General features: G+C 50.9%; 49 protein-coding genes and 1 pseudogene (1 of these 50 running past the window's edge). 28 read left to right on the top strand and 22 right to left on the bottom strand.

Going from position 1 to position 57,671, the window contains the following annotated elements; genetic code table 11:
- From gabT to QNN86_RS11385, 5 genes are all read right to left on the bottom strand, one after another.
- A protein-coding gene (gene gabT, locus QNN86_RS11405; RefSeq protein WP_414211124.1) for a 4-aminobutyrate--2-oxoglutarate transaminase crosses the window boundary here: on the bottom strand, nt 1–932 show its 5' portion. The gene continues 352 nt to the left of window position 1, outside the view; the window shows 932 of its 1,284 coding nt (coding positions 1–932); the start codon lies at nt 930–932; the stop codon falls past the left edge of the window.
- Nucleotides 933–956: 24 nt separating this feature from the next.
- Entirely contained in the window at nt 957–2,405 is a 1,449-nt protein-coding gene (gabD, locus tag QNN86_RS11400; protein ID WP_096756019.1) for an NADP-dependent succinate-semialdehyde dehydrogenase, read from the bottom strand.
- Between the two features lie 23 nt (nt 2,406–2,428).
- Entirely contained in the window at nt 2,429–3,697 is a 1,269-nt protein-coding gene (gene lhgO, locus QNN86_RS11395; protein WP_414211123.1) for an L-2-hydroxyglutarate oxidase, read from the bottom strand.
- Nucleotides 3,698–3,716: 19 nt separating this feature from the next.
- Nucleotides 3,717–4,694, bottom strand: coding sequence for a glutarate dioxygenase GlaH (gene glaH, locus QNN86_RS11390; protein WP_096756021.1), 978 nt, complete (start codon nt 4,692–4,694; stop codon nt 3,717–3,719).
- A gap of 260 nt (nt 4,695–4,954) precedes the next feature.
- Nucleotides 4,955–5,557 (bottom strand): short chain dehydrogenase, encoded by a 603-nt coding sequence (locus tag QNN86_RS11385; protein WP_414211122.1) that lies wholly within the window; start codon nt 5,555–5,557, stop codon nt 4,955–4,957.
- Between the two features lie 98 nt (nt 5,558–5,655).
- Here QNN86_RS11385 and QNN86_RS11380 point away from each other — a divergent pair, with 98 nt between their 5' ends.
- Nucleotides 5,656–6,546: a LysR substrate-binding domain-containing protein gene (locus QNN86_RS11380; RefSeq protein ID WP_414211120.1), complete on the top strand. Its 891-nt coding sequence runs from the start codon at nt 5,656–5,658 to the stop codon at nt 6,544–6,546.
- A gap of 96 nt (nt 6,547–6,642) precedes the next feature.
- Here the strand turns inward: QNN86_RS11380 and QNN86_RS11375 are convergent, their stop codons facing one another.
- The 3 genes from QNN86_RS11375 to QNN86_RS11365 are packed head-to-tail and all read right to left on the bottom strand — an operon-like array spanning nt 6,643 to nt 9,594.
- Entirely contained in the window at nt 6,643–8,157 is a 1,515-nt protein-coding gene (locus tag QNN86_RS11375) for a tripartite tricarboxylate transporter permease (RefSeq protein WP_096756024.1), read from the bottom strand.
- Nucleotides 8,158–8,167: 10 nt separating this feature from the next.
- Nucleotides 8,168–8,602: a tripartite tricarboxylate transporter TctB family protein gene (locus QNN86_RS11370; protein ID WP_414211119.1), complete on the bottom strand. Its 435-nt coding sequence runs from the start codon at nt 8,600–8,602 to the stop codon at nt 8,168–8,170.
- Between the two features lie 14 nt (nt 8,603–8,616).
- Complete coding sequence (locus QNN86_RS11365) at nt 8,617–9,594, bottom strand: Bug family tripartite tricarboxylate transporter substrate binding protein (RefSeq protein WP_414211118.1); 978 nt, start codon at nt 9,592–9,594, stop codon at nt 8,617–8,619.
- A gap of 152 nt (nt 9,595–9,746) precedes the next feature.
- Here QNN86_RS11365 and tctD point away from each other — a divergent pair, with 152 nt between their 5' ends.
- From tctD to QNN86_RS11300, 13 genes are all read left to right on the top strand, one after another.
- Nucleotides 9,747–10,421, top strand: coding sequence for a transcriptional regulator TctD (gene tctD / locus QNN86_RS11360; protein WP_115257666.1), 675 nt, complete (start codon nt 9,747–9,749; stop codon nt 10,419–10,421).
- A complete protein-coding gene (locus QNN86_RS11355; RefSeq protein WP_414211117.1) occupies nt 10,408–11,820 on the top strand; it encodes a sensor histidine kinase in 1,413 nt (470 codons plus the stop codon). The genes tctD and QNN86_RS11355 overlap by 14 nt, the downstream gene beginning before the upstream one ends.
- Nucleotides 11,821–12,116: 296 nt before the next feature.
- Complete coding sequence (locus tag QNN86_RS11350; RefSeq protein ID WP_181617663.1) at nt 12,117–13,532, top strand: undecaprenyl-phosphate glucose phosphotransferase; 1,416 nt, start codon at nt 12,117–12,119, stop codon at nt 13,530–13,532.
- Nucleotides 13,522–14,808: an outer membrane beta-barrel protein gene (locus QNN86_RS11345; protein ID WP_181617662.1), complete on the top strand. Its 1,287-nt coding sequence runs from the start codon at nt 13,522–13,524 to the stop codon at nt 14,806–14,808. The genes QNN86_RS11350 and QNN86_RS11345 overlap by 11 nt, the downstream gene beginning before the upstream one ends.
- A gap of 1 nt (nt 14,809) precedes the next feature.
- A complete protein-coding gene (locus QNN86_RS11340; protein ID WP_096756031.1) occupies nt 14,810–15,367 on the top strand; it encodes a polysaccharide biosynthesis/export family protein in 558 nt (185 codons plus the stop codon).
- A gap of 2 nt (nt 15,368–15,369) precedes the next feature.
- Nucleotides 15,370–17,499: a GumC family protein gene (locus tag QNN86_RS11335; protein WP_414211200.1), complete on the top strand. Its 2,130-nt coding sequence runs from the start codon at nt 15,370–15,372 to the stop codon at nt 17,497–17,499.
- Nucleotides 17,496–18,707 carry a lipopolysaccharide biosynthesis protein gene (locus QNN86_RS11330; protein WP_414211116.1) on the top strand — a complete coding sequence of 404 codons (1,212 nt, stop codon included), beginning with the start codon at nt 17,496–17,498 and terminating at the stop codon, nt 18,705–18,707. The genes QNN86_RS11335 and QNN86_RS11330 overlap by 4 nt, the downstream gene beginning before the upstream one ends.
- Nucleotides 18,704–20,086, top strand: a complete 1,383-nt coding sequence (locus QNN86_RS11325; RefSeq protein ID WP_414211115.1) for a capsular biosynthesis protein — start codon at nt 18,704–18,706, stop codon at nt 20,084–20,086. The genes QNN86_RS11330 and QNN86_RS11325 overlap by 4 nt, the downstream gene beginning before the upstream one ends.
- On the top strand, nt 20,079–21,068 hold the full coding sequence (locus tag QNN86_RS11320) for a glycosyltransferase family 2 protein (protein WP_414211114.1): 990 nt from the start codon (nt 20,079–20,081) through the stop codon (nt 21,066–21,068). Before QNN86_RS11325 ends, QNN86_RS11320 begins: the two co-directional genes overlap by 8 nt.
- A gap of 14 nt (nt 21,069–21,082) precedes the next feature.
- The gene (locus QNN86_RS11315) at nt 21,083–22,294 is read left to right on the top strand and encodes a glycosyltransferase family 4 protein (RefSeq protein WP_414211113.1); all 1,212 of its coding nucleotides are present in this window, start codon (nt 21,083–21,085) and stop codon (nt 22,292–22,294) included.
- A 1-nt stretch (nt 22,295) separates the two neighbouring features.
- Nucleotides 22,296–23,408 (top strand): glycosyltransferase family 4 protein, encoded by a 1,113-nt coding sequence (locus QNN86_RS11310; protein ID WP_414211111.1) that lies wholly within the window; start codon nt 22,296–22,298, stop codon nt 23,406–23,408.
- Nucleotides 23,409–23,410: 2 nt separating this feature from the next.
- On the top strand, nt 23,411–23,818 hold the full coding sequence (locus QNN86_RS11305; protein WP_414211110.1) for a hypothetical protein: 408 nt from the start codon (nt 23,411–23,413) through the stop codon (nt 23,816–23,818).
- A gap of 30 nt (nt 23,819–23,848) precedes the next feature.
- Entirely contained in the window at nt 23,849–25,246 is a 1,398-nt protein-coding gene (locus QNN86_RS11300; protein WP_414211109.1) for a DUF4832 domain-containing protein, read from the top strand.
- Nucleotides 25,247–25,292: 46 nt separating this feature from the next.
- Here QNN86_RS11300 and galE read toward each other — a convergent pair whose 3' ends face one another.
- The 3 genes from galE to QNN86_RS11285 form a co-directional block, all read right to left on the bottom strand.
- Nucleotides 25,293–26,309 (bottom strand): UDP-glucose 4-epimerase GalE, encoded by a 1,017-nt coding sequence (galE, locus tag QNN86_RS11295; RefSeq protein ID WP_279277802.1) that lies wholly within the window; start codon nt 26,307–26,309, stop codon nt 25,293–25,295.
- Between the two features lie 68 nt (nt 26,310–26,377).
- Entirely contained in the window at nt 26,378–27,316 is a 939-nt protein-coding gene (locus tag QNN86_RS11290) for a hypothetical protein (protein WP_182269312.1), read from the bottom strand.
- A gap of 167 nt (nt 27,317–27,483) precedes the next feature.
- Nucleotides 27,484–28,119: a carbonic anhydrase gene (locus QNN86_RS11285; protein ID WP_115257678.1), complete on the bottom strand. Its 636-nt coding sequence runs from the start codon at nt 28,117–28,119 to the stop codon at nt 27,484–27,486.
- Nucleotides 28,120–28,391: 272 nt separating this feature from the next.
- Here QNN86_RS11285 and QNN86_RS11280 point away from each other — a divergent pair, with 272 nt between their 5' ends.
- The gene (locus QNN86_RS11280; RefSeq protein WP_414211108.1) at nt 28,392–28,883 is read left to right on the top strand and encodes an anti-virulence regulator CigR family protein; all 492 of its coding nucleotides are present in this window, start codon (nt 28,392–28,394) and stop codon (nt 28,881–28,883) included.
- Nucleotides 28,884–28,993: 110 nt separating this feature from the next.
- Here the strand turns inward: QNN86_RS11280 and QNN86_RS11275 are convergent, their stop codons facing one another.
- The 4 genes from QNN86_RS11275 to QNN86_RS11260 all read right to left on the bottom strand — a co-directional run bounded on the left by QNN86_RS11275 (nt 28,994) and on the right by QNN86_RS11260 (nt 33,132).
- Nucleotides 28,994–29,833: a bestrophin family protein gene (locus QNN86_RS11275; RefSeq protein ID WP_249417836.1), complete on the bottom strand. Its 840-nt coding sequence runs from the start codon at nt 29,831–29,833 to the stop codon at nt 28,994–28,996.
- A gap of 56 nt (nt 29,834–29,889) precedes the next feature.
- The gene (locus QNN86_RS11270; RefSeq protein WP_279277804.1) at nt 29,890–30,309 is read right to left on the bottom strand and encodes a hypothetical protein; all 420 of its coding nucleotides are present in this window, start codon (nt 30,307–30,309) and stop codon (nt 29,890–29,892) included.
- Between the two features lie 773 nt (nt 30,310–31,082).
- Nucleotides 31,083–32,222: a hypothetical protein gene (locus QNN86_RS11265; protein WP_182269313.1), complete on the bottom strand. Its 1,140-nt coding sequence runs from the start codon at nt 32,220–32,222 to the stop codon at nt 31,083–31,085.
- Between the two features lie 451 nt (nt 32,223–32,673).
- Nucleotides 32,674–33,132 carry a GNAT family N-acetyltransferase gene (locus QNN86_RS11260; RefSeq protein WP_181617652.1) on the bottom strand — a complete coding sequence of 153 codons (459 nt, stop codon included), beginning with the start codon at nt 33,130–33,132 and terminating at the stop codon, nt 32,674–32,676.
- 124 nt (nt 33,133–33,256) lie between these two features.
- Here QNN86_RS11260 and QNN86_RS11255 point away from each other — a divergent pair, with 124 nt between their 5' ends.
- Nucleotides 33,257–34,726 carry a PLP-dependent aminotransferase family protein gene (locus tag QNN86_RS11255; protein WP_414211107.1) on the top strand — a complete coding sequence of 490 codons (1,470 nt, stop codon included), beginning with the start codon at nt 33,257–33,259 and terminating at the stop codon, nt 34,724–34,726.
- A 163-nt stretch (nt 34,727–34,889) separates the two neighbouring features.
- Here the strand turns inward: QNN86_RS11255 and QNN86_RS11250 are convergent, their stop codons facing one another.
- Nucleotides 34,890–35,744, bottom strand: a complete 855-nt coding sequence (locus tag QNN86_RS11250) for a MurR/RpiR family transcriptional regulator (protein ID WP_414211106.1) — start codon at nt 35,742–35,744, stop codon at nt 34,890–34,892.
- A 292-nt stretch (nt 35,745–36,036) separates the two neighbouring features.
- On the opposite strand from QNN86_RS11250, the gene QNN86_RS11245 reads away from it, so the two are divergent.
- The 10 genes from QNN86_RS11245 to iolB all read left to right on the top strand — a co-directional run bounded on the left by QNN86_RS11245 (nt 36,037) and on the right by iolB (nt 49,334).
- A complete protein-coding gene (locus QNN86_RS11245) occupies nt 36,037–37,542 on the top strand; it encodes a CoA-acylating methylmalonate-semialdehyde dehydrogenase (RefSeq protein WP_414211105.1) in 1,506 nt (501 codons plus the stop codon).
- An 11-nt stretch (nt 37,543–37,553) separates the two neighbouring features.
- Nucleotides 37,554–39,479 carry a 3D-(3,5/4)-trihydroxycyclohexane-1,2-dione acylhydrolase (decyclizing) gene (iolD, locus tag QNN86_RS11240; RefSeq protein ID WP_182269317.1) on the top strand — a complete coding sequence of 642 codons (1,926 nt, stop codon included), beginning with the start codon at nt 37,554–37,556 and terminating at the stop codon, nt 39,477–39,479.
- A 339-nt stretch (nt 39,480–39,818) separates the two neighbouring features.
- Nucleotides 39,819–40,805, top strand: coding sequence for an inositol 2-dehydrogenase (gene iolG / locus QNN86_RS11235; protein ID WP_182269318.1), 987 nt, complete (start codon nt 39,819–39,821; stop codon nt 40,803–40,805).
- 39 nt (nt 40,806–40,844) lie between these two features.
- On the top strand, nt 40,845–41,774 hold the full coding sequence (locus QNN86_RS11230; protein ID WP_414211104.1) for a substrate-binding domain-containing protein: 930 nt from the start codon (nt 40,845–40,847) through the stop codon (nt 41,772–41,774).
- Between the two features lie 178 nt (nt 41,775–41,952).
- Nucleotides 41,953–43,500, top strand: coding sequence for a sugar ABC transporter ATP-binding protein (locus QNN86_RS11225; RefSeq protein ID WP_181617647.1), 1,548 nt, complete (start codon nt 41,953–41,955; stop codon nt 43,498–43,500).
- An 11-nt stretch (nt 43,501–43,511) separates the two neighbouring features.
- The gene (locus tag QNN86_RS11220; protein ID WP_096756053.1) at nt 43,512–44,540 is read left to right on the top strand and encodes an ABC transporter permease; all 1,029 of its coding nucleotides are present in this window, start codon (nt 43,512–43,514) and stop codon (nt 44,538–44,540) included.
- 10 nt (nt 44,541–44,550) lie between these two features.
- Entirely contained in the window at nt 44,551–45,684 is a 1,134-nt protein-coding gene (locus QNN86_RS11215; protein ID WP_181617646.1) for a Gfo/Idh/MocA family protein, read from the top strand.
- A gap of 12 nt (nt 45,685–45,696) precedes the next feature.
- Nucleotides 45,697–47,601 carry a bifunctional 5-dehydro-2-deoxygluconokinase/5-dehydro-2-deoxyphosphogluconate aldolase gene (locus tag QNN86_RS11210; RefSeq protein WP_181617645.1) on the top strand — a complete coding sequence of 635 codons (1,905 nt, stop codon included), beginning with the start codon at nt 45,697–45,699 and terminating at the stop codon, nt 47,599–47,601.
- Nucleotides 47,602–47,615: 14 nt separating this feature from the next.
- Complete coding sequence (iolE, locus tag QNN86_RS11205; RefSeq protein ID WP_181617644.1) at nt 47,616–48,506, top strand: myo-inosose-2 dehydratase; 891 nt, start codon at nt 47,616–47,618, stop codon at nt 48,504–48,506.
- A 9-nt stretch (nt 48,507–48,515) separates the two neighbouring features.
- Nucleotides 48,516–49,334: a 5-deoxy-glucuronate isomerase gene (iolB, locus tag QNN86_RS11200; RefSeq protein WP_414211103.1), complete on the top strand. Its 819-nt coding sequence runs from the start codon at nt 48,516–48,518 to the stop codon at nt 49,332–49,334.
- A 503-nt stretch (nt 49,335–49,837) separates the two neighbouring features.
- Here iolB and QNN86_RS11195 read toward each other — a convergent pair.
- Nucleotides 49,838–50,323: a hypothetical protein gene (locus QNN86_RS11195; RefSeq protein WP_414211102.1), complete on the bottom strand. Its 486-nt coding sequence runs from the start codon at nt 50,321–50,323 to the stop codon at nt 49,838–49,840.
- Between the two features lie 251 nt (nt 50,324–50,574).
- A pseudogene (locus QNN86_RS11190) lies at nt 50,575–50,781 on the bottom strand (integrase core domain-containing protein); the annotation flags it as partial.
- A gap of 548 nt (nt 50,782–51,329) precedes the next feature.
- Between QNN86_RS11190 and QNN86_RS11185 the strand changes: the two are divergent.
- Nucleotides 51,330–51,770, top strand: a complete 441-nt coding sequence (locus QNN86_RS11185) for a TIR domain-containing protein (protein WP_414211101.1) — start codon at nt 51,330–51,332, stop codon at nt 51,768–51,770.
- Between the two features lie 48 nt (nt 51,771–51,818).
- Entirely contained in the window at nt 51,819–52,373 is a 555-nt protein-coding gene (locus tag QNN86_RS11180; RefSeq protein WP_414211100.1) for a toll/interleukin-1 receptor domain-containing protein, read from the top strand.
- A 158-nt stretch (nt 52,374–52,531) separates the two neighbouring features.
- Here the strand turns inward: QNN86_RS11180 and QNN86_RS11175 are convergent, their stop codons facing one another.
- The 4 genes from QNN86_RS11175 to QNN86_RS11160 form a co-directional block, all read right to left on the bottom strand.
- Nucleotides 52,532–53,107 carry a hypothetical protein gene (locus tag QNN86_RS11175; RefSeq protein ID WP_414211099.1) on the bottom strand — a complete coding sequence of 192 codons (576 nt, stop codon included), beginning with the start codon at nt 53,105–53,107 and terminating at the stop codon, nt 52,532–52,534.
- A gap of 4 nt (nt 53,108–53,111) precedes the next feature.
- Nucleotides 53,112–54,251, bottom strand: coding sequence for a toll/interleukin-1 receptor domain-containing protein (locus tag QNN86_RS11170; protein WP_414211098.1), 1,140 nt, complete (start codon nt 54,249–54,251; stop codon nt 53,112–53,114).
- 103 nt (nt 54,252–54,354) lie between these two features.
- A complete protein-coding gene (locus tag QNN86_RS11165) occupies nt 54,355–55,983 on the bottom strand; it encodes a CBASS cGAMP-activated phospholipase (protein WP_414211097.1) in 1,629 nt (542 codons plus the stop codon).
- Nucleotides 55,984–56,209: 226 nt separating this feature from the next.
- Entirely contained in the window at nt 56,210–57,022 is an 813-nt protein-coding gene (locus tag QNN86_RS11160) for an integrase domain-containing protein (RefSeq protein ID WP_414211096.1), read from the bottom strand.
- Between the last annotated feature and the right edge of the window lie 649 nt (nt 57,023–57,671).

Genomic DNA, 57,671 nt, shown 5'->3' with positions numbered 1-57,671 from the left:
ACCGCCAGCGCGGCGGCGCAGGCAATCGGGTTCCCGGCATAGGTGCCGCCCAGACCGCCCGGTGGGATCGCGTCCATCACCTCGGCGCGTCCGGTCACGCCCGCCAACGGGAAACCGCCAGCAATGGATTTGGCGAAGGTGGTGAGATCCGGTGCGACGCCCATTTGTTCCATCGCGAACAGTGTGCCGGTACGGCCCGCGCCGCTCTGGACTTCATCGGCAATCAGCATGATCCCATGCTCGTCACAAATGGCGCGCAGGCGCTGCATAAAGGCAGGGGAGGCGGCATAGAAACCGCCTTCGCCCTGGATAGGTTCAATGACGATGGCGGCAATGTCTTCCGGTGCGGCATCGTTTTTGAAGATGCGGTGGATACTGGCGATGGCATCGTCTTCGCTGATGTCATGCAGCGCACAAGGATACAGGGCGCGATAAACATGGCCCGGCATCAGCCCCATACCGGCTGAGTAAGGGTTTACCTTTCCGGTTAGCGACAGGGTGTAGTGGGTTCGGCCATGGTAAGCGCCGCTAAAGGCAATGGTACCGCTGCGTTTGGTGGCGGCGCGGGCAATTTTTACCGCGTTCTCCACCGCTTCGGAGCCGGTGGTCACCAGCAGGGTTTTCTTGGCGAAATCGCCCGGCACCTTTTGGTTCATGATTTCACACAGTTCGAGGTACGGCTCGTAGGCCAGTACCTGGAAGCAGGTATGCGACAGCTTTTTCAACTGCGCTTCTACCGCAGAGACAATCTGTGGGTGCAGGTGGCCGGTGTTCAGCACCGCGATGCCGCCAGCAAAATCAAGGAATTCACGCCCTTCAACGTCCCAGACCCGGCAGTTTTCTGCGCGTTCGGCAAAAATCGGGTGGATCTGTCCTACGCCACGTGGAACTGCGTTGCTACGACGTTGCATGAGTTCTTTATTGGTGCTCATCAGGTGTTCTCCAGTATTGTTTTATTAAAGTCCGATACACATGTATTTGATTTCTAAATAGTCTTCGATGCCGTATTTCGATCCTTCACGGCCAAGACCGGAGGCTTTGATGCCACCAAAGGGAGCGACTTCGTTGGAGATAATGCCGGTGTTAATGCCGACAATGCCGTACTCCAGCGCTTCACCGACGCGGAAGACGCGGCTCAAATCACGGGCGTAGAAATAGGCGGCCAGGCCGAACTCGGTATCGTTGGCCTGCGCGATGACGTCAGCTTCGTCTTTAAAGCGGAACAGCGGTGCCAGCGGGCCGAAGGTCTCTTCTTTGGCCACTTTGGCATGGTTGGGCACGTCGACCAGGATGGTTGGCTGGAAGAAATTGCCGCCCAGCGCGTGGGCTTTACCGCCGCTGATAATCCGGGCGCCTTTATCCAGCGCATCGGCAATATGTTCCTCTACTTTAGCGACCGCTTTTTCATCGATCAGCGGTCCGGTAGTGACGTCAGGTTGCAAGCCATCGCCGAGATGCAGCTTGCTTACGGCTTGCTGAAGTTTTTCGGCAAAGCGCTCATACACGCCATCCTGCACATACAGACGGTTGGCGCAGACGCAGGTCTGCCCGGCGTTGCGGAACTTCGAGGCCAGCGCGCCTTCGACCGCTTTGTCGAGATCGGCATCGTCAAAAACGATAAACGGCGCGTTGCCGCCCAGCTCCAGCGACACTTTTTTGATGTCTTTGGCACACTGCTGCATGAGCTGGCGACCAATTTCGGTGGAGCCGGTAAACGACAGCTTGCGCACCAGCGGGTTGCTGGTGAGCTCATTGCCGACCGCGCCCGCCGAACCGGTGACCACGCTGAAGACGCCTGCTGGGATCCCGGCGCGGTTAGCCAATTCTGCCAGCGCCAGCGCGGAGAACGGCGTCTGGCTGGCGGGTTTAAGCACCATGGTGCAGCCTGCGGCCAGCGCCGGACCAGCTTTGCGGGTGATCATTGCCGACGGGAAGTTCCACGGCGTAATTGCGGCGGTGACACCAATGGGCTGCTTAATGACGATCAGGCGTTTATCGGCCTGATGGCCGGGAATGGTGTCGCCATAAATGCGTTTACCTTCCTCGGCAAACCATTCAATAAAGGAGGCGGCATAGGTGATTTCGCCTTTGGCTTCCGCCAGCGGCTTACCTTGTTCGAGTGTCATCAGGCGGGCGAGATCGTCCTGGTGCTCAATCATCAGGTTGAACCAGCGGCGCAGAATCGTCGCCCGCTCTTTGGCGGTTAGCGCACGCCAGGCAGGCAGTGCACGGTTAGCTGCCTCAATGGCTTCACGGGTTTCATCCGCGCCCATTTTCGGTACGCTACCCAATTGCTGACCGTTGGCGGGATTGGTCACCGCGATAGTTTCGCCGCCGTTGGCGTCGCGCCAGTGGCCGTCAATCAGCGCCTGCTGGCGAAATAAGGTGGGATCGTTAAGTTGCATAATAGCGTCCTGTCGTAAAAGGGTTAACGGGTAAAGGCGGCGTGTAATGTCTCCACGCTACGTGCCGCACGCAGCGTGCGTCCGGGATTACTCTGGTTTGCCAGTAGCGCATGAACTTTGCTGACGATATGCGCCCCGATGGGGAGAGCCGACGTCGCCGCCGGAGACGGCGCGTTGCAGGTGTGAATCGAGCGCGGGGTGGTGACAAACAGGAAGTCGTCAATCAGTTTGCCATCCGGCGATACCGCCTGTGCCCGCACGCCCGCAGGCCAGGGCTGCAGGTCTTTTAGCGTCAGGCTCGGGCAGTATTTTTGTACCCGGCGCAGGTAGCCGCTTTTGCACAGCGAGTTTTTCATCTCGCTTAAGCCGGAACGTAAATTGTTTTGCAGCACCCGACGGATGCCGGAAGAGCCGAGGATTTCCAGCGTGTCAGTCAACGAAATATCACGTTTACGATAGCCTTCACGCTTAAACGCCAGCACCGCGTTGGGGCCGACCGTGACGCTGCCATCGATCATGCGGGTGAGATGTACGCCGAGAAACGGCATTGCCGGATCGGGGATCGGGTAGATCAGGTGGTTGACGATGTGGTTATGTTCCGGCGCCAGACGGAAGTATTCCCCGCGAAACGGACAGATGATAAAGCCCGGCTCAACGCCGAGCATTTTCACCAGTCGGTCAGCCATCAACCCGGAGCAGCTAATCAGCGTAGCACCCTCATACTCCTGGCCCTGGCGGGTGTGTACGATAACGCCCGCAGCGTGTTCTTTCAGGCCGCTGACTTCGGCGTTGTAAACAATCTCGCCGCCTTTGGCCTGGAAAATTCTCGCCATCGCGGCGGTGACGTCGCGGTAGCTGACGATCCCGCTTGATGGCACAAAAATCCCGCCCAGCCCGGTGATGTTAGGCTCGCGCTCGTGCAGTTCTTCGGCATTGAGCCATTCGCGCTCAAGACCGTTGGCGGCGGTGCGATCCCACAGGGCGCGCATACGCTCCATTTCAAGCGTTGAGGTGGCGACCAGCATCTTTCCACAGACGTCATAGCGGATGCCGTTTTGATCGCAAAAGGCTTTGGTGGCGAGATTACCGGCCAGACAAAACTTCGCCTTCAGGCTGCCGGGGGTGTAATAGACCCCGGCATGGATCACTCCGCTGTTGTGGCCCGTCTGATGACAGGCCGGACCGGACTCTTTTTCCAGCAGAGCAATTCTGGCGTCCGGGTAGACATCAATCAGCTGCATGGCGGTCGACATGCCGATAATGCCGCCGCCAATAATCACAAAATCATACATCCGCTTAATTCCTTCGCGCTTACTGATGCGTCTGGTAGTGGTTTGTAGCGTAGGCAAAGTAACCACGCTGGCGCATCAGTTCGCGGCGCAGGTCCGGATGCGACGTGAAGCGATCGCGCCCGTGCAGCCAGAACAGGTTGTTGATCAGCAGGAATTTACCGACCGAAACCGGAACGGACAGGATGCTTTTGCTGGTCTCCAGCGCATCGGAGAGCGCGCTTAGCCAGACACCCTCTTCATAATCTTTTGGCTGGACGAACTGGTCGATGTAGCGCATTACCGGGCGACCCTGCTGGTCGACGTCAAACACCGGATGAAACACGTCCTGGCTGACGTTTTTGCTTGGCGGCGCGGCAAAACGCATTGGGCGGCGGGCCAGCGGATGGGTGAAGTAGTTTTCCAGATGTTCCCAGTCGTCGAGGTGCAGCAGCAGCGAATTGCCGCCGGTCATGTTCTGCTCATCGATTTTCATCATCAGCACGTAGTCGGTGATCTCTTCGAGGTAGGTGCCGTCGTTATGCAGCTCCATCACGCGGTGTGGCTGGCGCAGGTAGCTGTCGGAGTTATCGACGTTTTTCACCACGAAACGCGCGTAGTACTGACCGCTCATCGCATCAAAGTTGGAGCGGCCGATCAGATGCGCCACTGCCGTTGCCAGTTTGACCATCTCCTCTGCCTGCGCCACGTCATCGACACCTTCCGCGTTGATCAGCAATGCACCTTCGGCGCGATCCAGCAACGTTTTTAGCAGCAACGGTTGCAGCTGATTGCCGCACAAGTCGTCGAGGATGTTTGCCACTTTGAAGCGCAGGAAGGATTTGTATTCCAGCGCCTGCACCGGCCATTGCGCCACGGCCTGCAGAAATTGCTCAGCGGTTTGGGCAGAAAACGTCAGCTCCAGCAGGCGTGGTGACTGGGCTGACGGTTTCAGCGTGAAGCCACGGTAGTGCTGGGCTGGATCTTCAGCGTTCGGTTGTACGGCAGTCAGTGCGTTCATCAGAATCGATCCTCTCAGTAGATTGTCAGGGAGACATGGTGCTGCTCGTTTCGTAGCCATAAATTAAAAATATCTACATTTTTGGAAAACGCGCACAGAATGAACTTGTTTGTTTATTATTTGCGATCCAAAACAACAAATATTTAACATTATAAAAGGTGAGGGTAATTACGCGGAGCGGGAGGATATACGGAGAAGGATCTTTTAAAACAGAGGGTTAATCAGGCTGCCGCTGGCGGAGCGCCGCGACAGCCACAATATCAGTAGCCGACTTTGTAAATACGACCGGTTTGAATGCCTTCGACGCTGCGGCGATAGGCGTTAGCGACCGTGGCGGCGGGGACGCTTTCAAAGCCAGGGAAGAAACCGTCATACGCCGCAGCGGATTCACTCAGCACGGTGGGGCTTATCAGGTTAATGCGTATGCCGCGCCCTAATTCGCAGGCTGCGGCGCGTACAAACCCTTCCAGTCCGGCGTTGACCGTGGCAGCACTTGCCCCTTGCGCAATCGGCTCATGGGCGATAATGCCGCTAATCAGCGTAATCGAGCCGCCCTCGTTGAGGTAATGCTGCCCGGTCAATGCCAGCCGCACCTGGCCTAGCAATTTATCCTGCAACCCCTGATTAAACTCGCCGTCGGTCATGGTCGACAGGGGGCCAAAGAACAGGCTACCGGTGGCGGAAACGATCGCATCCACCCGACCGATTTTTTCAAACAGCGCCTGTACGCTCTCTTGCGAGGTGATATCGACCTGGTAATCACCCTGCGTGCGGCCCACGCGAACAATCTCATGTTTACGACCCAGTTCTTCTGCGACTGCGCGACCGACGGTACCGCTGGCACCAATAATGACGATTTTCATAACCACCTCCGCAATTGTGTGAGCCGTTATTCTTTAATGAAAATGAAATCGGATAAACTGGCTAAAAGTTAGATGATTGCTAACCAGAGGTTTGTAATATGGATAAGCTACGCGGCATGGAAACGTTTATCGCCGTGGTGGAAAGCGGCAGCTTTACCGGGGCGGCAACGCGACTGGAGATGTCGGCGGTGATGGTGGGGAAATATATCGCGCTGCTGGAAGCGCAGCTCGGTACGCGACTGCTGGAGCGCAACACCCGTCGCCAGAGTCTGACCGACGCCGGGCGCGTCTATGTTGAGGAAGCACGGCGGGTGCTGGAGCAGGTGTCGATAGCCGAACGCTCGGTGGAACGACTGCGGCTGGCACCGGCGGGGACGCTGCGTATCAGCGCTCCCACGTCTTTTGGCGCCTGTGTCGTTTCGCCGCTGGCCGCGGCTTTTTTACAACGCTGGCCCGAAGTGCGTATTGAACTGGATCTCACCAACCGGATGGTTGATCTGGTGGACGAGGGGGTCGATCTGGCGATCCGCATCGGCGATATTCATCAGACGGATGTGGTAGCAAAATTCCTGTGCCCGTACCGTATGGCGATCTGCGCGTCAGCGGACTATCTGGCGCGTCACGGTACGCCCCGAACGCCTGCAGATCTGGTGGATCATCTGTGCTTGTCCCACACTGTATGGACGGCGCGTAACGAATGGACGTTGCCGGGTATGGAAGGTGAAGTCAGATGGAAACGTGATGCCATCCTGCGTTGTAACGATGGTCACGGTCTGCGCATGGCGGCGGTGGCGGGCGCGGGGTTGCTGTTGCAGCCGGAGGTGTTACTGGCGGACGAGCTTGCCAGCGGCAAACTGGTTCGGGTGCTGGAGGGCTTTACGCCACAGCCGCGACCGATTCATCTGCTGTGGCGTCAGGATTTACGCCCCTTGCCGAAACTGACGCGGTTTGTCGAGCATATGCTGGAAGGCACGCAGGGGTTACGCTGAAAATAAAAATGCCGGATGGCGCTGCGCTAATCCGGCCTACGGGAGGTAGCTATTGTAGGCCGGACTAGACGCGTCAGCGCCCCATCCGGCCTATTATTAGCCGATATCCACCTGCGGTTTGCGGTTGCGCTTGCGGATCAGGCGCAGCACCGGTGGGATCACGATAACCATCACCGCCATCGCCAGCAGGACTTTTGCCACGCCGCTGGCCCACAGAATATCCATACTGCCGTTACTGATCGACAGCGCGCGGCGCAGGTTCTGTTCCAGCATTTCGCCCAGTACAAAGCCTAAAATCAACGGCGACATCGGGAAGTGCATTTTACGCAAAATGTAGCCGAATACGCCGAGGCCAACCATCAGCACCAGATCGAACGTCGTACTGTGTACCGCGTACACACCAACTGCGGAGACCGCCGCGATGGCCGGGACCAAAAACCACAGCGGGATGGTCAACATGCGTGTAAACAGACCGATCAGCGGGATGTTCATCACCAGCAGCATGACGTTGGCAATCAACAGCGCCGCAATCAATCCCCAGACGATGTCCGGTTGCTCGGTAAACATCGCCGGACCCGGGGTGATGTTGTACAGCGTCAGCGCGCCCATCATCACCGCCGTGGTGCCGGAGCCGGGTACGCCGAGCGTCAGCATCGGAATAAACGAGCCGCAGGCCGAGGCGTTGTTTGCCGCCTCCGGTGCGGCAACGCCGCGAATATCCCCTTTACCGAAGCTGTCGCTGTTACCGCTAAGCTTTTTCTCGGTCATGTAGGTGATAGCGCTGGCGATGGTGGCCCCGGCACCGGGCAACACGCCGACAAAAAAGCCGATTACCGACGAGCGCAGCGTCGCGCCCACGCATTGCGCGCCTTCTTTGGCGTTGAACATCATGCGGCCGGTTTTACGTACCAGCGCCTGACCGCTGCTGGTATGTTCCAGCATTAACAGGATTTCTGAGACAGAGAACAGCCCAATCACCACCACGATAAACTGCACGCCGTCGGAGAGATGGACACTGTCAAAGGTGAAGCGATATACCCCGGTGTTGGCGTCTACGCCGACGGTCGCAAGGCCAAGACCGATTAGCGCTGCCAGAAAGGATTTCAGCGGGTTTTGCGCCATCATGCTGCCGAGGCAGGCAATGGCGAAGACCATTAGGGCAAAGTATTCTGCCGGACCGAAGGCCAGCGACCATTGAGCCAGAGCCGGAGCAAACAGAATGATGCCGCCGATGGCGATCAGCGAGCCAAAGAAAGAGCTGACCGCCGAGATAGAGAGAGCCACGCCGCCGCGTCCTTGCTGTGCCATCGGGTAGCCGTCGAGGGCGGTCATAATGGCGGCGGCATCACCGGGTACGTTCAGCAGAATCGACGAGATTCGCCCGCCGTATTCGCAGCCGATGTAAACGGTCGCCAGCAGGATCAGCGCGGACTCTGCGGGCAGGTGCAACGCAAAAGCCAGCGGCAGCAGGATCGCCACGCCGTTAATGGGACCGAGTCCCGGCAACAGCCCGACAATAGTGCCGACAAAACAGCCGATCAAGGCGATAACCAGGTTTTCCGGCGTCATCGCCACCGCAAAACCCTGAGAAAGATATATCCAGGTATCCATCGTTTCTCCGTTAACTCAGCCAGGCGCCGAGCGGTAAGGTGACGTCAAGCAGCCGATCGAAGGCATACCACAGTAAAATGCCGAGAACCGATCCGGAAATACCCGCCGCCGGGATGGTGGCCCCGAACAGCAGGCCAATCACCACGGTGAGAATGGCGGTGGCAATCGGAAAGCCCAGCCACTCGAATCCCCAGGCGTACATAAACAGAATAATCACCATCGTCAGCAACTTTTGCAGCACATGGCGAGGAGGCCAGCTGATGGTGTCCGGGTGGCGCAGGAGTAACGCCACGGCGCACAGCAACATCAGGCCGATAATGCCCAGCGGAAAGGGACGCGGGCCGACCGGCTCATAGCTGTATTCGCTGGTTATTTGCCAGGCCACGAACAGCCCGGCTATACAGAGCAACAGCCAGATACCCGCAAAAATACGATCGCTCATCATTGTTGCCCCTGCGCTTATTTAGCCAGACCGAAGGCTTTTGCCTGCTCACGATAATCGGTGACCTGCTTCTTCACGTAGGCGTCGAGTTGTTGCCCACTCATGTTGAATTCAAACAGACCGCGAAGATCGCGTTGCTTTTTAAATTCATCGGTTTGTTGGAGTTTGGCAAAGGCGTCCACCCACCATTGATACTCGGCGTCGCTGACTTTTGGCCCGACGTAGAAGCCGCGGATGATCGGCCACACGAGGTCATATCCCTGCTCTTTGGCGGTAGGCACATTGGCTAACTGTCCCGGCAGACGTTGATCAGCGAACACCGCCAGGACGCGGATTTTGTCGCCGCTGAGATACGGCACCATCTCGCTGAGATCGCCGGAGACCACCTGCACGTGATTGCCCATCAGCGCAGTCACCGGCTCGCCGCCGCCCTCAAACGCCACGTAGCGCATCTTGTGTGGATCGACGTTGGCTTTTTGCGCCAGCAGCGCCGACTTCATCCAGTCCTGACTGCCAATAGAGGCACCGGCACCAATCACCACGCTGTTGGGGTCTTTCTCCATGGCTGTCAGCAGGTCTTTCAGCGTTTTCCATGGGGCATCGTTGCGCACGGCAATCATGCCGTAGTCGGTGCCGACGCTTGCCAGCCAGCGCACATCGTCGACGCCGTAGCGGCCAAATTTGCCCTGCGACAGGTTCAGCAGCGACCCGCCGGAGAAGGCCACCACGGTGCCCGCTTCGGCAGGGCGTTGGGCGACGATGGCGTTATAGGCGACCGCCCCGACGCCGCCAGGCATATAGGTCACGCGCATCGGTTTTTCGATGGCGCCGGTTTCCATCATGCTCACCTGAATCAGCTTACAGGTGAGGTCAAAACCGCCGCCGGGTTTTGCCGGGGCGATACATTCGGTGCGTGAAGGCGCTTGTTCCGCCAGAACAGAGGTACTCATCAGTAACATGCTTGCAGTAAGGGTACGAAGTAATTGTTTTTTCATTATTTATCCTCACGCCGGATGACCGGATTTCGGGTACGGAAGATTATTTTTGTGATTATGTGAGCCGATGTGTAGCAGTTCGGTTGCGTGATTGTTAAAACATTAACCTTTCAATTCCCTTTCAATGCGGCAGAAACTTTACAGGATGTGATATGCGTCTCTTATTAGCGGAAGATAACCGTGAGTTGGCTCACTGGCTGGAGAAAGCGCTGGTGCAAAACGGTTTTGCCGTTGACTGCGTGTTTGATGGTCTGGCGGCCGATCACCTGTTACACAGTGAAACCTATGCGCTGGCGGTGCTGGACATCAATATGCCTGGGCTGGACGGTCTTGAGGTGGTTCAGCGGCTGCGTAAGCGCGGGCAAACACTTCCCGTTTTGCTGCTGACAGCACGTAGTGCGGTGGCGGATCGGGTAAAAGGGCTTAACGCCGGTGCGGATGATTACCTGGCAAAACCGTTTGAGCTTGAAGAGCTGGATGCCAGGCTGCGGGCGCTGCTGCGGCGTAGCGCGGGGCAAGTGCAGGGTATACAGCAACTCGGTGAGCTGGCGTTTCATGATGAGGGTTATTTTCTGCTGCAGGGACAACCGCTGGCGCTGACGCCGCGCGAACAGGCGCTGCTGACGGTGCTGATGTACCGACGGTTGCGTCCGGTCTCGCGCCAGCAGTTGTTTGAACAGGTCTTCAGCCTGAGCGATGAGGTCAGCCCCGAAAGTATTGAACTTTACATCCACCGTTTGCGTAAAAAACTGAACGGCAGCGACGTGCGTATCGCGACCCTGCGCGGCCTGGGCTATGTGCTGGAGCGCAGTGATGAAGTGGGTTAAGCCGCAGTCGCTGTATCTGCAACTGCTGATGTTCCTTGGCTTACCGCTGCTACTGCTGTGGGGGCTGTCGGCGTTTAACAGCTATGTCAGTGCTCTGCAGGCGGCGACTCAGGCGTATGACCGGACGCTGCTCTCATCGGCGAGAACGGTATCCGAGCGGCTGGTGGTGCGCAATAAACGTCTGGAAGTCAACGTACCGTGGGTGGTACTGGACAGCTTTGAGCTGAACATGAACGATCGGCTGTACTACAAGGTGGTGGATCCGACGGGGAAGGTCATTTCTGGCTATGACGATTTGCCGGCGATGCCGCCTTCCACCTCGCGCACCCGGCTATACCCGGCGCTGGCGTGGTTTTATCATACTGAATATCGCGGGGAGGCTATTCGTGTGGCACGCCTGCTCCAGCCGGTGAATGAAGGCGGGATTGTCGGTATGGCGGAGATTTATGTCGCCGAAACGCTGCAATCACGACGCTATCTGGCGCGACAGCTGCTGTTCTCATCCTGGGTATCCCAGGGGCTGCTGGTACTGCTGACGCTGGTGCTGGTCGGCTGGCTGCTGCGACGGGTATTACGCCCGATGCGCCAGCTGTCATCATTGATGGTACGCCGCGAGCCGGGGCTACTGACGCCACTGCCGGAGCTGCTGCCGTGGTCGGAAACTCGTTTGCTGATCGTGGCCTTCAATCGCTACATTGATCGGCTACGCGCGCTGATATCGCGCCAGGAGCGCTTCAGCGCAGATGCTTCTCATCAGCTAAAAACCCCGCTGGCGGTGCTAAAAACGCAGGCTGCGGTAGCCCTTGCCAGCCCGCAGCCGCAGCAGTGGTATGAGAGTTTACAGGCCATGAGCACTACCCTCGACAGCACCATTCAATTGACGGAGCGATTGTTACAGCTTTCTGCCGTGAAGCGCAAAGAGCAGGGAGAAAGACACTTCTCACCGGTTAATCTGTTTGAGGTGGTGCAAACCAGCTGTTTTACTCGCCTGGCGCAGGCGCGCAGCAAAGCCATCGATCTCGGCTATGAAGGGGAACAACAGGCGGTGTGGATTGAAGGGGATGATGTTCTGCTCGGCGAACTGTGCGGAAATCTGCTGGATAATGCGCTGAAATACACGCCTGCACAGGGGATGGTCACCGCCCGGCTGCTGCGTGAGGGAGAAAGCGTGGTGCTGGTGGTTGAAGACAGTGGCCCCGGTATTGATGACGATCGGGTGCATCAGGCGCTGTTACCGTTTCATCGGCTGGATAACGTGGGCAATGTTCCCGGGGCGGGGATTGGGCTGGCGCTGGTCAATGATATTGCTCGCCTGCACCGCACGCATCCGCAGCTGTCGCGCAGTGAAACTCTGGGAGGGTTAAGCGTGCGGGTGCGGTTTTTATGCGTCGCGGGTTAAAGCCGCTAATAATAATCAGGCATAAACTATTTTGCTAGTCGACGAATGGTTATCTGTCAATAATATATTTTTCGCAGAGAATCATCTTTCCTAATCATTAAAAATAAATGTTATAAATTTTAATAATCAATAAAATCATAATGATGTAAATTTCACTTGCGATCGTTGTCACATTCTGTAATATTTATTTTTACATTTACTGACAGTCCAACATTGCGCTTTTTAAGCTTGTGATATAATTAACAATATGAGATGAGAAAAAAACAATTAAAGATCAACCGATAATAGGCTGAGATATGCTTAAGAATTCGCTAAAGATTAGCAGTCAAGGATATCCAGTCTTTTTAAAACTGGTCGATTTCCTTGTTATCAATATTACGTTAATTTTTAGCGCGCATCTGCTAGGGATCGTGCCGTTTTCGACGATTGTTATCCTCAGTGTGATCTTCTCGCTGATGTTTTTGTTGTTTGCTGAATACACTAAAATGTATCAGCAAAAGATAAAAACCATTGGTTTACGTAATCAGAAACGGCTGATTTCGTGCACGCTGCTGGCTATTTTTTTTAACGAACTGCTGAGCATGACGGTAGCTGAACCTGAGTCACTGGGATACCTCGAGCCTCTGGCACCTCCTTTTTGCTCTGCCATCATCTACTGGTATTTTATTCCACTGCCTTTTCTCTATTCTATTCGTTTTTTTCTTTTTAAATATTCAACAAAAAAATATGTGCGTGTTGCCGTTATTGGCCTGACTGAGAATGGTCTGGCGGCGGAAAATGCGTTGACTACGGAATACGCCAACATCAAGTTAGACCTGGCGTTTTATGATGAGCGCAGTCCAGAACGTTGTGGTGATGTGGTTGATAAAATAAAAAGCCCCTTTCGCGGTTCGGTCATAAATTTAGTTGAAGAAGCGAAAAATGGGAATATAGATGAGATCTATATTGCGCTACCGATGGTGGCGTTACAGCGCATTCGTCATTTTTTGGCGATGATGTCTGATACCACGGTCGATACCTATATTGTGCCTGACTTTTATACCTACAGTAACAATATGTCCAAGCTGCGCTCGATCCACAACCTGCAAACCATCGGCATTTTTAGCTCGCCGTTTGAAGGTGCAGGATCGTTTATTAAGCGGGCTGAAGATCTGGTCCTCGGGAGTCTCATCATGGTGATGATCTCCTCACTGATGTTAGCCATCGCCATTGGGATCAAACTCACCTCGCGCGGCCCGGTATTTTTCAAACAAGACCGCTATGGTCTGAGTGGGCAAAAAATTAAGGTCTGGAAGTTTCGCTCAATGCGGGTGATGGAGAATTCTGACACCGTTATTCAGGCTACGAAGAACGATCCACGGGTGACGAAATTCGGTAGTTTTTTACGTCGCACCTCGCTCGATGAACTGCCGCAATTTATTAATGTGTTGCAGGGCAGTATGTCGATTGTCGGTCCCAGACCGCATGCGGTTACGCATAACGAGCAGTACCGTAAGCAGGTCGAAAATTACATGATCCGCCATAAAGTGAAGCCAGGGATCACCGGTCTCGCGCAGATTAACGGGTTTCGTGGGGAAATCGATGCGCTCTATAAGATGGAAAAACGTGTCCAGTATGACATTGAGTATATTCAAAACTGGTCATTATGGTTGGATATAAAAATTATTATTAAAACTATTTTCAAAGGATTTGTCGGTAAGAATGCATACTAAAATACTCGTTATTACCGGAATCGTGATATCGCAGTCCGCATGGGCTGATCTGACACCGAAATCACACATTGGCTTTGCGGGGATCGACTTCCAGGGCAAGGTTGCTGTGGATTATGGTTATGATGATAACGTGACATATCAGCCACATAACCGCGATGCGAAAGGTTCCGCCTTTCAGAGTGCTGCGCCCGTGCTGAGTATGATCGGCGAGCGCGGTCAGGATACGTATTTGCTGATGTATTCGGGGGATTATCGCCACTACTCCAGCGATTCTGCGGATAACTACAACGATCATTTTTTCCGTTTTAACGGTGCCTGGCGTTACGGACAAATGCACGGCCTAACCCTGAATCTGGAAGATTCGCTTGGGCATGAAGATCGTGGTCGCGATATTACTGAGGGTTTTTTGCCAAGCCAGTTTCGCCAGTATGGGATTAAATCTCCACTGACGACCAATTTTATCAACAGTGAACTGCGCTACAGCTACGGCGCGCCGGATGGGCGCGGTAAAGCGGAACTGGCGTTGTTATACAAAAAGCTGACGTTCGGTAATACGTCGGATGTTCAGGATACCAGTAAAGATTTTTATACTTACATTCAGCAGCAGGAATGGCATGAGAATAGCTTGGTTGCGGAGATATTTGACCAGTACACGTCGAGAACACGTTTTCGCTATAGCTTTATTACTAATCAGCGCCATTACGATAATAATTCAGAAAAAGACAGTAATGAATACTATTTGCTTTACGGCCTGAAATCGCAGTTGACGGGTAAAACGAATGTCGACATGAATATTTCATGGTTATACAAAACATTTGAAAACGATCCAAACTCGCATGATTTTAATGGTCTAAACTGGGATATAAAAGGGGAGTGGAAACCGTTACAGCAGTCTGCTTTCACCGCGCGTTCGTCGCAAAGTATTAAAGATCCGTCGGAAGTTGGGGGCTATATTTTAGTTACTGAATATGGGATTTCTTACCAGCATTTTTGGTTGGGCAATCGCTTTTCTACCCTCCTCGACTATGCATACACCATGGAGGACTATAAAAAACAGAACAAGGATCGCCATGATAAAAGGGGTGTATTTAGCGTAACTATGAGCTATGACTACACGCCATCAGTGAATTTTGCAATTAAATATCAGTTAGATACATTGAATTCTAATAAGGATACTGACTCGTTTTATATCGGTCCCAACGACAATCAGGAAGTCATCAGAACGCTAGGTTATGATAATTCTATGATTATGCTTACAGCTAAGGTTCAGATCTAAAATGAAAATAATAGAACTGTGCGCGTTTTTTCTATTCAGTATCCTGTTGGTCGGATGCGCAACGTCCAGGCCACCATTAACGGACGACCCTGCGGCAAGCGCAGAGGATTACCGTCTTGGTGCGGGGGATACGGTCAATATTGTGGTTTACGGCGAACCCGAGATGACCATGAAATTTATCGTCGATAAAAGCGGAACCATCAATTTTCCTTATATTGGCACGCTCGCATTAAAAGAGAAAACGCCGGACCAGGTGACTGCGGAATTAACGCAACGCTTGCGTAATGGATATATGGTTAATCCCATGGTGACGGTTAGCGTCGCTGAATTCCGTAAATACTACGTATCAGGCGAAGTGAAAAGCCCTAATGCTTTCGCGTATGAGCCGGGACTTACCGTGGAGAAAGCGATTGCTCAGGCGGGAGGATTTACCGATCGCGCTGATCGTAAAGATATCAATATTCGCCAGGCGGGCAGTCATCAGCTGCTGGAGAATGTGGATTTAACGCACTCGGTGCGTCCAGGTGACGTTGTGATCATTGGCATGGGGTTCTTCTAATGATGAAACTCTCTATAGTGGAAAACGGCAAAAAGCGAGAAAACGCAGTCGAACTCTCCCGCTTTGCCAAAGAACTTAAAAAGAACGCCTGGAAAATTGCGCTGACCGGAATTATCGCCGGAGTAGTGGCGTATCCCTTGATCAGCATGATGTCAGCAAAGTATGTCTCGACGGCGACGGTGCTGATTAAGGCACAAGCCGATAACGTTTCGCCGTTTCCACAGGTGGATGGTTTTGATTCAACGCGTAGCGGATATTACGAAACGCAATACGCGCTGATGCAGTCACGTATTATTCTCGAGCAGGCGGTACGCGACCTGAAGTTGGATGAAAATCCCGATTTTACCGGCACTAAATTGGCCGTAGCGGGGGCTAATAGCGGGGATAATCAACAACAGAGAGTCGACCAGGCGCTGAAGACCTTATCACAACATCTGAAAGTCATCGGCATTCGCACGACCAATCTGGCCTCTATTTCCTATGAATCACCTTCAGCACAGCAATCGGCTAAAATAGCCAACGGCGTCGCGCAGGCTTTCATCAACTATACGGTTGAGCAAAAACGGCAGAAAGTGGAGGACGCGAAGGCGCTGAATGCGGAAAAGATGGCAGAGCTACAGGCTGCGATCGTGAAGCAAAAAGAGACGATGGATGGCTACCTGAAAAATGCCGGCCTGCTGACCTTTCGCGGTATTGATGGCTTTGAAACCGAGCAGCTTAGTATTGTGACTAATCGTCTGGCCGATGCGACCCAGCGTCGGGTTGCCGCAGAATCTGTCTATAACGAAGTGAATGGCCGGGGGAGAACCCTTGAGAGCATCATTTCTTTGCCCTCGGTTTCTGACCACGCCCAGATTCAGGACTTACGTATCGCGTTGATTCAGGCGCAGCGCGCGCTGTCGGAACAGCGAAAACTGTATGGGCCGAAACACGCGACGATTTTAAAAGCGGAAGCCGACGTTCAGTCGATCCAAAGTCAAACCGGGCGGGTGCTGGGCGAACTGAAAGTTGGCTTACGTCAGCAATATCTGGCCGCGCTGGCGGATGAAAAGAATTATCAGCAGCAGGTGGCGCAGCAGAAAGATATCTTCCAGCAAATGGCGTCCAAACGAGATGGCTATAACAGCCAGAAACTGTCGTTAGACAAAATGGAAGACCTTTATAAATCGCTGTATCAGCGCACTCAGGAACTGTCGTTATCCGGTGTCAATGCAGATGCCGTGCTGTACGATCCTGCAGTGCCGCCGTTAAAACCGGTAAAACCGAATAAGTCATTGCTGTTGGTGATGGTGGTCCTGATGGCGGTGGTGTTTAGCATCATGTACTTCATCGTCAAAGCAGCAATGGACAATTCGATTCGCACCCTGAGTCGTATGAGTCAACGCCTTAACGTCACCCCGCTGGGTGAAATCCGTCGGTTTAGCGGGACAACCGGGCGCGCGCAGGTACGGGATATGATTTTGAAGAACCCGCTGAATGCCGACATTATTCACGGTATCCGTACCCGGATAATGCTGGATAGCCGGCCTTTACAGACGGTTGCGGTGGCGTCTGCCGGGCACGGTGAAGGGCGTTCCCTGCTGGCCAATTTGCTGGCAAGTTCCTTTAGTTTCGATCAGAAAACGCTGCTCATTGATGCAGACTTCTTTAATAACGATGGCCTGACGAATGAGCTTGCCACACCGGCATCTGCGGGCATGGCGGAGCTGCTACGGGGCGAAATCGTGCTGGAGAACGCGCGGGTTAGGATAAATGAGAATCTTGATTTTATCCCGCGTGGTAAGTCCACCATCTCCTCTTTGCTGATGCTGTCGTCGGAAAATGTAGAACCTTTGATGCGCGAACTGAAGTCGCGCTATCAGCGCATTATTATTGATGTGGCGGCGGTGAATCAGAGCCAGGATATTCAGCTGATTAAGCGTGCTGCCGACGGGGTTATTTTCATCGTGAAAGCCGGGGTGGGGACGGCACAGACGATCGCCAGCGCGCTGGATAAGATTGAGGATAATCAGGGCGTGGTGATTGGCGCGGTGTTGAACGGGGTGGAAGAAAAAAATCTCGAAACGCAAGAAGGGCTGCGTTCACTGAACTTCAGCACTGACCAAGTGTTGACGACACCAGGTCGCGTATGAGTCTACTGAAGAGCGCATCCACGATAGCTGGCTCATCAATCATCTCGCAGTTGATTGGTGCGCTGTCTATCTGGTTGATCTCACACAAGTATGACATGGCCGAAGTTGGGTTGTATGCGCTCAACTACAGTATTGCCGTGGTGGGGGCGCAGGTTTGCACCTTTGCCTCACAGCTGTTGATTCCTAAGCAGCAGGACGACAGTCTCGCGCAAAATGTGGTGTTTTGTCTGCTGCAGAGCACGCTGATTGCGTTGCCCTACGCCGTACTGACCGCGTGGTTGTTTCACCAGAATAGCCTGTTTCTCTATTTACTGACGCTCTCTACGGCGTGGGCGTTAATCTCAGAAAATTTATCGCTGCGCACGGCCAATTTTTATTTTCTGATTTTTCAGCGTATTTCGGTTTCGGTGGTGGTGGTGCTCTCGGTACTGCTCACGCATCAGGTACAGACCTTTTACTGGTCGTGGGCGTGCGCGATGCTCCTGCTGACATCGAGCTGTATTTTGCATTCGTTTGATATCCGCTCGGTGACGTTTAGGCATCTGCATCCATTGAATAACTGGCGATTCTTTAAGCAAAATATTCATCACATCAGCAAGGTCGGCAGCGCTGAGGTGCTGGCGATGGCCAGCAGCAATTTACCGATTATGCTGATTAACTTTTGGTTCTCGGCGCTGACGGCGGGCTATTTTTCCGTCGTCAGTCGGTTCTGCCTGGCACCGGTGGTGATCATCGGCAATGCGGTGCGCAATACCATTTTCTCCAAGTGGTCTATTGATTTCAGAAATAACACCTTTAATTATCAAGAATATACGAAGGTGCGTTTGCTACTTTTAGTGCTTGGGGTGGTCTGTACGCTCGGGGTATTTATTTTTTATCCCATCGTGATGCGGTTGGGGTTTAGCGAGGACTGGATTAACTCCATTGAGACATCCCGCTATATGCTGCCCTATTTGTTCCCGGCGCTGGCAATCAGCCCGCTTACGGTAATTGAACTTATTTTTGGCTCCCATCGCTATTTTTTGCGTATTCAGCTCGAACAGCTGGCGATTGTGTTAGTTGCTTTTGTGGTGGTGCCCTATTTTTATAAAGACTATGCCACGTCAGTCATTTTGTTCTCTGCGCTGACATTTATTCGCTATGGGTTTATTTATTTCAAAATGAACCAGCGTGCTAATCTGCTGAAAGACAAGCCGGTGATATTATGACCCTGAATACCGGATATTATTTACAGGCCTATACCTTTATCACGCTGATCCTGTGTGGACTGGTGCAATATTTTACCGGTATGCAGTCGGTGCTGTGGATCCCGTTTTTCCTGACGTTGCTGATGGTGGGATTAATGGTGATGCAAACGCGTGAGAGCCCGCTGCACCTGGATGCCCAGGAGACCATCATTCTTGCGCTGTACTTCTCTTTTCTGCTGCTGGCGGGGGCGTCAACCCTGCTACTGGGTGGGATAACCGTCGCGATTGTGGCCTTTAAAAACGAGATAGCGCTGTCGCTGGTGATGATCTGTTTACTGCTGGGATTCTGCCGGGAATCACAGATTTATCGGGCAACGCGCTATCTGTATTGGGTGTTTTACGCCCAGGTCCCGGTGATGATTTATCAGGTATTACTGGTGGTTCCCCAGCGCGTGGCGCAGCGCGGCGAAGAGGAAAAATGGGACTCGGTGGTCGGGACCTTCGGCGGTGACCCGATGGGTGGCGGTAATACGGCGGCAATGGGGTTATTTTGCCTGCTGATTATGTTGCTTAAGCTCTCGGAATATAAACATGGGCTGACGACGTTTAAATCGATGGCGCTGCATATTATTCTTGGGTTTGGGCTGTGTATTATTGGTGAAGTGAAATTTGTCATCCTGCTTTCACCGCTGTTCCTGGCCTGGGTGTGGATTTCGCCGAGCTATGTTAAAGACGTCAGTAAAATCAATCTCAAAACGTTATTGCTGATTGTTATCGGCATGCTGGTACTCATCGGTCTGTCGGTGATGATTCTGGCCTGGTACTATTCGTCTGCTTTTGGCGGTGATCCGACCAAAAGCGCCTTCAGCGTTTTTATCGATTCACTCAGCTATATCTTTGATCCCAACTACATCATGTCGACCGGTGAACTGGGCCGTTTCACGACGTTTCTGTTCTGGCTTAAAAATAACGATCTATGGGGACTGTCCGGCACGCTATTTGGCTACGGCCTGAATGCCACGAACAGTGGAAGTTCGGTATCACCTGGATTTTTGAATATTGTCTATAACCTGATCCTGGACTCCACGTCGCTGAGTATGCTGCTGTGGGAAATTGGCGTGATTGGCACGCTGCTGTTTATCGGTCTGTTTATTTATATTCTAAAAGTGTGTCAGCCAAAACCGGTACTGGCGCTGGAACAACTGGACCCGCAGGATCTGCAACTGTTGAGCTTTGCGCCAGCGTACAACGCTTTTGCGATCGCGTGTTTAGTGAGCCTACCTTACAGCCAGATCCTGATGATAACGCCGATGCTACAGTTCCTGTTCTATTTATCGCTCGGTTCAAGCTTAGTGATTCGTCGCACCGTTCTTCGCAGCGCAGGAGGAGGGTATGGATAATATCCCGTTTATCTCGGTGAGTATTAAAACGCTCAACGAAGCGAAAGGTATTGAGAAAACCATCGACAGCATTCGCCGACAGCTGGTGGGATATCCGCATAAAATTATTGTGGCTGATAGCCTGTCGACAGATAGCACCCAGCAACTGGCGGTGAATAAAGGGGTGACGGTGGTGTCATTAACGGAGCCGGGCGATCGCTGCTGCGGCGTCGGACACCAGTTGGGCTACCTTTATAGCGAAGGCGAATATCTGCTGCTGATGGACGGCGATATGGCGCTGGAAGACGGGTTTGTCGATCGGGCGGTCGCCTTTTTACAGACGCACGAAGAGTATGCCGGCGTGGCGGGAACCGTCGAAATGGATGATGCCGTGAACTATGAGTTCAAATCCCGTAAACAGCGAATTAACCAGATCTACCCCGTGGGCGATTGTGACCATTTAGGCGGTGGCGGGCTGTATCGTCGCGCGGCGATTGAAAAGATTGGCTATCTGACCAACCGGAATTTGCATGCGTATGAAGAGGCTGAGCTGGGGCTGCGATTAACCGATGCCGGCTACAAACTGCGCCGTCTGGATATTCCTTATTTTAGCCATACGTCACACACCCTGCCGACCTTCAAAATGTTGAAGCATCGATGGTTAAGCGACTATTACCAGGCGCCGGGAGAACTGTTGCGCTGTAGCTTTGGAACACCGTATTTCACCCGCGCCCTCAAGATGGTCAAAAATGAGGCGGTATTTGCGCTGTATCTGTTGATCCTGCTTGCCGCACTGGTCACCGTCAACGGCAGCATTATTACCCTGGTGTTGCTGCCATTACTGGCGTTCACACTGTGGAAAATTGTGCAAAATCGTTCTCTCAGCGATGGGGTTCAAAGCGTCATTAATATGATTGTCCGTTCCGCGGGATTGCTGAAAGGGTGTCTTCATCCTGTGCGCGATCCGCTGACGCCGCCCAACAGTAAAATCATTCAACAATAAAAAGAGCGGATGTAATGAAAATTTTATTGGTTAACAAGTTTTTCTTTATAAAGGGTGGGGCGGAAACGGTTTATTTTCAGGAACGCGAGATGCTGAAAAAGGCCGGCGTGGAGGTGATTGATTTTTCGATGCAGCATGAGAAAAATTTCCCCTCGGAGTATGCGGATTTTTTTGTCAAAAATGTTGATTACCATACAGACAGTAACCTGTTAGGCGGTATTAAAACGGCGGTTAACTTTATTCATAACGCCGAAGCCTGTCGAAAAATGCAGGTCTTGCTGCAAAAAGAACGCCCGGATATCGTTCACTTTCATAATATCTATCATCAGCTAACGCCAGCGTTAATTAAAGTCGCACGCAATTTTGGCTGTAAAACGGTGCTGACCGCCCATGACTATAAAATTGTTTGTCCTTCATACTCAATGCTACGCGACGGGAAAGTGTGCGATGCCTGTATTACCGGGACCGTCTTCAATGCTTTCAGATACCGCTGTCAGGAAGGGTCTGCCGCCAGGAGTTTACTGCTCTCTTTAGAGGCTACCTGGCAATATATTGCACAAAATTATCAGGCGCTAGATGTGATCGTGTCCCCCAGCGCATTTTTACGCGGCATTTTGCTACGTGTGCTGCCGCATTCGCGTATCGATGTCATCGTCAATGGCGTGGATGACAGCCGACCCGTGGAGATGACTGGCGATGAAGGTTATATGCTGTACTTTGGCCGCCTGAGCCGTGAAAAAGGGGTGGCTACGTTGCTGGCCGCTCACCAGAAAATGCGTAACCCGGCGCCGCTGAAAATTGTCGGTCATGGCCCGTTACATGACGAGTTGATTGCCCAATATCCGGACGTGGATTTTTTAGGCTATGTACAACAAGGGGAAGCCCTGGACCAACTGATTAAACATGCCCGGGCGGTGATCCTGCCTTCGGAATGTTATGAAAACTGTTCGATGGCGGTGTTAGAGGCAATGTCATTAAGCAAGCCGGTCATTGGCTCGCGTATTGGCGGGATCCCTGAACAAATTCGCGATGGTATTGAAGGGATATTATTTACGCCGGGTAATGCGCAGGCGTTGGCAGAGGCGATGGATATGCTGGTCGAAGACCCGGAGAAAGCACGGGTAATGGGCATCAATGGACGTCAACGGCTGAGTGCGAAATATGCGCTCAGCGGTCATATGGAAACGTTGCAGGCACTGTATAAAGAACTGTTGGGCAGGCCATAATATGCGTAAAAAAATAACGGTATTTGGCACGCGCGGTATTCCTGATGTGTTGGGTGGGGTGGAAACGCACTGCCAACATCTTTATCCGGAAATTAAACGGCTATGCGATGTTGATATTTGTGTTATCGCCCGCTCGCCGTACGTGAATTACACCCGTTCATCGTATAAGAATGTCGAAACCCATGCGCTGTGGGCACCTAAAAAACGCTCGCTGGAAGCGATTGTTCATTCCGTTTTAGCCGCGTTCAGTACCTGTTTTGACCGCTCGACTATCGTGCACGTCCATGCTATTGGTCCGGGGTTAGTGGTTCCGTTATTGCGATTACTGGGCAAGAAGGTGGTTTTCACCCATCATGGACCTGACTACGACCGCCAGAAATGGGGGTATGTGGCAAAGAAAATATTATTGCTCGGTGAACGCTGGGCAGTGAGATATGCGAGTGAAGTGATTGTAATATCTGAAGTTATTAATCAGCTTATCCAGAATAAGCATCGCCGCTATGATGCGCATTTAATTCACAATGGCGTGAACGCACCGCGAACATTATCAGAACATACCCTTCACCAGACGCTGTCGCGTTATGGTCTCCAGCCGAAAAACTATCTTGTGGTGGTGGGGCGATTCGTGGAAGAAAAAGGCATGCATGATGCCATTTCAGCCTACCAACAAAGTGGTTTGACGATGCCATTAGTGTTAATTGGCGATGCGGATCACCCGACCGAATACAGTATTCGTCTCAAACAGCAGGCCGCTGATACGCCAGGCGTGGTGATGACCGGATTTTTACGCGGCGATGAGCTGCAGGCGGTGTTTTCACAGGCAAAACTGTTTGTCATGCCGTCCTATCATGAGGGGTTGCCGATAGCACTGCTGGAGGCCATGTCATTTTCTCTGCCTGTGGTGGTGAGCGATATTCCGGCGAATCTGGAGGTCAAGCTACCCGCTGATGCATATTTTCAGGTGGGTAATCTGGCGAGTCTGGCCGGGAAAATGGCGAGATGGGCGGCCGCCAATAACGTTGACTATAGTGTATATTTGCAAAACTATAACTGGCATGAAATCGCCAGACAAACAGTCAGCGTCTATCACGCTATTGATAAAAATATAGGTTAATTTTGCCCAACTCTCAGAACCGACCGCCCGTCATTGAACGATTTTATGCTCAACTGGATGAGAAAATCTCACAGGAATTGACCCCGGAACAAAAAGACGGCGTCGAGAAAGCGGTACTTGCCATCACCCTGGGATCGAGACACCGGGTTGATATTCGTAGAAGCTTTCCCTTTTTCGGGAGACGTTTTTACCTGGTCTTTTTGTTTGGCAGGGATTTACGTCACTGGCATCGTCGGGAATCGGCGCTATCCAATATCCTGGTCACATTGTTACTGCTGTTTGTGGTGCTGTTTGTCGCCTGCTGTGTATTGCTGGCGCTGTACATGATCAAATCCGCATTGGGGATTGATGTTTTCCAGAATTTTCACGTGGGTATTTGGGACTGGTGGCTAAGCCTGAAAAACCACTAGCGTTAACCAACGGGTGGAGGCGTTACGGTGATGAAGAGTCAATGGGGTTTGGCGCTATTGAGTGTGTTCTTTCCGCTGACGGCCATGGCTGCATTAACCACCGTCACTCCCAAAGCCGTAACCGGTCCGCTGACCAACCCCGGGATAGGGGTGGCCAGTTTTCATCAGGGTTATGGTGAAACGCTGGGCCTGGCGGATTACCCCAATACCGGGTTTGAATATGAACGCTTCTACTGGCGGGAACTGGAGCCAGTGGAAGGCCAGTACAATTTTGTGCTGGTTGATGATGCCTTCAAATATGCGGCGGCGCATCGGCCCGCGATGAACGTGGGGCTGCGGTTTATGGCCCTTGCGGAGCCCGAAAGCGGCTCGCAGATCCCCGACTGGCTGATTAAAAAAGGGGTGAAAGGAAAATGGACGCCCGATCATAAAACCTTTATCCCGGATCTCGACGATCCCCTGTTTATAGCCTACAGCCAACGTCTGCTGAACGCTTTTGGCAAGCGCTACGATGGTAATCAGAACCTGGCGTTTGTCGATATTGGCATGGTGGGATCGTGGGGAGAATGGCATAACAGCAACTTCCCGAAAGATGTGCTACAACCCTTGCTGGAACGATATACCACCGAGCAGCTAGATCGCTACGTCGCCATGCACTTTGCTGCATTTCCCGTAACGCCAAAAATTATGTTGATGAGCGGCGGGCAAAGCCTGGCCAATGCGGTGGCGCGAGGAGCTGGATGGCGCGCGGACTGCTGGGGCGACCTGCGTGTGTTTTCCAATGACTGGAATCACATGGCAGATGATTATCCGCAACGATTGCTGGCCGCACAGCGCAGCTATTCGGGATTAAACGATGCCTGGAAACGATCGCCGGTGAGTCTGGAAATTTGCTCGTATATGCTGGACTGGAAGAACCTTTTTCATTATACGCGCGCAGAGGTGCAGGGGATTTTTGACTGGGCGGTGAAGCATCATGCCAGTACCATCAACCTGAAATCGCGAACGGTGCCCAGTGAGTATCGGCCGATTGTCGATGATGCACTGACCAGGCTGGGCTATCGCTTTCGTCTGGCCTCTCTGAGCCATGAGTCAGTATGGGAAAATGGTCGCAGCCTGGCGCTGATCAGTACCTGGTATAATGACGGCGTTGCGCCGATTTACCTTCCTTACACCCTGTCATTTCGTATTATTAATGATGCTAACAATGTTGTTGCTCAGGGAAATTCACCGGAAGACATTCGTCGCTGGCTGCCGGGTCAACATCAGCTGAATTATCAACTCCCTATGCCCGGTGCGTTACCGAGAGGAAAATACGCCATTGAAGTGGCGATCGTGGATAAGTCGGGCGCCGCGAGAATTAACTTTGCCAATGAAGGGAAGCAGAGCAGCGGATGGTATCGTGTGTCGACGATCACGGCGCGTTAGCCATTAGCAACAATGAGCCTGCCCGCAGGCTCATTGTTGATGGGTGTTAAGCGTGATAACCATCAGGATTATTTTTCTGCCAGTTCCAGGTGTCGCGCATCATGTCATCAAGCGTGTAGGTAGCCTGCCAGCCCAGTACTTCGCGCGCCAGCGACGGGTCAGACCAACACTCGGCGATGTCTCCGGGTCTTCTCGCGACAATCTGATAATTAATTTTTCGTTGAGCGGCTTTTTCAAAGGCGGCAATAAGATCCATCACCGAATAGCCGATGCCGGTACCGAGGTTTATCACCTTATAGGCTGCACCTTTATTCTGGCAATCCAAAGCCGCTAAATGACCGGTTGCCAGATCCATCACGTGAATATAATCACGTACCCCAGTGCCATCCGGGGTTGGGTAGTCATTACCAAACACCGACACGGTTTCAAGCTTGCCAATCGCGACCTGAGAAATATAGGGAACCAGGTTGTTGGGGACACCATTTGGATCCTCACCGATTCGGCCCGAGGGATGGGCACCGACGGGGTTAAAATAGCGCAGGCAGGTAAGGTGAAACTCAGGGTGTGCGCGGGAAAAATCCGCCAGAATCTGTTCGACCATTAATTTAGAGGTGCCATACGGATTCGTTGTTCCCCCGGTGCGCGATTGTTCGCTGAGCGGCACGCTTTCCGGATCTCCGTAGACCGTTGCCGAAGAGCTGAAGATTAGGCTGTGAACACCCGCAGTCAGCATCTCACTCAGTAAAACCAGCGTCCCGGTGACATTGTTATTGTAATACGCAAGAGGTTCTTTTATGGATGCTGAAACTGATTTTAATCCCGCAAAATGAATGACATCGGTAATATCATGGTGTGAGAAAATCGTTTTTAATGCCTCTCTGTCCAGAACGTCGGCAATGTAAATAATCGGTTCCTTGCCGGTGAGTTCCGCGACCCGCTGTAATGATGTTTGTGAGGCATTCGAGAGGTTATCGATGATCACCACTTCATCACCTCTTTCGAGAAGCGTCAACACGGTATGTGAACCAATATAACCTGCGCCACCAGTGACAAGAATTGCCATACAGCCTCCAGAGAAAGTCTTATGAAAAAGAGTGTTGACTCACCAAGGCCACGGCTATAAATACAGTGCTATGAGTGGCGTCGGGTAAGAGATAAATTTCTGAATTTCACCATGCACTTATAAGATATTTTTTTGAGTATCGAGAAAAAACTAAATGTGTTTATTTTACTATCGTAGACAAGATAGTTATTCGTGAAGTTTAAGGTATGTACACCGTCACTTTGGTTAATGGTTGCATTGACCTGGGTAATTAGCTTTTCAGTAAAAGCAAATGCGTTTAGCGTGACTAATTCTTTGATGTAAATTGATTTTCCATAGGTCTCAGGCGTACATTCCTGAGTGAGGAAGTACAGTGTATTACCGATGTTATGGGGCGCGCCTGCGCCTCGCTGATGCAGGTTGCTCAACTGTAAGGCGGGCGTGATTTTCTGCCACGGACCGCTTACGCTCTCGGCAGTATGGATCATCAGCTCATTATTCATTGTCGTCGAGAACAGATAACAGGTACCGTGTAGTGCAAAAAATACGTTATCGGTTAATGCTTCTCCCGAGATTAAAACTTTTATTGCCTTCCAGCGTTGCGGAAAATCTACGCACTGAAATAAAATAACCTCTTTTCTTTCCGATGATTCAGGGATCATAAAAAGCTGATCATTGACCTCAAAAACAAAAGGAAAGGATAAATGGCATTTTAGATAATCAAAGCCGTCGAGTTTCATATCATCGAGTTCTGCTAAGTCGGCATCAAGTATACGACAGCGCAGTATTCCTTTTGAGTTGCGAAAACTTAATGCTTCATAAAAAATATAAACTTTATTATCTCTTTCAATGATGAAAGGATCGGCCTGAAAGGTGTATTTCTTTTTTAGCTGCTGCGCAGGGGTACGCTTCAGGATATCCAACGTGTTAGTAGGAAAGGTATGCGAACCATTATCCTTGATAATCATGATGTCCCATGACTCATGATAAAATAGCATATTTATTATTTTTTTATATTTGGCCTGCATTCGCACGAGTTCCTTTTATTGCTTCAATTCACCGGGTGCCATACGGCAACATTAACGGTTAGTTTAAAAGCTAGTCGCAAGCGCGTTTTTTGTCCACTTACGGAACGAGTGGCGGGGGGAGGGGACGGCGTGACGTTGCCAGAGCATCCTTGCTCCAGATAAAGATTTTACTCGAAATGCACCTGCGGATTGTCTGCCAGTGAAACGTACGTTTTGCTGTCTTTATCCAGTGTACGGATCTCACCGCTTTCAATGTCGTACACCCAACCGTGCAGACGCAGCGCATTATTACGCAGTCCGACAGCGACAGACGGATGCGTTTTAATATTATTCAGTTGAGCGATAACGTTCTCTTCCACCATGGCATTCACTTTGTCGATTGCGTTATCCCAGGTTTTCTTCTCGACTACCGCTTTCGCCGCATCGGCGTAGTGCAACCAGTGGGCCACCGCAGGCATCGGATCCAGACTCTGGCTTTCAGCAATCGCTTTCATCGCACCACAGTTGGAGTGCCCACAGATCACGATATCCGTCACACCTAACGCCAAGACCGCGTATTCGATGGTGGCAGATACACCGCCCGGTTCCGGGCCAAAAGAAGGGACGATATTGCCCGCGTTGCGGATAACGAAAAGCTGTCCTGGCTCCTGCTGCGTAACCAGTTCTGGCACCAGACGACTGTCTGAGCAGGAGATGAAAAGTGCTTTAGGATTCTGGCTGGAGGCCAGGCTGCGAAAGAGTTCCTTACGTTGAGGGAAAATCTCTTTTTGGAAGTTGAGGAAACCCTCAATGATATGTTGCATAGCAGTGTCTCTTTTCTCTGTTTAAGCAGGTTATGATGAAGATCACACTTTCCAGTTTAACACTCGCGCAGAGAAGAGGAAGTATTTATAGCCGGTCAGGGCATATCTATGCCTGATGAACCGGTAACTGCCTTACTCTTATTTGCTCTGGCTGCATCTTTCTGACCCAAGGCCGGGACCGCTTTTTTTGCACATAAATCGGAACTATAGAGATGGCTGGCAATGACGAGATATCGTACCTTTTAAAGGTACCTCCATATTAAGGAATCATCATGTCCAGGTTTCGTATTTTAGCCACCGCGTTGGTCGCGGTTGCCGCGATGACGATGTGTACCATGCCTGTCTTCGCCAACCCGAGTAACGGAAACGGGAACGGTAACAGCGGTAATCATGGTAACAAGGGTAATAGCGGTAATAGTCAGAAAGGCAATTCAAGTTCAAAAAACAATCAGCAATCTGAACAACGTAAAAATTATGGCAAGCCGGATCATGTTGATAGCGATATTAGCTTTAATGTGGCGAGACAGTATGCGGTCAAATACGGTCTGACCGGGTATCAATCGCTTCCTCCTGGCATCGCCAAAAACCTGGCGCGTGGCAAGCCGCTGCCTCCGGGTATTGCGAAGAAGAACGTTCCGGCCTCGATGCTCAATCAATTGCCCTATTACCCCGGCTACGAATGGCAGGTGGTGGGCGACAATCTGGTGCTGATTGCGCTGAGCACCGCGATTGTGACCTCGGTGATTAACGGGGTGTTTGACTAATTGTAGATGCGGTGTGAACGCAAAAAGCTACGATATGGACTGACCCCTTAAAGCTGGACAGTTCATGCCGCCTCTTCATCGTAACCCGAAGCCTGTCTGATAGTGTCGTATCAAACGAGTCGATAGTATTTGTCAGGTCTAACTTTTGCGGGCAATAACGTATCGCCGACCATTTCACGCAAATCGATTTCTATCGCATTACAGATGGCATTTAACGGCAGATCGTTATCCTCGCAACCAAAGGGGTCTTCCAGTTCTGCAGCAATCGCATCAAGTGCAAGTAAAGCATAGGTGGTAAACAATGAAAACAGCACGGATAGTGCGCCAAAATTATTGATAATGAGCAACGGATAAATGGCACAAAAAATATAAACGGTGCGATGTAATATCAATGTATAAGCAAACGGGATCGGGGTATTACTGATACGCTCGCAACCGCCCTGAATAGTACTGATAGTATTGAGATACTGATTTAAGTTTTGATAGTTAAGATCGTTCTGCCGATGCTGATGAAGCCACGCGCCAATCTCCAGCAGAAGAGCATTGCAGGGGGTGGTTATGTTACGTTGTTCTCGCAGATGTGGAGCACAGTTTGACACTATCTCTGGTGTACTTTCATGACGAAGTGCAGATTTCAGAGCATAGCAGTAACTCACGAGTAAATGAACGACGCTGAGTATTTCCGCCTGGGTTGCCGGTGTGGTGTTTTTAATCTCACGAACTAATGAACGTGCCGTAATTAATAAATTACCCCACAAATTTCTGGCTTCAGAGTAACGCATCCATGCCGCATTGTTGCGGAAGCCAAGAAATATCGAAATAGAAATGCCAATAAAGGCAATCGGGTTCTCTTTTGCGATTATTCCATGCATATGCCATAACGGAATAATGAATAAATATAAGGCATTTAACATGGAGAATAAGAACAACTTTGGCAATATCTTCTTCATGACCGAACCCCGCCACGAAAATAAGAGTTTGAGCCAATGTTGTTCGGGTCTGACAATCATGAGTTATCCTGCAACGATATTTCTGACAAGGTTCTGTATAAAGGCTTTAGTTTAGTCAGGTAGTGTTCAAACACTTTAGTTTTATCTGACAGAGGGATGGCACCATCAAGCAGACCTTCTTCATTGATGCTGGAGGAAGGAATGGTCAAATGTTCCAACCCCTGAGCATGTAACTGATAATCAATCGTAACATTGCCGAAGTTGCTTGTGCGTATGATATCAAACTGAATGCTACCAAAAAGCGTGATCATTAACCTACTGTTTTGGCAGGGCACAACTTGATGATAGTAAGTGTTTTCAGTGAGTACGATTTGCTTTAACAGTGACATCGTATAAGTATTCCAGTACTTATCCATTTTCACTTTTTTATTGTGAATGATGCTGGCACTGCTCTTGAGAAAATCTGTTTGTAACATAGGACCTCTAAACCTCAATAAATAAATATGAGAATTATTCACATGTATAAAATTTATGCGTTTAGTATTTTTAATGCTTCTGACACAACGTTTTTATTAAATGACGGGTTGTCAGATATGCGTGTTATTAAACTCATTTTCTTAATTAATGAAAAAACATAGTAATATCTTGAAAATAAAGAATTATAGTAAGTTCTGACAGCAGAGAAACGCTTAACGTTACTAACTATACAGGACATAACGGCGATTGGGTAGTTTTTGATTGTTCATTAATAATCAATCCAGAGTTTTGCATTGTTGCGATAAATGCGCTATTGCATTCATGGGTAGTATGTTTTTTGCCATGCCTCATTTTGTTTATCTCTAATATCCCCATAATGATTAGTTGGTGGTATTTATTATGGTATTAAAGATGATCTTAATGATTATTATCTCAATCAACGGGATGACGTTTTCTACTGTAGTAGAAAGCGTTGCGTAAAATTAAAACAACCACAGGAGTATAAACGTCAGTATGGATATACTCCTTTTGTATGTGGTTTTTCAACGGGAGGGCGGTGTCATTTTGGCTCTATCTCCAGGTTTACGATGTGAGTGGTAAGATTTATGCGTCTGACCTAATGGGTTGCGCATCCGCGATTTCATCGCGACCACATTGTGCGGCGATGCGTAACATCAATTCTGCAGGCAGTTGGAAGTTAGGGTTAACATCCTCGCGTGCCGCGCTGATGAGTTTTTGTCGTTTGCACATGGCGTTAATGCATTCAAGTGGACTAAATCAATCGCTTGATTGAATTCTCTAATGAAAATAACATTGGGTGTTTTAAACCACAAAAATAAGATTTTTTATTGTTTATCGTCCCCAGATTTGGATAGGTAATTATGTTTCTGCTCTTAGAGAAACATTCAGCGTAGACATCCATATGATTTAATACTTCGGTATTTAATGATCTGGCCTTTGTGTATATCTCTGTGGCGAAAGCACTGCATTGACTACAGTTGCAATGACATGTGGCGTAATCAGTAGAGATGATGCAATCATCATTGTCTAAGTTAAATCCTAATTTCCTTCGTCGGGTATAGGCATCCATTATTCCTCTGGCCTCATGCTTCAACAACATGTTTGCCCATTCGCCTCTTTTTAAATAGGGTGATAATATATAGCTCAGCAACAAGATAGTTCTTTCATTTACCGTAGGGTAGACGTTTACGGTGTTCATTTGTTTGGTTTTGATGATAAAATAGCAGGCTATTATAAAACCAAGGCAGCGGGCGGTACCGATTTCCAGATCTCTATTTCGTTTGTGCGCCGTGTTATTACTGCTTAAGGGCATAAGCGAATTTTCGAAAGCTAAAAAATCGGCAATAAATGCCATGGTTCTGATGTAGGACGGCTGATTTCCATTGTGCTTAAAAAAATCATGATGACGACATATTAGATGAACCAGTTCATGGAAAAAAACAAAGTTCATAAAAGATTTTGCTGTGTTCAGTGAGATTTCTACTGATTGAGTATCAACTCTATTGGCAATCATGCATAGCGCCGTATCGGCTAACGCCGTGTGCTTAAAAATCGTGGATAAATCGAGGCTGATATTTAAGTTATACGTTCCTGCAACAATAATTACCCAGGAGTAGAATCTCCGATTAATTGCAATAAATGCAGTATCATCTTTGATATTTATCTGGACTAATGGTTCATTCTCATAGACAAACCCCCAAACCGACGTCCGTACAGGGATTAAGGCGTTCTGTCCTAGCCAGGCGTTGAGTGTTAAATCAAGCTCAGTAAAAGAATACCAGGTAATATCGGTGTCAATATCTGCCGGGGAACACCAGGACTGATAGGGCCATGAGTCAGGCATGTTATCCGGGAATACAACATTGTTTAATGATTCTCGTATTTGATTCATTTTACTCTACACCATCAATCAATTACTTCGTTTATTACCAGCAAGGCAACATGCGTTGCAATTCTGGTATCCTGTTTCTCTCCTTAAATGATGAAAAAGATGCTTGTTCGAAATTGCTATCACCCGAAAGTATGAAAACGCATATCGCTGATATGTTTTCTGTACAACGAACGATGGTGTCCAGGCGGTTCGTTCATGGGATATTCCTGCTATATATATGCGTAAAAACAAGTGTAGGATAGTTTGTCATGGAAATAAAATTCATAAAAAATCAAACATTGGCAACACATTGAAAAATAATATTTGTTTGCATTATTAATCTTATAATATATAGGAATATGTCGTTTTTCTGGGCGGATAAGGTGCTTAACGGCTCTGGTTACCCAGCGGCGCGGCCGCGCATTCTGCGGCCCTGTGAGAGAGCCGCAGATGGCCTCATCTGCCGTTTATTTTACATGCGATATTCGATCATCCCGCTTTTGCTGGCAACCCAGTCATAAAGGCGCTGCCCGCGAAGGTTCGTTTCATGGGTGTGCCAGTATAATCTTGAAGCATGGCGTTTACGGGCGTGCCGCTGAACATACTCGATAAGCTGCTTACCGATGTGTTTGCCCCGGGCATCTTCGCTAACAAACAAATCTTCCAGATAGCAATAATCTGACTCAGACCATGTTGAGCGATGGAAGAGATAATGCACCAGGCCGACAATGTTACCGTCAGACTTCGCGACAGCACAAAAAATGGGCTCCACGGGATTGAGAAAACGTTCCCAGGTTAATTGTGTTACCTTTTCTGAAATGTTAGTGCGATAAAAAACCTGGTAGTTTAGCCATAGAGGAAGCCAGTTGGCATAGTCTTGTTGTGTGACGGGCTCGAGAGTAATCGATGTATTCGTGTTTTGGTTAGTCATAGGTTTCCTGATATTTTGGTAAGAGCAGCTTGCATGGCGGTTATCCTAAATATGGTTTAAACCGTCGCCAAGATACACTTTGCAAATATTGCCAGGATCCACTTTTACCGTAAGAGTAAATGTCATGAAAAAAAACACGGCACCTTTATTTCAGGAGCTTTTTTTAGCACAGGGCGTTATTAAGGAACAGGTCTACTATGCTCTGCGTAACGCTATTGTGGAAGGACGCTTGCTGCCAGGCACGAAGATACCCTCAACCCGGGCATTGTCTGAAATGATGTCAATTTCACGCAACTCGGTTATTGCCGGTTATGATCGTTTATTAGACGAAGGGTATATTCTGACGCGCAAAGGTGCCGGAACTTTTGTCACACAAAATATTCCTGACCGAAGCATAAGCAATGACTATCCCAAAACGAGGCTGGAGGATGAACTGCCGTCAGAGGGACAGATCAATGCGGATATCGCTGCTGTACATGAATTGTGGTCAGGGGATTATGAAGGGCGTGAACCCAATCGACTCTTCGCCATTGGCGTGGGGTGTACCGACCTCTTCCCTCATACCTTATGGGGAAAGTTACTGGGACGAGTCTGGAGACAATCCCGGCATCAGTTGGGTTCTCACACCAGTCCCTGTGGTTTTCATCCCTTAAGAAAAGCGGTTTGCCACTATATTAAAACGACTCGGGGCGTTAACTGCAGTGAAGATCAAATTATCATCGTCAACGGTATTCAGCAGGCATTAAATATTACTGCACGGGCGCTGCTTGCAAAAGGAAATGAAGTTTGGCTGGATGACCCCGGTTATAAAGGTGCGCGTGGGGTATTTATGTCAACAGGGGCAATAGTAAGACCCGTGCAGGTGGATAACGAGGGAATGAATGTTCAATATGGTATGACCCATTTTCCTCACGCAAAACTGGCCTATGTGGTTCCTTCGGACCAATATCCGTTAAGTGGAACGCTGAGCTTATCGCGGCGGCTTGCGCTACTGGAATGGGCGAGGTCAAACCGGGCATGGATATTTGAAGATGATTACAATAGTGAGTTTCGCTACGCCGAACGCTCTTTACAAGCATTGCAAGGATTAGATCAGCATCAGCGGGTCATCTATGCCGGGACATTCTCTAAAATGATGTACCCAGAGTTTCGTTTAGGCTTTTTAGTGGTCCCACCCGGTTTAAAAGAACAGTTTGTCGTGACGAAATATTTTTCAGATATCGGCACCAGTTATCTTGAGCAGGCTGTACTGGCGAGTTTTATTGAAGATGGGCATTACGCCAGTCATGTTCGTCGAATCCGTAAGGCGTGTTATGAGAGACGGGCTGCATTGGTCAACGCTATTCAATACTATCTTGCCGATAAAATGACTGTTCAACCTTCTGATTCCGGTGTGCATATTGTGTGCTGGCTGCATAATTCGTTGACGGGAAAGGATGTTGAGGAAAAAGCCAGAATGCTTGGCATGGGAATACAATCATTGAGCCATTATTATCATGGGGAAGCTGCGCGACAGGGGATTATGATTGGCTTTGCAAATCATCCACCCGCGGCTATTGTTGACGGTATTCGCCGTCTGGCACAAGTCATTTAGCCGACGTTTCTGTTTTTATTATGCGAAATGAGCAAAGTCGCCGTTAAGGCAAGTATGCAAAATCAGCGCGTAAGATGATTGCGCTCGCGACGAGTCCGATACCTGTTTATTGGACAACATGCTATCCGGCATTCGTCGCGATGGAACGGCCTGGTTGCCATACTTACCCAGCAGAACGGCTTTTTTCGTTGCTGCCATCACCCAATCTGTACGCCAGCGCCACCACTAACGATTGTACCAGACACAGCGTGGCAGACTGCGATCGAAAGGCGTCGACCTGTGCCTCTTTCACCACAAAGCAGAGATCGCTGAACGTTGCCAGCGGGCTGATCTGGCTGTCGGTGATGACTATCTGGCGAGCACCAGCATTCGCCGCCGTTTCACTGACCATTACGGTCTCTTCTGCGTATGGCGAGAAGCTAATCGACACCACGATGTCGTTCGCTTTAATGCGGTTTATCTGCTCGCGCAGCATTCCCCCCATCCCGTCGAGCAGAATAGGACGGCACTCCAGATGGCTCAGTGCGTAGGTGAGATAGGTGGCTACGCTAAAGGAGCGGCGCAAACCGGCAATGTAAATCGTGTCGGCTTCCGCCAGCAGCTGTACGGCGCGTTCCAGCATTGCGGGTTCGGCACGGGCCGCCAGCTGCTGTAAGGCCTGGGCATTCGAACGGGCAAATTCCTGCAGGATATCCAGTGGTGTTTCCGGCACGGCTTCGTTTTCCATTTCACGAAACAGTCGTGCGCGGTCGCTGTAGCTGGCGGTTTCTTCCACCAGGTTCATACGAAACAGTTGTTTCATTTCGTTGAAGCCAGAGAAATCAAAGGCATTAGCAAAGCGTATCAGCGTTGAAGGGGGGACCCCGGCACGCTCGGCAATGACGGCAACCGTATCAAAGGCCACGCTGTTGGTATTATCCAGCACATAGCGGGACACCTGCTGCAGCCTCTTGCTCAGGCTATCGTAGCGATCGCGGATTTGCTGCTGCAGCTCGTTCAGGCTGGTTGCTGTCGTCATTTTACCTCCTGTTACATCGTCTTATGATTCTAAACGCAAAGGCGCGTCTTTTAAATGTTGATGATTCAATTGCTGTTAAAAATGAAACAAAAGCTTCAAAGCCCTCTTCGCATGAAATACACGAATAGCCAGATGAATCTGGTGATGCCGCTTGTTAACATAAAAATCCATCCTTGATCACATTAATCATTATTTATTTTATTTCAACTTAAAATGGAATTTTTGTTTCATATATAGTACACAGACAAAGGTGTTCAGGTAACAGTCACGTATCAACAGCGAGAGGTTAAGGATGGAGACGGTAGCGAATTTTATTCACGGCGAATGTGTCACCGGTTCAGGCCCGCGTGTGCAGGCAATCTTCAACCCCGCCACCGGTGAACAAATCCGCCAGGTGGTGATGAGTACGGCACAGGAAACCGAGCAGGCCGTTGTGGCGGCGCATGACGCCTTTCCGGCATGGGCGCGGCATTCTCCGCTTAAGCGTGCGCGAGTGATGTTTCGCTTTAAGGCTTTGCTGGAAGAGAACATGGAACGGCTTGCCCGATTAATCAGCGAAGAGCATGGCAAAGTGTTCTCGGATGCCGTTGGCGAAATCACCCGCGGTCTGGAAGTGGTGGAGTTTGCCTGCGGCATTCCTCACCTGCAAAAAGGTGAGCACTCCGCTAACGTGGGAACGGGCGTCGACAGCCACTCGCTGATGCAACCGCTCGGCGTGTGCGTAGGGATCACGCCGTTTAACTTCCCGGCGATGGTGCCGATGTGGATGTTCCCCATCGCACTGGCGACCGGCAACACCTTTGTGCTGAAGCCGTCGGAAAAAGATCCTTCTCTGGTGCTAGAACTGGCAAAACTGCTGCAACAGGCGGGGCTGCCGGACGGTGTGTTCAATGTGGTTCAGGGCGATAAAGCATCGGTAGACGTGCTGCTGACCGACCCGCGGGTTCAGGCCGTGAGCTTTGTCGGTTCAACGCCGATTGCAGAATATATTTATCAAACCGCATCGGCTCACGGTAAACGCTGTCAGGCGCTGGGTGGGGCGAAAAACCACTGCATTTTAATGCCGGATGCCGACATGGATATGGCGACCAGCGCGATTATGGGCGCAGCTTATGGTGCAGCAGGCGAACGCTGCATGGCGCTTTCCGTGGTGCTGGCCGTTGGCGATAAAACGGCAGATGAACTCTGTACCCGACTGGAACAACAGATTGCGGCGCTGCGCGTCGGGCCGGGCCTCGACCAGACGCCGGAAAATGAAATGGGGCCGCTGATCTCCTCGGCGCACCGCAGCAAAGTACTCGGCTATATTGATAGCGGTGAAGCTCAGGGCGCCAGTTTGCGCGTTGACGGTCGTGGTTTTAGCGTCAAAGGTCATGAACAGGGCTATTTTGTCGGGCCGACGTTGTTCGACAAGGTCACCCCAGAGATGACCATCTATAAAGAAGAGATTTTCGGGCCGGTGCTTTCTGTGGTGCGGGTAGCAGATTACGCCAGCGCGGTGGAACTGATTAACCGTCATGAATATGGTAATGGCACGGCTATCTTTACCCGTGACGGCGGCTGCGCGCGTCGTTTCTGCGAAGAGGTTCAGGCCGGGATGGTTGGGGTGAATGTCCCGATCCCGGTGCCGATGGCGTTCCACAGCTTTGGCGGCTGGAAACGCTCTATCTTTGGTGCGCTTAACGTTCACGGCAACGACGGCGTGCGTTTCTACACCCGAATGAAAACCGTCACCGCACGCTGGCCGGAAATGCAGCAGGACACGGGCGCGGCGTTCTCCATGCCGACGCTGGGCTGACAGGAGGAGCTATGCAAACCGAACGTATGACCATGGCCCAGGCGCTGGTCAAATTCCTTAATCAACAATATGTCTGCGTTGATGGACATGAAACGCCCTTTGTGGAGGGCGTGGCGACCATCTTTGGTCACGGTAATGTGCTCGGAATCGGCCAGGCGCTGGAGCAGGATGCCGGGCATCTGAAGGTGATGCAGGGATGTAATGAGCAGGGTATTGCGCATATGGCGACAGGGTTCGCCAAACAGCATCGCCGACAGCGCATTTGGGCCGTGACATCGTCGGTAGGTCCCGGAGCGGCCAATATGGTGACGGCGGCGGCGACCGCTACGGCGAACCGCATTCCGCTGCTGCTGTTGCCGGGGGATGTTTACGCCAGCCGCCAGCCGGACCCGGTGTTGCAGCAGATTGAGCAGTATCATGATCTCAGCATCAGCACCAACGACTGCTTCCGTCCGGTCTCCCGTTACTGGGATCGCATTAACCGCCCGGAGCAGTTAATGAGTGCGATGTTAAGTGCGATGCGAACGCTTACTGACCCCGCAGATACTGGTGCAGTGACGATTTGCCTGCCGCAGGATGTGCAGGGTGAGGTCTGGGCGTATCCGCGTAGCTTCTTCGCGCGCCGTGTTCACTACATTGAACGCCGACCGCCTGACGCTCAGCGTCTGGAGAGGGCCCGGGCGCTGATTGCGCGTAAACAGCGCCCGCTGGTGGTGTGCGGTGGTGGCGTGCGTTATGCCGGCGCACATGATGCGTTTCGCACATTTGTCGAGACGCTGCATCTGCCGTTTGCTGAAACCCAGGCAGGAAAGGGCGCGCTGGTAAGTGACCACCCACTTAACCTGGGCGGTATCGGCGTGACGGGAGGCATGGCGGCGAATCAACTGGCAACCCAGGCCGATCTGGTTATTGGCATTGGCACACGTCTTACCGACTTTACCACCGGTTCGAAAGCCTTGTTCTCGCACCCGGACGTGGAATTTCTGCTGCTGAACGTGGCGGAATTTGACGCTTTAAAGCTGGATGCTACCGCGCTGATTGCCGATGCCCAAACTGGGTTGACCGCATTAACGCAGGCCATGAAGGCGTATCGTAGTCGTTGGGGAGATGAGGTTGCTGTCGCGCAATCGGCCTGGCGTGAAGAGTGCCAGCGTTTATGGACGCGCGACTGGCATCCTGATGGTGTGCCCGAAGTGGCAGGGCATCTTGATGCGCAGCTGGCGGAATATGGCGACACGCTCAATACCCGCCTGACTCAGACGCGGGTGCTGGGGCTTATCAACCAGCATATTGAAGATAACGCAATTGTGGTGGGTGCGGCCGGTTCGTTACCGGGAGATTTACAGCGACTGTGGCAGGTTAAAACGCCGGACAGCTATCACCTGGAATACGGCTATTCCTGTATGGGGTACGAGATTGCCGCCGCCGTCGGGGCCAGGCTGGCAAAGCCACAGCAGCCGGTGTATGCCATGGTCGGCGATGGTTCGTACATGATGCTGCACTCTGAGCTGCAAACTGCCGTGCAGGAGGGCATAAAAGTCACCATCCTGCTGTTTGATAATGCCAGCTTTGGCTGCATTAACAATCTGCAAATGGGCCATGGGATGGGCAGTTTTGCCACCGAAAACCGCCATCGCAACCCGCAAACCGGGCGGCTGGACGGGCCGCTGGTGAAGGTCGATTTTGCCCAAAATGCCGAAAGCTACGGCTGTCGTGCGTGGAAGGTTCATGATGAGCAAAGCCTGCTGGCGGCGCTGGCGGCGGCACGTGCGCATCCCGGCCCGACGCTGCTGGACATCAAAGTACTGCCGAAAACCATGACCCATGATTACGCCTCATGGTGGCGAACCGGCGATGCGCAGATGGCTGAATCACCTGCGGTACGCCAGGCCGCAGAACAGACGCTAACGCAGCTGAAAAACGCCCGTCAGTACTGAGGTTGAGTCATGCCGGAGGCGCTGCGCTTACCCGGCCTACGGACTATGGTTAACGGCCGGATAAGGCATTAGCGCCGCCATCCGGCAACCCTCCGAAACGAAATTTTCATTTCATTTCTCTTGTTTTTTCACACGTTGCCCTCTTCCCGAGCGGAAGAGGGCGAATTGCCCTATCTGATACCCGTTAATGTTGTGATATTGATAACAGATTTTATCTCACTTATCTCAAAAGTGTTAACCTGCACTCAAAAACATAATTTTCACTATTTATAAAAATGAAATAAATGTTTTATTTATAGTGTCGTTAGTTCATCGCATTCACCAACACCGGGAGCCGTTATGTTTAACATTGCTTTACTGGGCGCTGGCCGAATTGGCCAGGTACATGCAGCTAACATTGCCAGTCACAGTGCCACCACCCTTTGGTCCGTTGTCGACCCGAATCAGGAATTTGCCACCCGTCTTGCCTCGCAATATCAGGCCCGTCAGCAGAGCCTGGATGAGGCGATGACTGACCCGAACGTTCACGCCGTGCTGATCGCCTCCGCCACGGATACCCACGCGGATCTGATTGAACTGGCTGCTCGTCACGGCAAGGCCATCTTCTGCGAGAAGCCGGTACACCTCGACCTGGCCCGCGTTCGCGATTGTCTGAAAGTGGTCAAAGAGTACGACGTACCGCTGTTTATCGGTTTTAACCGCCGCTTCGACCCGCAGTTTCGCCGCGTGAAGACGGACGTGCTGGCCGGGCGTATCGGCAAGCCGGAATCCCTGCTGATAATCTCCCGCGACCCGTCACCGCCGCCGGCGGAATATGTCCGCGTGTCCGGCGGGATGTTCCGCGATATGACCATCCATGATTTTGATATGGCGCGCTTTATCATGGGAGAAGAGCCTGTTTCTGTGTATGCCCAGGGCAGCAATCTGGTCGACCCGGCGATTGGTGCAGCAGGGGACATCGATACCGCGTTTATCGTCCTGAAATATGCCTCCGGCGCGATGGCGACCATCGTCAACAGCCGCCGTTCTGCTTACGGGTATGACCAGCGCCTGGAGCTGCACGGCTCTGAAGGGCTGCTGTGTGCGGGCAACATTCTGGAAAATCAGGTGCAGCACTACGGCAAGACCGGCTGCACCAGCGCCCTGCCGGAACATTTCTTCCTGCAACGCTACAAATCAGCTTATGCCGCGGAATGGGAACATTTTGTTGCCGTGCTGCGTGGCGAAGCGGTCCCGGATTGCAGCGGTGATGACGGTGAGCGTGCGCTGTACCTCGCGGATAAAGCGCTGGAATCACTGCACAGCCAGCGTGAAGTTCTCCTCTGATTGTTATACCCACCCCCCCCTACACAGAGAGACATAATAATGAAAAAACTGATCTTAGCTGTCCTCATCGCCATGACCTCCGGGACAGCAATGGCTGAAAACGAACAAATCGTATTCAGTACGCCAAACCTGGCGATGCCATTTGAAGTTCACATGCAGCGCACGGCGGTGAAAGCCGCAAAAGAGATGGGCGTCAATCTGCAGGTTCTTGACGGGCAGGGTAGCTCGCCGAAACAGGTCGCTGACCTGGAAAACGCCATCACCCGTGGGGCGCAGGGATTTATCGTCTCCCCCAATGATGTTAACGCCGTCTCCAGCGCGGTAGATGAAATCCAGGATGCCAAACTGCCGGTTGTCACGCTTGACCGCTCCGTTGACAGCCAGAAGAAAGTGCCGCACTTCGGTGCCAACAACTACAAAGGTGGCCAGGTGATTGGCGACTTTGTGAAAACCAAATTCCCCGAGGGAGCGGACATTATTCTGCTCACCGGCCAGCCGGGATCGTCTTCCAACATCGAACGGACTAAAGGGATTCGCGACAGCCTGAAGGCAGGTGGCGAAAAGTACAAGATCGTCGCCGATCAGACGGGTAACTGGATGCGCTCTGAAGGGATGCGCATTGTTGAGAGCGTACTGCCTTCGTTGCCGAAACGTCCGCAGGTGATCCTCTCCGCTAACGACGACATGGCGCTGGGAGCAATTGAAGCATTACAAGCCCAGGGGATGAAACCGGGTGAAGTGCTGGTCACGGGCTTTGATGCGGTGCCGGAAGCGCTGGCGCGCGTGCGTGATGGCTGGATGGCGGTGACGGCGGATCAGCGTCCTGGTTTTGCGGTGACTACGGCGATGAGCCAGCTGGTCGCCAACGTGCGTGAGAAGAAACCGATCACCGGTGCGGACTATCCGCCAACGCTTATCACCAAAGAGACCCTGCAGCTGGCTGAGCGTATTAACGAAGCCGGTAACTGATTTTACACGTCATCCTTCAAGCTGCCTCTGTGTTGGCTGCATCTGCTCACCCCAGTCACTTACTTGAGTAAGCTCCTGGGGATTCTCAGACTTGCCGCCTTGATGCAACTTGAATGATTTTGTGTATATCCGGAGCTGCCGCGCGAGTGGCGGCTCCCCATGAAGGAGGAGCAGGCTGATGTCGCAACCCTTACTGAATGTGACCGACCTGGCAAAAAGTTTTTCCGGCGTCTGGGCGCTGAGCAGCGCGCAATTGACCGTTGGGGCAGGTGAGATTCATGCGCTGCTGGGCGAGAACGGCGCAGGAAAATCGACCTTGCTGAAAGCGCTGGCGGGCGCGCAGCCGCAAACTCGCGGTGATATCTGGTTCAACGGTGAAACGTTGCCGGTGGAGGATTCCCCGGTTGAGCGGCAGAACAAGGGCATTATCACTATCTATCAGGAATTTAACCTGCTGCCGAATATGACCGTTGCCGAGAATATGTTCCTCGGACGTGAACCGCGCAAACGCAATCTGATTGTTGATGAAAAGGCGGTGAATCAGGAAGCGCAGGTGATTCTGGATTATCTGCAACTGAACGTGGCACCGACCACGGCGGTGGCCCGCCTGAGCGTGGCGCAACAGCAAATGGTGGAAATCGCCCGGGCGCTGACGCTGAACGCGAAGCTGATCATCATGGATGAACCTTCTGCTGCGCTAAGCGACAGCGAAGTGGAAAGCCTGCACCGGGTGGTGCGCGAACTCAAAGGCCGTGGTGTGAGCATTATTTATGTCACCCACCGTCTACACGAAGTGTTCCAGCTCTGCGATCGGTTCACCGTATTTCAGGATGGCCGTTTTACCGGCAGCGGCGCGGTTGCCGAGACCACGGTAGAACAGCTGATCCGCCTGATGGTCGGGCGTGACGTGGCGTTTAATCGTCGTCCACCGAGCGAAACCCATCATCAGGACAAACCCGTTCGCCTGGCGATAAAAGGATTAAGCCGCGTGAAGCCGCCGCTGGATCCGCACGGCATTGCGCTGCATGACATCAGCTTTCACGTCCATGCCGGAGAAGTGTTAGGTATTGCCGGGCTGGTGGGTGCCGGGCGCACTGAAGTTGCGCGCTGTCTGTTTGGCGCTGACGCCTTTACCTCTGGCAGCTTTGAACTGGACGGCGTGCCGTACCAGCCGCGCGATCCGCTGTATGCCCTGGATCAGGGGGTAGCGATGGTTCCTGAAGATCGCAAAAAAGAGGGCGCGGTGCTGGGGCTGTCGATTCGCGACAACCTGTCGCTCTCCAGTCTCTCTTCCTTGTTGCACTGGCGCTGGTTTGTGGACACTCGCAAAGAGGATGCGCTGATTGAGGCTTATCGCCAGGCGCTACAGATCAAAATGGTCAACAGTGCCCAGGAAGTGCGCAAGCTCTCCGGTGGCAACCAGCAAAAAGTGATTCTGGCGCGTTGTATGGCGCTCAATCCCCGTGTGCTGATCGTCGATGAACCGACGCGTGGCATTGACGTTGGCACCAAATCAGAAGTGCACCAGGTGCTGTTTGAAATGGCGAAAAAGGGCGTGGCGGTGATTGTGATCTCCTCCGATCTGCCTGAAGTGATGGCGGTTTCCGACCGGATAATCACCCTGAGTGAAGGTCGGGTGACCGGCGAGATCCACGGCGATGACGCCAACGAAGAGCGGCTGATGACGATGATGGCCATCAACCACAACGCCCTGAACGCGGCATAACGGAGTTTCTCATGACGCAGATGATTTCTAAAACGCAGGTTCCGGGTAAACGTGCCGGACGTCTCGATCCCATCGCCTTTTTTGAGCGCTTCGGCGTGCTGATTTTCATGATCCTGCTGCTGATTTTCTTCCAGTTGCAGAACAGCAATTTTCTCTCTGAACGCAACATTTTCAACATTCTGACCGAAGTGTCGATCTACGGGATCATGGCCGTGGGGATGACCTTTGTCATTCTGACCGCCGGGATCGATCTGTCGGTGGGGTCCATTCTTGCCGTCTGCGCCATGACCGCCGCGTATGTGATTAAAGGCGACAACTTCACCACCGTTGATCCGAATGCCTGGGGCGGCCTGAGCTGGCTGGTTGGGCTGGGAATTTGCCTCGCGATGGGGACTGCGATTGGCTTTCTGCACGGGCTTGGCGTGACTCGCCTGCGCCTGCCGCCGTTTATCGTCACCCTCGGTGGGATGACCATCTGGCGCGGCCTGACGCTGGTGGTAAACGACGGTGCGCCGATCGCCGGTTTCGATGCGGGCTACCGCTGGTGGGGACGCGGCGAGCTGCTCGGCATTTCCATTCCTATCTGGATCTTCGCGCTGGTGGCTATCGGCGGCTATCTGGCGCTGCATAAAACCCGCTGGGGTCGCTTTGTGTACGCGATTGGCGGCAACCCGGAAGCGGCGCGTCTGGCGGGGGTCAACGTCAAACGGGTACTGGTGAGCGTGTATGTGCTGATTGGCTGTCTTGCCGGGCTGGCGGGCTTCATTCTCAGCGCGCGTCTGGGCAGCGCGGAGGCGGTGGCCGGGATCTCGTTTGAGCTGCGCGTTATCGCCTCGGTGGTGATCGGCGGAACGTCGTTAATGGGCGGATACGGGCGGATCGGCGGCACCATTATCGGCTCAATCATCATGGGTATTCTGATTAACGGCCTGGTCCTGATGAACGTCTCGGCTTACTACCAGCAAATTATTACCGGGTTAATTATCGTTCTGGCGGTGGCGTTCGACACCTATGCCAAGAGCCGTCGCGGCGCATTGTGAGGGATAAATAATGAAAGAGGTACGCATTGGATTGATTGGCACCGGGTATATCGGCAGGGCGCACGCCATTGCCTATGCCCAGGCGCCGACGGTGTTCAACTTGCGCGGCAAGCTGGTGCGCGAAATGGTCGCCGAAGTTACGCCGGAGCTGGCGGCGCAGCGGGCGCAGGCGTTTGGCTTTAACCGTTCAACCGGGGACTGGCGCGCGCTGGTGGCCGACCCGGCCATTGATGTAGTGGATATTTGTTCACCCAATCATTTGCACAAAGAGATGGCGCTGGAGGCGATTCGCCACGGCAAGCACGTCTACTCGGAAAAGCCGCTGGCGCTCAATGCGCATGACGCTTACGAGATGGTTGAGGCGGCGAAGCGGGCCGGGGTGAAAACGCTGGTGGGGTTTAATTACATGAAAAACCCGACGGCGAAGCTGGCGAAAGAGATCATCGAGCGCGGTGAGATTGGCGAGGTGATCCACTTCTACGGCACCCACAACGAAGACTATATGGCAGACCCACTTTCGCCCATTCACTGGCACTGTTTTAAAGAGACCGCAGGGCTGGGAGCGCTCGGCGATCTGGCTGCGCATATCGTCAACATGGCCCAGTATCTGGTCGGTGATATTCAACAGGTCTGCGGTGATTTGAAGATTGTGGTGCCGGAACGCCCGGCGCAGGCCGGTTCATCGCAAAAGGTGGCGGTGGAAAACGAAGATCAGGCGCACGCGATGGTGCGTTTTGCGGGCGGTGCACAGGGCGTGATTGAAACTTCTCGCGTCGCCTGCGGGCGCAAAATGGGACTTTCGTATGTGATAACCGGGACCAAAGGGACCATCAGTTTTACCCAGGAGCGTATGGCGGAACTGAAGCTCTATCTGCATGACGATCCGGTGAATCGCCAGGGATTTCGTACGCTGCTGGTGGGGCCTGCGCATCCGGACTATGCCGCATTTTGCCTGGGGGCGGGGCACGGTATCGGCTTTAACGACCAGAAAACGGTGGAAGTGCGTGATCTGGTCGACGGCATCGCCGCCGATGTGCCGATGTGGCCGGACTTCGAAGAGGGCTGGAAGGTGTCGCGCGTGCTGGACGCCATTGCGCTCTCACACCGGGAAGGCCGCTGGCTGAACGTGAACGATATTGTCTGAAGAGGTATCAACGTGGAAAAGCAGTTTGATGTGATATGCATGGGCCGCGTGGCGGTTGACCTCTACAGTCAGCAGATTGGTGCGCGTCTGGAGGATGTTTCAAGTTTTGCTAAATACCTTGGCGGCTCGTCGGGCAATGTGGCCTACGGCACCGCGCGCCAGGGGCTGCGCTCGTCAATGCTGGCGCGCGTGGGTGACGAACATATGGGCCGCTTCCTGCGTGAAGAGTTACACCAGGTAGGATGTGATACCAGCCACCTGATAACGGATAAAGAACGCCTGACGGCGCTGGTGCTACTTGGCATTAAAGACCGGGACACCTTTCCTCTGATTTTTTACCGTGACAACTGCGCGGATATGGCGATTGTCGCCAGCGATGTGGATGAACAGTACATCGCGTCTGCCCGCTGTCTGGCCATCACCGGGACCCATCTTTCTCACCCGCAAACCCGCGACGCGGTGCTGACCGCACTCGAATATGCCCGCCGTCACGGCGTGCGTACGGCGCTGGATATCGACTATCGCCCGGTGCTATGGGGGCTGACCTCATTAGGCGACGGCGAAACCCGTTTTATTGCCGCCGAGCAGGTCACGCGTCAGTTGCAGGACGTACTGCATCTTTTTGACGTGATTGTCGGTACCGAGGAGGAGTTTCATATTGCCGGTGGCAGCACCGATACGCTGCAGGCGCTGGCACAGGTGCGGGCAGTGAGTAAGGCGACGCTGGTCTGCAAACGTGGGGCGCTCGGCTGCTCGGTGTACACCGATGCCATTCCGCCACGGCTGGATGACAGCCTGACGGTGACCGGCGTGCGCGTGGAGGTGCTCAATGTGCTGGGCGCGGGCGATGCGTTTATGTCCGGCCTGCTGCGTGGCTACCTTAACGATGAAGGCTGGGAGCAGGCCTGTCGCTATGCCAACGCCTGCGGCGCGCTGGTGGTATCGCGCCACGGTTGCGCCCCGGCCATGCCGAGCAAACTGGAGCTGGATGATTATTTATCTCGGGCTGACACGGTGCCACGCCCGGATATCGACCCGCGTCTTAACCATCTGCACCGCGTCACCACGCGTCGTCGGGAATGGCCGGAACTGTGCGTGATGGCCTTCGATCACCGCAGCCAGCTTGAAGAGATGGCCTTGCAGTGTGGCGCTTCGCTAAAACGCATCCCGGCACTAAAACAGCTGATCTTACAGGCCAGCCGGGAAGCGGCGAGTTGCGCCGGGCTGGATGGCAAAGCCGGGCTGTTGTGCGACGGCACGTTTGGTCAGGATGCGCTGAATGCCATCACCGGTGAAGGGTGGTGGATAGGCCGCCCCATCGAACTGCCGGGCTCGCGTCCGCTGGAGATGGAGCACGGCAATATCGGCACGCAGCTGATCAGCTGGCCGCAGGAACACGTGGTGAAATGCCTGGTCTTTTTCCATCCGGAAGATGCTCACGCCCTGCGTCTGGAGCAGGAGCAAAAAGTCGCGGAGGTGTACCACGCTTGCTGCCAGTCCGGGCATGAACTGCTGCTGGAAGTGATCCTGCCCGCCAGCATGCCACGCAGCGATGAGCTCTATCTGCGCGCCATTTCCCGCTTTTATAACCTGGGGATTTACCCCGACTGGTGGAAGCTACCGCCGCTCTCTGCAGCGGGCTGGTCGGCGCTGAGTGACATTATTGAACGACGCGATCCGCACTGCCGTGGGGTAGTCATTTTAGGGCTTGATGCGCCGGCCGATCAGCTCCGAGCTGATTTCAAAGCCGCTGCGGGTCAGCCGCTGGTGAAAGGGTTTGCCGTGGGGCGGACGTTATTTGGCGATGCCTCCCGCGCGTGGCTGAAACACGATATCGACGATGCGCAGTTGGTGACGCGTATTCGGGACAACTACCTGCAGCTTATCGCCTGGTGGCGCGAGCGCGGACACGCATAATTCAGGAGAAGAGAATGACGGTACAATTAGGCATTAATCCACTGACATGGACCAACGACGATCTCCCTTCACTTGGCGCGGAGACGTCGCTTGATACCTGCCTGAGCGAAGGCAAAGAGGCCGGGTTTGCCGGGTTCGAGCTGGGTAATAAATTCCCGCGTGAGGCGCGCTTGCTGGGGCCGATCCTGCAACGCCACGACCTGCAGCTGGTTTCCGGCTGGTACTCCGGTCGCCTGCTGGAACGCAGCGTGGAGGAGGAGATTGCCGCCGTGCAGTCGCACCTGACGCTGCTGCGAGAGTTGGGGGCGAAGGTGCTGGTGTTCGCTGAAGTGAGCGGCTGCATTCATGGCGAGCAGCAGACGCCGGTTCATCTGCGTCCGCGCTTCCCGCAGGAGCGCTGGCAGGAATACGGCGAGAAGCTGAGCGAGTTTGCCCGCTATACCCAGCAGCAGGGGGTACAGATTGCCTATCATCACCATATGGGGACAGTGATTGAGTCCGCTGAGGATGTGGATAATCTGATGACGCATACTGGTAATGAGGTCGGGCTGCTGCTGGATACCGGTCATCTGACCTTTGCCGGTGCCGACCCGCTGGCGGTGGCGCAGCGCTGGGCATCGCGTATTAATCATGTTCACTGCAAAGATGTGCGGGCCGACGTGCTGGCCGACGTGAAAAACCGTAAAACCAGCTTCCTCGACGCGGTACTGAGCGGCGTCTTCACCGTGCCGGGCGACGGTTGTGTGGACTACCCGCCGATAATGGCGCTGCTGAAGGCAAACCAGTATCAGGGCTGGCTGGTGGTGGAGGCAGAGCAGGATCCGGCTATTGCGCATCCGCTGACCTATGCACGTCTGGGCTATAACAATCTTAGCCGTCTGGCGCGGGATGCCGGGCTTATCTGAGGAGGTGACATGTCACGTTTATTATCACCCTGGCAGCCGCCGAACGTGCAAGGGCGTACCCAGTCGGTGACGCCGGAAAGTGCAGGCTGGGGATATGTCGGCTTTGAGGCGTATGAACTGGCTGAGGGGCAGCAACTGACGCTGCCCGCCGTCAGCGAAGAGCGTTGTCTGGTGCTGGTGGCCGGACGCGCGACCATCAGCACGCCAGGGGCAACGTTTACCGACATCGGCGAGCGCATGAGTCCCTTTGAACGCATCAAGCCGTGGGCGGTTTACGTGACCTCTCAGGAGGCAGTGCAGGTCACCGCGCTGACGATGCTTGAGCTGGCGGTGTGCGCCGCGCCGGGGAAGGGCACATACCCGACACGACTGATCGCGCCGCAGGATATTGACGGCGAAGCGCGTGGCAAGGGAAATAACCAGCGCTATGTGCATAACATTCTGCCGGAGGACAAACCCGCTGACAGCCTGCTGGTGGTCGAGGTCTGGACCAATGAAGGATGCACCAGTTCGTACCCGAGCCATAAGCATGATACCGACAATCCCCCGCAGGAAACCTATCTTGAGGAGACGTACTACCATCGCCTCAACCCGGAGCAGGGGTTCTGCATGCAGCGGGTATACACCGACGACCGGACGCTTGATGAGTGTATGGCAGTCTACAATCGCGACGTGGTGAAGGTACCGAAGGGCTATCATCCGGTGGCTACCCTGGCAGGCTATGACAGTTACTACCTGAACGTGATGGCCGGCCCGGTGCGTCAATGGATGTTCACCTGGGAAGATGACCACGCATGGATTAACCGCAATTATCCGATTGATAAGTAAAGGCAGGAGGGGCAGCAGTAAATATGTACTTATTGCTGCCTCCATCAACGAGCAGGGGGGGGACTTCGATTGGCTGACACAGAGATGGAGAATTCTGGGCTGGCGGAATCTTAATTAAATATATAACTGATTGTTACAATTGATTTTAATATAAATGATATTGATCTCGTCAGTATTTCTATGTAGCCCACTAGTTAAAGGAGAGCGATCAGGCGGTCCCCGATTTTGCATGCCATAGCTATAGTAGCGGAGGCTTGACACGCTCACACGCTAAGTTTGGTAACTGTTAACATGCTATTTTAAATCGGCTTCCGTGTTACATCTTGCATTTTACACTTTCTTATAAGCAAGCCCACTTCATGCAACCGGTTAATGAAAGGCTGAGTGACACGGCGATCAGACAGCAAACAAGCTGTTTAGTTTTCATGATGTTGAAGTGTCAATTAATTGAAATCCCTATGAATAGACAGTGTTGTAACGTTCCTATCAGGTTTTCTTCGTTCTCATGCGGAATCATGCAGAGCCTTTAGCGTCTCTTTTGACGCACATGCGTCACGCATGGCTAATACTGCTCGTTCATCACTTACTTTCGTTAACTCGATAGGTGCTTTTTGGTGAACCGCGGAAATAAGCACCCGGATATGGATATTGTTCATTGACACAAATTCGTCTCTGTATTGCATCCGGGCAATAGTCTCTGCCGACCCACTGACAGTCATCCCGTAGCTGTTGGCCCAATGGCAATTCTTTTTGCCCCAGGCCGTCAGTGCAGCTCTTTGTTCTTTATCCTTTTTGGCCTTATCCTGTGCTTCTTTTGCCGCTTCCGCATTTACTTTCGCCTCGTATTTTGCGAATTCTTCTCGTGCCTTTTGCATCCTGTCGTACTCATCGCGTTCCTTCTGGCGCGCATCAGCCCCCAAATTCACGAAGCTGCAGCCGGTAACGCCCACCAACAATGAAGCAACCATTGCGAGTTTCAATAATTTCATTTCATTACATTCCTTGTCCCCATAATTTCCCGTGCAATGTATCAGCAAACCCAAACTAGCGATGGGCTGAAAATGTGGATGTACCTCAGACCTTTGTAGTAGTTGAATAATCAGGACACTAAACTTACACCCAATGTGGTAGTTTTTAGTGAAGCTGAAACGAAAATTCCCCCTATATTTATATAGGAAGCAGCAATTCTGTTGACAGAGCAGGGTAATCCCCCCATTTTTAACGGAGGCAATAAGTAGAGTCAGGCCATGCGTTGTATATGCTGCATCGGTGTGTAGCCATTCAACGCCATATTTGGTCGTTCGTGATTATAAAACCATTGCCACTGCGTGGCATAGCTCTGCAATTCATCCAGCGATGAAAACAGATGCTGCCCCAGCCAGTCATAACGCACTGTCCGGTTATATCGCTCAATATAGGCATTCTGCTGAGGATTGCCGCGCTGGAGCATTTTCCTCGCTGGATGCTGACGATGTAGGACGTGTTGGATTGGGCTTGTTGTCGCTACCAGTAGTGCTAGGATCAATAGCAGTTTATCACATGCAGCTTCCATTACTCTCTCCTTACGTATTACGTTGGTATTGTCTGGTAGACTTTATTTAAACCATTGCTTCCTTCCAAACTTTCAAGTTGCCCATGTTTTTTTGCGTTCGGCCGAGCCTAATGTGTATCGCTTGCTGTGAAACTTGCCACCGCTTAACCCTCTGAATTATTGGCAAACACAGGATATCCGTCATCAGCTTGGCGATTTAACAAATCCTGCTACGTTTTCGAATAGCTTGCATTCCAATACCCTTAAATCTGCACCAGAGAATTAGCATTAATTTCTAGTTCAACGAAAGATGTAGGTAATGAAGAGCTATGCCTATTTTATCTTGCAACCATATGAAAAACAGAGCAATACTGCTATTGCGTTTCTTATGCTGATGATGAAAAATTTCACAAAGCATGATCAGGCGCAATGATAAATTTTTTAGTATGTGTTTAGGAGGGGCCATGGCTCGCAAAGTTTTCTTTAGTTTTAAGTACGATGATGTGCAAAGGGCAATGAATGTTCGTAACAGTAATGTGATTTCGTCGAACCCTAAGGCAGGATTTATTGATAAAGCTGATTTTGAAGAAGTTGAACGCCAGGGTGATCAAGCAATTAAAAATTGGATTGATAAGCAACTCGAAGGAACTACAGTTACAGTAGTGCTTGTCGGATTAAATACCCATAAAAGTCGCTGGGTTAAATACGAAATAGAGAAAAGCAAGGCGCGTGGTAATGGGATTATTACAATTGATATTAGCAAAATAGCTGATCTTAATAATAAAACCACAGATACTGGTTCTCTTCGTGTTGAAGGTTGTAAACATTATCTTTGGAATAACGATGACGGGCGCAAAAATCTTGGAGCATGGGTAGAAGAAGCCGCTAAGTCAGCTGGGAAATAGCTTCAGGCGGGCCTTAGGTCCGCTTTTAAATTTGTGAGGAATATATTGATGGCAAGGAATATAACTAAATCTGAACTTCAATCAATCTCAAGGAATTTCACAGTTAATGAACAACGACAAATTTTAAAAAGTGCTAGGAGTCAATCTGTTTCTGTGGCCACCTTTTTATCACATTCTAGCAAAGATATTGAAATTCTTCCTGGTGTGATAAATATACTTAAAAACCATGGCGCGGCTGTATATATAGATGAGGTTGATCCTAATATGCCACCTTATACATCTCATGAAACAGCCAGACTTTTAAAGGAAAGAATAAATAATTCAAAAAGGTTCGTTCTCTTAACTAGTGAAAATAGTAAGGATAGTCGTTGGGTTCCATGGGAATTAGGTCTTGCTGATGGTTATAAAAGCATGAATAGAATAGCTTTATTTCCTTCTTCAGATATCATGTATGTTGATAAATGGTCCTCTTGGGAATATCTTGGGCTATATTTGAAAATAGTATGGGGTAAACTACGGGGATATGATAAAGAGGTGTGGATGGTCCTTGATGAGGAATCCAATACAGCCACGGAACTTTCTGCTTGGCTATCTGGTAGTTGATTAAAATACGGGCGCATTTATATTCTTCGTTAATTGATGCGCCTAATTATTAGTGGAGGCGTTTAAATTTATAGCGTGGTTTTTTATAATGGAAAAAATACTTAAGAGATGAGGCATTAATTGTATAAGTGTTAAATACAAAAATACGAAGACTAACACTAATACGGGACTATTAATTGATTATAAAATATTGAAGCAAAATCAATGTCATTGAAACTATTTTCATCTACCACATATCCATATCGTTTCGCTAGATCTAGCGCTGCGCCTCCTGGTGCCATTAACGGTATTATTTGTGCGCTTGGATGGAATTTTTTGAATAAATTATATTCAATTTCGACACCATCCATACCTCCTATGAAAACTGCGGCAATCAAATCATCTCTTGATAACATTGCTTCACGCATGACAGCAAGACTTTTGCCTTGATCTTCATGGAATGCTGGAGTGAAAATAACGTTATTAAATAAAGCTGTTTCCTCCGGAAATCTGTCCTCAAAATAATTGCTTTGATAAAGAATTACTGATTCACTATACTTTTCACCGAGGTCTTCACATATATTCCAAATCATAGGTGTTATTGCAGGATGGCCTCCCCAAACAATTTTATGTTTTCGAATGATTGCTATGACTAACTCTCTTACTGCACATTGAATAAGAAATGGATCCGCAGTTTCATGATACTGTCCTCGACCTACTACAGGAATGCTAGCGGATAAGAAGATTGTACCCATTTTTTTATTCCTCCCAATCTGCAAATATCCAGCTAGCTTCGCTAGCCTTTACCCATCGAGCTGAATGAATATGCTGACCTAACCAGTCAAGATGATTCAGCCATTTAGGATTGAGGCCTATGTGATCATACACTACTGCAGCTAATTGATCAGGAGAGACAAGACTTGCATCGTGTAGCGTTGTTGATGTAGGCACTCCTATAACAGGATAGACTATTAATTGCTTCCCATCCGGTAATTGCAGATAAACAGTTTTGTTAATTCCTACGCCGGTCACTTTCCCACCAATAGTCTGTATTGCATTTCGCAAGTTACTTACAAGGTTCACTGATCTAACCGCATGACTTTGGCTACGAACTTCTTCAAGTTGTAAACAGATTCGCTCTAATGCTGCAGTTGTAACTCTCCCCGATGTTTTGTCTATTTCTTCAGGCAAAAGTTCCGCTCTACTTGCTGTTGCTGTCCGGGATGATGGCGTACAATCGGGCCATCCAACCCGTAAAACACTAATACCTTTAGCTAGAGCACGACCAAATTCAGCGCTTGTCCATCGACTGTCAAAGTACCCGGGCGTATCAAGCATTAATAGCACATCGGAATCACACAAACGGTGCCATAGCATAGCTTGGAAGTCTTCTGCCGGTGGAATACCATGGGTGTCAAGAAATACATCAAATAATCGTGAAGACAGCGTATCAAAAAGCTGTAAGGCTGCTTCTCGGGCCTCTTCTCTTCTGTAACTAACGAACACTCTACGTTGCTTAGGCAGGAGGCCTACACATTCTAGCAAAGCTGATGCTATACGTTGAGGTCCTACCGTATAAACCAAGCAGTTCAAAGGCCTCAATATTGCTGGAATTTCTGTTTCTATCTTTGTATTTTCTGAAACAACAGGTAGGATGGGAACCCCACGAGACATGAGATTAGCCAGAATGGTGACATCATGATTATCGCCACCAAAAAAAATAGCAGCAGTGGACACCTGTGTTTTTGGCGTGTAAGAGTTTGGACAAACAATCCATCCTATTTCCTTTCTTAAATGCAGGTTAAACATCCCTACCGATCTTTCGATAATATCCTCAATATCAGCTAATTGTGCTTGGCTTGGTGATCCCAGAACAAGAAGTTCGTAAAGAGCTGTCATCGTCATCCCTTAGTTCGGCGTAGAAAAGAATCAACTTTTTTATAAGTTTACAGATGTACTTACAGATAAGTACTTCTGAATGTTAGTTTTGTTAAAGATAAACTTAAAAACGTTCCCATTTGTCTACTTGGCTTCCATCTAAGAATCTTGAGCGAACTTCTGCAAAGGAATCTTTCGCAACATCATTACCTCTTTCTGCTAATTCCTGGATTGCTTCTGAATCGTCTAGCTTTATTTCTAATGGTGATTGTTGGTTTACTCTTAAGTGTTGTGTTGGCCCAAGGAAGCTTTCTGCTAAAACAAGTGCTCCATGCTCTTGGGCTGCGAAAAATAAATCAGCACTTTGTGGAGCCCATCCTGCTTTACCCTTACCTAATGACTCAGTGAAGTCACTCTCGCTGCTTAATGTTCCTACACTAAGAACATCTATACGATCCAGTGGAATCTTAAGATGCCGAACAGCTTCTGCAATTGCTGGCAATATCGGATTATTAGCCCAAACCCCACCATCAAGAAACACTTCTGGCGTGATTGGGCCATCCCATACTGATTCATCAAAATAGGTTGGTGCTGCAGAAGACGCAAGTGCAGCATCAACAGCTTTCATATCTCTAAATGCTGTTCGATCTTGGCTATGCGGTGTAGTGATTACTTCAGCTTGACCATGCTTTGCTCTCACGGTCGGAATGACCAAGCGACAACTTGATGAGTCAGATAATGTTTTATCACCGTAAACATTTTGTAGTAAATCGCGGAGTGTCGAAGATTCATGCTTAGATCTTAGCCAATGCCGTAGTTTTCTGTCTTTTGGGAAGATCTGTGGTCCTTTATCTTTGTAAAACTTAAGGATTTCATCCGGTTTAATTCCTAAACAAAGACCAATTGCTAAAATCGCCCCTGTTGAGGTCCCCGCCACTAGATCAAAATGGGAAATTAAATTTGCCCCGCCTCCTTTTTTAAGCATGTCATCCCATTTCGCTAAAACAGACGCTGTAAAAGTACCCCTTATTCCTCCACCATCTAATGCTAAAATCCTAAAGTTTCTTCCCTTCGAAACACTCCTACGTACAAGGGGAAGTATTTTAAGCTGATTAACAATTATCTCGACTAAGGTTTCTACAGAGGATTCATACGCAATTTTTTTATTCTGTTCCTCTGATAAGCCGTTTTTAAGTTTTGAAAGTAATTCAGCATTTTCTTTAAGATAACCAGCAATTGCTCCACCAAACCCAGCAATGATAAAACCGGGTTTACCAAGTTCTAAATGTGAATCAAGTTCCGCTGGAACTCCTGCTTTAGCTTTATTAACATCCCACCATTTTCCGCCGATGCAAACGATAGCGTCAGCGCGCTCGGCCATCCAATTTCGCATTGGCACTAATTCGCCACCATCTTCTAAGTCCGCAGGTACTATTTGTACTGATGCAAATTGCCGCTGAGATTCAATCTGATGAAAGTCTTCCTCTGTTTGCGAAAATTTTTTGGCTCGAACAAGAGTCAATGCACCCAAATTACCTCCAGCCTCAAGGTATGCACATGCTGCTTCTTTCAACGGTGTGATTAGAGATGGATGGCTCCCATGAATCACTGAGCCGCCCTCACTAAAAATTCGTGCAGAAAGAGATCTTACAAATTTACTAATTTCCTCTTGATTTTGATCAGGTATAGAGCCTGATATGTGAATCCTTACTCCTGCTAATGGTTGTCTATGTGCCCTGTCTGGGGTGCTCATTTATTAACCTATTGTGTGTTTTTTAGATGTCGATAACGAACAATATACTCGTAAAATCCTAAAAAATTCATGTGTTAAAGCAATTCAAACGAAAATATGAATAAAAATTGTTATGGCCAGTCTCGATTCGCATACTGTTTACCCTTTGTACTATGCAATGTGGTGATAAGATTTTTAACTGTGAATATATAGGCAAAAACGCCCATATCGAGCGTTCATAAATATGTTATCCAACAAGCCTCAAACCCTGAATATTATCTCCACTAATACTTCCACGATCCGCAGCCATCACGAAGTCAGCCCACCATTGCATCATTGGACGACACTGCTCCAGGTAATCGCTGCGGTTATAAGCACGCCGAACCTCATTCTTATCCATGTGGGCCAGTGCTGCCTCAATAACATCAGGCGGAAAGCCTTGTTCATTAAGGGCTGTACTGGCGATAGGTCGCAGACCATGTGAAACGAGCACCCCACCAAAACCTGCGCGTTTTAGCGAAGCGTTAACCGTCTGGCTATTCATTGGCTGGTTGGGCTTGATACGGCTAGGGAAGATAAACTCCCGATTGCCGCTTAACGGCTCCATCATTTCCAATAACGCAATTGCTTCATCTGACAATGGAACAGTGTGGTCACGGTTCATTTTCATGCGTGATGCGGGTATTTTCCATTCTCGCGCTTCCTGGTCTATCTCGTCCCAGCGGGCTTCAGCCGCTTCGGCAGGGCGGGTGATAGTAAGAAGTTGCCACATGAATAGGCATCGTGTTGGTAGGATAATGTTGGCAGTACGCATGGTCTGCATAAGTTGCGGTAGCTGGTCTGGACGGATACTCGGCATGTTCTTTTTCTGAGGCTTCTCGAATGCCTTGCCAATATTGACATTGGGGACAGCATCAATCAGACCTGTGTGGACTGACCCCACCCCGCTGGATTTGATCAGTAGCTCAAGGCCATCGCCATCATAGAGCACATAGTCCGCTTCCTTGAGTTTGGCAGATTCGATTTCTTTAACGGATAGAGGTTTGGTTTGTCTTGCCATTGCCGGGTTTCCATAGTTTTAGGCACCTCAAAAACAATAAAGCTTTATGAGGTGCCTAACAAGGTGCCTAAAAGGTTCGGATTTAATTAGTTGGCATCAGACTTCGCGGGACAAATTCAAGGCACAAAAAAGCCCGCAGGGCTTGCGCCGTGCGGGCTCTTAGGACTTCATCGGATGACTCTGGTAATCACCGATGGAGAATTTTGGTGGGCTGGCGGAGTCTGAAAATATTTCTCAATGCTTTGATTTTATTGAATATTTATTAATTAAACTTTCATTGGTATACCTAAGCGTATACCAATGGCGATTTGCTGTAGTGTTTACTGTGGTTATGCAAACCTGTTTTTTTGAATGGAACGCATCGAAAAAAAGTTTTTTTGCATTTAACTGTTCACACTGTTCACCTCGGTTATTTATCATTTTATATCATGTGGTTAGGTGGTGATGAGTTGGTGAAGAGTGAACAGTCGACTCTTCACCTTTGTGATTTTTGCTCGTTCTGGATCCGCCCGCTCAGGAGATGCGCAGGGTGATAAAAAGTTTTTTCAGGTTTTATTGTTCACACTGTTCACCTCTGGTTTTTTATCAATAATTTCATGGTGATACAGGGTGAATATACGGTGAAGGGTGAACAGTGGATTGTTCACCT

The organism is Citrobacter sp. C348, assembly GCF_047467975.1.
GTDB lineage: Bacteria > Pseudomonadota > Gammaproteobacteria > Enterobacterales > Enterobacteriaceae > Citrobacter > Citrobacter gillenii.
Note: the sequence above shows the minus strand (reverse complement) of the source record. Positions and strands in the feature narration are given on the sequence as shown.

What these genes read in the sequence shown, in the direction of transcription:
- iolE (WP_181617644.1), top strand. Translation starts at nt 47,616, where the DNA reads ATGACGGTACAATTAGGCATTAATCCACTGACATGGACCAACGACGAT.
- QNN86_RS11345 (WP_181617662.1), top strand. Translation starts at nt 13,522, where the DNA reads ATGCATACTAAAATACTCGTTATTACCGGAATCGTGATATCGCAGTCC.
- QNN86_RS11265 (WP_182269313.1), bottom strand. Translation starts at nt 32,222, where the DNA reads ATGAATCAAATACGAGAATCATTAAACAATGTTGTATTCCCGGATAAC.
- QNN86_RS11160 (WP_414211096.1), bottom strand. Translation starts at nt 57,022, where the DNA reads ATGGCAAGACAAACCAAACCTCTATCCGTTAAAGAAATCGAATCTGCC.
- QNN86_RS11380 (WP_414211120.1), top strand. Translation starts at nt 5,656, where the DNA reads ATGGATAAGCTACGCGGCATGGAAACGTTTATCGCCGTGGTGGAAAGC.
- QNN86_RS11320 (WP_414211114.1), top strand. Translation starts at nt 20,079, where the DNA reads ATGGATAATATCCCGTTTATCTCGGTGAGTATTAAAACGCTCAACGAA.
- QNN86_RS11165 (WP_414211097.1), bottom strand. Translation starts at nt 55,983, where the DNA reads ATGAGCACCCCAGACAGGGCACATAGACAACCATTAGCAGGAGTAAGG.
- iolB (WP_414211103.1), top strand. Translation starts at nt 48,516, where the DNA reads ATGTCACGTTTATTATCACCCTGGCAGCCGCCGAACGTGCAAGGGCGT.
- QNN86_RS11175 (WP_414211099.1), bottom strand. Translation starts at nt 53,107, where the DNA reads ATGGGTACAATCTTCTTATCCGCTAGCATTCCTGTAGTAGGTCGAGGA.
- QNN86_RS11355 (WP_414211117.1), top strand. Translation starts at nt 10,408, where the DNA reads ATGAAGTGGGTTAAGCCGCAGTCGCTGTATCTGCAACTGCTGATGTTC.
- QNN86_RS11290 (WP_182269312.1), bottom strand. Translation starts at nt 27,316, where the DNA reads ATGCAGGCCAAATATAAAAAAATAATAAATATGCTATTTTATCATGAG.
- QNN86_RS11330 (WP_414211116.1), top strand. Translation starts at nt 17,496, where the DNA reads ATGAGTCTACTGAAGAGCGCATCCACGATAGCTGGCTCATCAATCATC.
- QNN86_RS11365 (WP_414211118.1), bottom strand. Translation starts at nt 9,594, where the DNA reads ATGAAAAAACAATTACTTCGTACCCTTACTGCAAGCATGTTACTGATG.
- QNN86_RS11225 (WP_181617647.1), top strand. Translation starts at nt 41,953, where the DNA reads ATGTCGCAACCCTTACTGAATGTGACCGACCTGGCAAAAAGTTTTTCC.
- QNN86_RS11170 (WP_414211098.1), bottom strand. Translation starts at nt 54,251, where the DNA reads ATGACAGCTCTTTACGAACTTCTTGTTCTGGGATCACCAAGCCAAGCA.
- QNN86_RS11285 (WP_115257678.1), bottom strand. Translation starts at nt 28,119, where the DNA reads ATGCAACATATCATTGAGGGTTTCCTCAACTTCCAAAAAGAGATTTTC.
- glaH (WP_096756021.1), bottom strand. Translation starts at nt 4,694, where the DNA reads ATGAACGCACTGACTGCCGTACAACCGAACGCTGAAGATCCAGCCCAG.
- QNN86_RS11270 (WP_279277804.1), bottom strand. Translation starts at nt 30,309, where the DNA reads ATGTTACAAACAGATTTTCTCAAGAGCAGTGCCAGCATCATTCACAAT.
- QNN86_RS11325 (WP_414211115.1), top strand. Translation starts at nt 18,704, where the DNA reads ATGACCCTGAATACCGGATATTATTTACAGGCCTATACCTTTATCACG.
- QNN86_RS11230 (WP_414211104.1), top strand. Translation starts at nt 40,845, where the DNA reads ATGAAAAAACTGATCTTAGCTGTCCTCATCGCCATGACCTCCGGGACA.
- QNN86_RS11255 (WP_414211107.1), top strand. Translation starts at nt 33,257, where the DNA reads ATGAAAAAAAACACGGCACCTTTATTTCAGGAGCTTTTTTTAGCACAG.
- QNN86_RS11195 (WP_414211102.1), bottom strand. Translation starts at nt 50,323, where the DNA reads ATGAAATTATTGAAACTCGCAATGGTTGCTTCATTGTTGGTGGGCGTT.
- QNN86_RS11180 (WP_414211100.1), top strand. Translation starts at nt 51,819, where the DNA reads ATGGCAAGGAATATAACTAAATCTGAACTTCAATCAATCTCAAGGAAT.
- QNN86_RS11315 (WP_414211113.1), top strand. Translation starts at nt 21,083, where the DNA reads ATGAAAATTTTATTGGTTAACAAGTTTTTCTTTATAAAGGGTGGGGCG.
- QNN86_RS11385 (WP_414211122.1), bottom strand. Translation starts at nt 5,557, where the DNA reads ATGAAAATCGTCATTATTGGTGCCAGCGGTACCGTCGGTCGCGCAGTC.
- QNN86_RS11350 (WP_181617663.1), top strand. Translation starts at nt 12,117, where the DNA reads ATGCTTAAGAATTCGCTAAAGATTAGCAGTCAAGGATATCCAGTCTTT.
- QNN86_RS11245 (WP_414211105.1), top strand. Translation starts at nt 36,037, where the DNA reads ATGGAGACGGTAGCGAATTTTATTCACGGCGAATGTGTCACCGGTTCA.
- QNN86_RS11275 (WP_249417836.1), bottom strand. Translation starts at nt 29,833, where the DNA reads ATGAAGAAGATATTGCCAAAGTTGTTCTTATTCTCCATGTTAAATGCC.
- tctD (WP_115257666.1), top strand. Translation starts at nt 9,747, where the DNA reads ATGCGTCTCTTATTAGCGGAAGATAACCGTGAGTTGGCTCACTGGCTG.
- QNN86_RS11280 (WP_414211108.1), top strand. Translation starts at nt 28,392, where the DNA reads ATGTCCAGGTTTCGTATTTTAGCCACCGCGTTGGTCGCGGTTGCCGCG.
- QNN86_RS11310 (WP_414211111.1), top strand. Translation starts at nt 22,296, where the DNA reads ATGCGTAAAAAAATAACGGTATTTGGCACGCGCGGTATTCCTGATGTG.
- lhgO (WP_414211123.1), bottom strand. Translation starts at nt 3,697, where the DNA reads ATGTATGATTTTGTGATTATTGGCGGCGGCATTATCGGCATGTCGACC.
- galE (WP_279277802.1), bottom strand. Translation starts at nt 26,309, where the DNA reads ATGGCAATTCTTGTCACTGGTGGCGCAGGTTATATTGGTTCACATACC.
- QNN86_RS11250 (WP_414211106.1), bottom strand. Translation starts at nt 35,744, where the DNA reads ATGACGACAGCAACCAGCCTGAACGAGCTGCAGCAGCAAATCCGCGAT.
- QNN86_RS11335 (WP_414211200.1), top strand. Translation starts at nt 15,370, where the DNA reads ATGAAACTCTCTATAGTGGAAAACGGCAAAAAGCGAGAAAACGCAGTC.
- QNN86_RS11375 (WP_096756024.1), bottom strand. Translation starts at nt 8,157, where the DNA reads ATGGATACCTGGATATATCTTTCTCAGGGTTTTGCGGTGGCGATGACG.
- gabD (WP_096756019.1), bottom strand. Translation starts at nt 2,405, where the DNA reads ATGCAACTTAACGATCCCACCTTATTTCGCCAGCAGGCGCTGATTGAC.
- iolD (WP_182269317.1), top strand. Translation starts at nt 37,554, where the DNA reads ATGCAAACCGAACGTATGACCATGGCCCAGGCGCTGGTCAAATTCCTT.
- QNN86_RS11340 (WP_096756031.1), top strand. Translation starts at nt 14,810, where the DNA reads ATGAAAATAATAGAACTGTGCGCGTTTTTTCTATTCAGTATCCTGTTG.
- QNN86_RS11300 (WP_414211109.1), top strand. Translation starts at nt 23,849, where the DNA reads ATGAAGAGTCAATGGGGTTTGGCGCTATTGAGTGTGTTCTTTCCGCTG.
- QNN86_RS11215 (WP_181617646.1), top strand. Translation starts at nt 44,551, where the DNA reads ATGAAAGAGGTACGCATTGGATTGATTGGCACCGGGTATATCGGCAGG.
- QNN86_RS11260 (WP_181617652.1), bottom strand. Translation starts at nt 33,132, where the DNA reads ATGACTAACCAAAACACGAATACATCGATTACTCTCGAGCCCGTCACA.
- QNN86_RS11220 (WP_096756053.1), top strand. Translation starts at nt 43,512, where the DNA reads ATGACGCAGATGATTTCTAAAACGCAGGTTCCGGGTAAACGTGCCGGA.
- QNN86_RS11185 (WP_414211101.1), top strand. Translation starts at nt 51,330, where the DNA reads ATGGCTCGCAAAGTTTTCTTTAGTTTTAAGTACGATGATGTGCAAAGG.
- iolG (WP_182269318.1), top strand. Translation starts at nt 39,819, where the DNA reads ATGTTTAACATTGCTTTACTGGGCGCTGGCCGAATTGGCCAGGTACAT.
- QNN86_RS11370 (WP_414211119.1), bottom strand. Translation starts at nt 8,602, where the DNA reads ATGATGAGCGATCGTATTTTTGCGGGTATCTGGCTGTTGCTCTGTATA.